Below are 46,059 nucleotides of genomic sequence, written 5' to 3'. Positions count from 1 at the left end.
GCCGGGCGCCCTCAGGGGCGCGGGGAACTGCGCGCCCGGCCGTCGCTTACGCGCGCTCTGCGACGCGCGGTCGGGGGCAGCCCGGTTGCAGCCCCATTGGGCCCCGGGTCGGCTGCGCCGGGCACGCTTGTTCCAGGGGCGCGGGGAACTGCGCGCCCGGCCGTCGCGTACGCGCGCTCTGCGACGCGCGGCCGGGGGCAGCCCGGTTGCAGCCCCGTTGGACCACGAGTCGGCTGCGCCGGGCGCCCTCAGGGGCGCGGGGAACTGCGCGCCCGGCCGTCGCTTACGCGCGCTCTGCGACGCGCGGTCGGGGGCAGCCCGGTTGCAGCCCCGTTGGACCACGGGTCGGCTGCGCCGGGCGCCCTCAGGGGCGCGGGGAACTGCGCGCCCAGCCGTCGCGCACGCGCGGCCCGCGACGCGCCATCAGGGGCAGCCCGGACCCGGCGCCGGGCAGGGGCTGCCCCGACAGGTGCGTCGCGGACAGCCGGTGCGCCGTGGCCGGTCGCGCAGTTCCCCGCGCCCCTGAGGGTGCGGGTCTTGCGTGAGCGTGTCGGGCCCCGCGCCCCTGAGGGTGCGCTCTTGCGTGAGCGTGCCGGGCCCCGCCCCTGAGGGTGCGGGTCTTGCGCGAGCGTGCCGTTACGGGAGTAGGTCGAGGAACTCCCAGTGGGTACCGTTCTGGTCACCGCTGAGCCATTTGCCGCAGTTCTGCAGAACCACGGGGTTCGAGGTGATGTGCTGGGTCCCGGTGGCGAGGTCGCGGAGGTAGCGGTCGATGGGGCCGCGTCGGATCGCCGCCGAGCCCGCCCAGCGGTGCACGACCTGGCCCACTTCCTGCACGGTCCACGTCGTATGGTTCAGGGCCAGCCTGATCAGCGTGTCCTGCTCCGTGCTGAGCGAGCCGCCCGCGTCGAGGGTGGCTTCGACGCTCGCCCACACCTCCCGTACCCACGCCCGCGCCGCGCGGAGCCGGGCCTCGGCGGCCGCGTACTCCGCGTGGAAGTGGGAGGTGTCGACGGGCGCGTTGCGTGAGCCGGTTCTCTTCGCGGCTACCGACCGCATCTCGTCCAGGAGGCGCCGTCCGACGCCGAGGGCCCAGCCGGTGTGCCCGATCGCGGCCATGTTGACCAGCCCCATGCGGTACATCGCGCCGCCGTTGGGCGGGGTCGTCGTGGTGCCGACGTAGGTGTGCGTCTCCGGGACGAAGACATCGGTGCAGCGGTAGTCGATGCTGTAGGTGGCCCGCAGGCCGAGTACGTCCCAGTTCTCGATCAGCTCGACCCGAGACTTCGGCATCGCCAGAATCCGGAGTTCCCCGCTCCCCTCGACCTGGATCGCGCTGTGGATGTGGGTGGCGTGCGCCATTCCGGAGGCGAACTGCCACTCGCCGCTCACCAGAAAGCCGCCCTCCACCGGGACGGCCCGGCCGGGGCGCGTGCCGTGTCCGGCCAGCAGTGCGTGGTCCCCGTTCGCGACGTCGGGGAAGAGGTCGGCGGCGGCGACGGGGCCGAGGTAGGCGGCGGTGCTGCAGGTCATGAGCTGGAGCGCCATCACCGTCCAGCCCGCCGTGGCGTCGTACCGGCTGAGCCGCTCGACCGTCTCGATCAGCTGGCGCGGGGAGAATTCGTCACCGCCGAGGCTTTTGGGAAGTTCCGCCCTGATGAGGCCCGCGTCCCAGAGTGCGCCGGCCGTCTCCTCGGGGAGTCTGCCGAGTTCCTCGGCGGCGTCAGCGCGCGCGTCGAGCGTCGGGCCGAGCGCGTCGATGCGCTCAAGTGTCGCGGGAAATTCCGGGCTCACATGTATCCCGGCATGTATCCCGGTCGAAATCGCCATGGGGGGTCGCTCCTCATCTCGTCAATCAGCCCGTCAGCCTAGCGAGTTCCGTGAAACGTTCCGGGTTCAATCAATTAGTCCTCACGGGGCGTTACTTCATTAAGGTGCGGTAACGCTTCTCTTGCGCCTCTCCAACCTCGTACAACCCACTGGCAGGATCTTGCACACGCGTTCGGGACGGATTCATTTGTCCCGAGACCCCCCACACATTGCAAAAGGAGTACCAAGTGCGAGGCAACTCCCACATATCCGGGAAGAGCACGGCGCGTAAGAACGTGATCCGTGGCGGTGCCCTCGTGGCGCTCGCCGCCATGGTCGTCGCGGCCGTGGAGACCGGTTCCGCGATGGCGGGCGAGGACAAGGGCGGCGAGACCCAGGTGTCGGCCGCGCAGGCCGCCGGGCTCGGCGCCAAGGAGAAGCTCGTCAAGCGCGACGTCGTCAAGGACGCCGACGGCACCACGCACACCCGGTACGACCGCACCTTCGCCGGAATGCCCGTCGTGGGCGGCGACCTGATCGTCCACCGCGCCCCGTCCGGCAAGGTCACCACCACCAAGGCGTCGGACCACCGCATCGCCGTCAAGACCACCGTCGCTGCCGACGACGCGACCAAGGGCGCCGACGCCACCGCCCTCGCCGCCGCCAAGTCGGAGAAGGTGACCGGGGCGAAGGCGGGCAAGTCCACCCGTATCGTCTGGGCCTCCGAGGGCAAGCCGCGCCTGGCGCTGCGCACCGTCGTGCACGGCACCCAGAAGGACGGCACGCCCAGCACGCTGCACGTCATCACCGACGCCCAGTCCGGCAAGAAGCTGGCGGCGCTGGAGGAGAACCGCGGCTTCCTCAACGAGGCCCAGTCCCGCAAGGCCGCCACCACCGCCGCGCAGACGAAGGCCGCGGCCGAGGAGGGCACCGGCGCCAGCCAGTACAGCGGCGACGTCAAGCTCACCACGACCAAGGAGGGCAACGGCTACACCCTCACGGACAGCGAGCGCGGCAAGGGCCAGACCACCGACCTCGGGAACAAGGAGGACGACACCGGCAAGGGTGAGCCCTTCACCGACGAGGACAACAAGTGGGGCGGCAAGCGCCAGACCGCCGCCGTCGACGCCCACTACGGTGCCGAGACCACCTGGGACTACTACAAGAGCGTCCACAAGCGGAACGGCATCAAGGACGACGGCAAGGGCGCCCTCTCCCGCGTCCACTACGGCAAGGGCTACGTCAACGCCTTCTGGGACGACGCCTCCTTCGCCATGACCTACGGCGACGGCGAGGGCGACAAGAAGCCGCTCACCTCCCTGGACGTCGCGGCCCACGAGATGTCGCACGGCGTCACCTCGGCCACCGCGAACCTCAACTACGAGGGCGAGTCCGGCGGCCTGAACGAGGCCACCAGCGACATCTTCGCCACCGACGTCGAGTTCACCGCGAAGAACAAGAAGGACGCGGGCGACTACCTCATCGGCGAGCAGATCGACATCAACGGCGACGGCACCCCGCTGCGCTACATGGACAAGCCCAGCAAGGACAAGCAGTCCCTCGACTACTGGTCCGAGGACGCGGGCAACGTCGACGTCCACTACTCGTCGGGCATCGCCAACCACTTCTTCTACCTGCTCTCCGAGGGCAGCGGCAAGAAGAAGATCGGCGACGTGGAGTACGACTCCCCGACCAAGGACGGCAGCAAGGTCAAGGGCATCGGCCGGGACAAGGCCGCCAAGATCTGGTACAAGGCGCTGACCGCCTACATGACGTCCACCACCGACTACAAGGACGCGCGCAAGGCGACCCTCAAGGCCGCCGACGACCTGTACGGCAAGGACAGCACCGAGTCCAAGGCGGTCGCCGCCGCCTGGACCGGCGTCAACGTCAAGTAGCGGAGGCCGGCATGAAGAAGCGCACCCGAATATCCCTGGCCTCGGCCGCGGCCCTCGGGCTGGCCGCGGGCGGACTGGGCATCGCGCAGGCCACCGCGAACACGGCCGCGCCCTCCAAGCCGCGCGCCGAGGCGCCGGACATCCCGGTCGAGAAGGTGCAGGGGCACCTCGGCGAGCTGCAGAAGATCGCCGAGGCGAACGGCGGCAACCGGGCCCACGGCTCCAAGGGCTACAAGGCGTCCATCGACTACATCAAGAAGGAGCTGGACGCCGCCGGCTTCACCACCAAGGTCCAGGAGTTCGACGCCCAGGGAGCGAAGGGCTACAACCTCATCGCCGACTGGAAGGGCGGCGACGAGGGCAAGACCGTGATGGCGGGCGCCCACCTCGACAGCGTCGAGGAGGGCCCCGGCATCAACGACAACGGCAGCGGCTCCGCGACCCTCCTGCAGACCGCGCTCGCGGTCTCCGAGGGCAAGTACGAGCCGGGCAAGCACCTCCGCTTCGGCTGGTGGGGCGGCGAGGAGCTGGGCCTGCTGGGCAGCTCCGCCTACGTCAAGAGCCTGTCGGACGACGAGAAGTCGAAGATCTCCAGCTACCTGAACTTCGACATGACCGGTTCCCCGAACCCGGGCTACTTCGTCTACGACAGCTCGAAGGAGCCCGAGGGCTCCAAGGCCGTCCAGGACTCGCTGACCGCCTCCCTCAAGGAGGCCAAGATCGAGGCCGAGCCGCAGGACATCAACGGCCGCTCCGACCACGCCGCGTTCTCCGAGGCGGGCATCGCCAACGGGGGCATCTTCTCCGGCGCCGAGGAGACGAAGTCCCAGGAGCAGGCGGACAAGTGGGGCGGCAAGGCCGGTGAGGCCTTCGACAAGTGCTACCACTCCAAGTGCGACACGACGGAGAACATCGACGAGAAGGCGCTGAACATCAACGCCGACGCGATCGCCAAGTCCGTCTGGGAGCTGTCGAAGTAACAGCGGTTCCCTGAGATCCAGGTCAGGACGGGCTCACGCCGCCACCGCGCGGCGTGGGCCCGTTCGCCTCAGCCCTCCCGCGGCGCGTGCGCGAGCAGCAGCGAGACGCTGACGTGCTCGGTGAACTCCTCCCGGCCTGGCAGCGCCGCCCGCAGCCGCTCCGCGAGCGCCTCCCGCCCGGCACGCGTCGGCAGCTCGGAGGCCGGGACCGCGGACCACACCCCGCCGAGGACCTCCTCGAACGTCAGGGAGGCGCGGTACTCCGTCACCGTCTCCCGCACGTCCCCGTACCCCGCGTCCTCCAGCGCGGCGGCGTACCGCGCGCGGTCCTCGGGGCCCGTGCCGCAGGACGCCTTCAGCTCCGTACGGAAGTGCTCCTCCAGGACGCCCTTCAACGCCCGTGACCAGTCGCTGTCCTGCAGCCAGAGCGGCGCCCCGTTGGCGACGACCGCGAGGCCGCCGCCCGGCCGCAGCAGCGGGGGCAGCGCCCGGAACAGCTCCTCGTGCCGCATCCAGTGCAGCGCCTGCCCGACCGTCACCGCCGCCAGCCGCCGCCCGCCGAGCAGCGCGCCCAGCGCGGGCACGTCGGCGTCCGAGCCCAGCGCCCACACCGCGTTCCCCGCCCCGCGCGCCGCTGCCGTCTCCCTGGCCAGCCGCAGCATGTCCGGCTCGGGGTCCATGCCGACCACCGTCCCCACGAGCCCCGCGAGCGGCACCGCCAGCTGCCCCGTGCCGCAGCCCAGGTCGAGCGCCGCGTCGCGCTCCGTCAGCCCGAACGCCTCGCGCAGCGCGTCGAAGACCTCCGGCGGATAGCCCCGCCTGAACCGCGCGTAGAAATCCGCCACTTCACCCTCGAATCCCACTGTCATACGGGCACGATCCGCGCTCGCGCCCGTACGGGGAAGATCGCGGGGCCCGGGATCGCTCAGGGCGGAATCCGGGTGCGTGTCCGGCGCCGCACGGCGAGGATGGGGCCATGACCACCCACGTCTTCCGCTGCGTCCGCTGCCAGGCCGAGGTGACCGGGCCCGTGCGCGAGACGCGGCTGCCGGACGTGGACGACGCGCCGCTTCCGTTCTCCTGGCCCGGCGGGGCGGACGGAGAGGACGGAGAGGACGGCTCGGAGGAGTGCCCGCCCCGGGTCGGACCCGGCGTCTTCGCCGTCGACCCGCCGCGCGAGCCGCGCACGGAGGGCACCGTGCGGCTCCCCGCCGGGCTCGTGGGCGTCGTCCTCGCCCGCGCCGACCTGCGAGGGGTCGGCCCGCACCCCAGCAGGCGGCGGCGGAACGGCTGCTGCGGGCTGGACGGCTGCGACGGGCCCAACCTCGTCTGCGCCACCTGCGGCACGGACCTGGCGACCGAGGAGTCCGACTGCTGGACGCCTCAGCAGGTCACGCTCCTCCCGGGCGCGGTCGCGCTCATACCCCTGGCACCGTGACCGGCTCGCTCCCGCCCTGGTCGAGCCGGAAGGGCGGGTAGACGTCCGTCATCAGCGCCGTGTACGCGGCCACCCGCATCACCCAGCGCTGCAGGCCGAGGACCAGCGGGAAGATCCCCGGGGGATAGCCGCCGGTGAAGAGCAGGGACACGCCCGCGAAGAAGACCAGCAGCCCCACGACCCCGCCCCCGTGCAGCGTGCCCGTGGCGAACAGGGTGACCAGCGCGGCGTGCGGCAGCACCAGCAGCCACGACTTGACCAGCACCAGCCCCCGGGAGAGCCGCTCCGGGTACGCCACGTCGAAGCGCGCCGGATACTTGGGGTCGTCGGAGAGTGTGAACGGCGGATAGCGGTCGGTGCCGAGCGCGCCGTACGAGTAGAACGACACCCGCCAGCTCCAGCGCAGCACCCCCACGCCGAAGTCGAAGAGCGCGCGCGGATAGCGCGCGGTGATCAGGATCGCGAAGAACGCCACCAGCGACGTCACGGCGAAGGCCACCCACAGCAGCGCCAGCACGAGCACGTGCGGGAGCACCAGCAGCCATTTCACCAGCCACAGCCAGCGCGAGAGCGAGGGCTCCAGCGCGCCTTCCAGCCGGACGGGCGAGACGGCGGCGGGTGACGCGGCGTGCGGTGCGGCGGGTGGCGGGCCGGGCGGTGCGGACATGAGCGATCCCCTCCCTCGTCCTGGACGCACCACCGAGCGTTGCCCCTGGGGGCGGGCGGAGGGGAGGGGCCGAACGGCCCGCCGCCGGGGAGCCGCGACGGCCGTTCGGGAGCGACGCCCCCGGTGAGTGGGTGAGAGCCCGGAGACCCGTCGCCGACCGCCGCGGCGGTCCGGAGGACGAGTACCACGCGGACGGCTTCTACACCTCCCGCTCCTCGTGGTTCTCCAGCCGCTCCAGGATGCGGTTCATCCCGCTCGTCCAGTTGGCCTTGAGCGCGGCGACCGCGTCCTCCAGGCGGCCGTCCAGGAGGTGCTGGGCGATCAGCTCGTGCTCCTCGGCGGCCCGCTGGAGGATCTCCTCGTCGGCGATGAGCACCCGCTCGTACCGGTGCACCGTCAGCTTCAGCGAGTTGATCATGTCCATCAGCCGGGTGTTGCGGCAGCCGGACAGCAGCAGGTCGTGCCAGGCGTCGTCGTACCGCTCGATCGTGCCGTGCGGGGCCTGCGGCGCGGAGAAGGCGCGGGCCTCCTCCAGCAGCTTGGGCGCGATCCCCGCCAGGTGCTCCGGCGGCGACAGCTCCAGCGCCAGCGACTCCAGCGAGATCAGGATCGCCGTCACGTCCCGCAGCTCGCGCGCCCCGATGGGGGCGAAGCGGAAGCCCTTGCCGCGCTCGCTGGTGATGATCCCCTCCCGTTCGAGGGAGATCAGCGCCTCGCGCAGCGGCGTACGGCTCACCCCGACCTCCTCGGCGAGCTGGATCTCGTTGATCGGCTCGCCGGTGTCGAGGCGGCCCTGCCCGAGCAATTCCAGGATCTCGTCCTTCACCTGCTCGCGCAGCGGCCGCCGCTCGATACCCATCTGACGCTTCCCCTTCTCGGTTGGTCGGTCCCGCGCGGGGCGGGTCTCCGCCACGACGCCTCGATTATCGGCCCTCTCAGGCGGTCCCCGCGCCGTCCACGGCGATGACGGCGCCGCTCACGAACGCCGAGGCGTCGCTCGCGAGGAACGCCACGGTCTGGGCGATGTCGCGGGGCTGTCCGATACGTCCCAGCGGGCGGTCCGCCGCGTCGTCGTAGAACGCGTCCGCGCTCTCGCCGAGCTGCGCGGCCTCGTCCGCCAGCATGCCGGTCGCGGTGTCGCCGGGGCAGACGCAGTTCACCCTGATCTTCTCCGGGCCGTGGTCGATGGCCATGGCCCGGGTCATGTTGACGACCGCGCCCTTCGACGCGCAGTACGAGACGGCCTGCCCGCCGCCCTTGATGCCCCAGCCGGAACCGGCGTTGACGATGCTGCCGCCGCCGTTCGCCGTCATGTGCGGTATGACGAGCCGGCTGAGCAGCAGCACCGACCTGATGTTGACCGCCATCACCAGGTCCCAGTCCTCGTCGGTGATCTCCAGGACGGTCGAGCGGCGGATGATCCCCGCGTTGTTGAACAGCACGTCCACGCCGCCGTACTGCTCCACGGCGGTGCGCACCACGTCCTCGCACTCCTCGCGCCGCGACACGTCGCAGCGTACGAACGTGCCGCCGGTCTCCTTCGCGGCCTCCTCCCCCCGCTCCACGTCGAGGTCGGCGAGCACGACGGACGCGCCCAGCTCCGAGAGGACACCGGCGGTCGCCCGCCCGATGCCGGAGGCCGCGCCCGTGACGATCGCGCGCTTGCCGGTGAGGTCGATCATGCAGAACTCCTAGGTCGTGATGCGGTACATGGTGCAGGTGCCGCGTCCCGTGAGCACGGGCCGGTACCCGGAGAGCGCGGCGTCGAGCGCCGCGTCCCCACTGTCGAGGAGCAGAGGCCGGCCGCCGAGCGCGGCGAGCTTGGCCTCACTGGCGACGAGAGCGAGCCGCTCGGCCCCCACGGCCCGGATCAGCTCGGGCCCGATCTGCTGATTCCCCCGCCCGAGAAGGAAGCCCTGGCCCCCGATGGGGGAGAGGGCGATGAGGACCGCCCGTTCCCGGGCGAGCTCCAGCAGCTCGTCGCCCGTCGCGTCGGGGGCGACGACGGACGCCGAACGCCCCTCCACGGCGAGGACGCTGACGCCGGTGGGCGACACGTCCGCGCCGAGCGCGGCAGCGATGCCCTGCGTGGTGGTGCCGGGCCCGAGAACGAGAGCTGAAGGGGCGCGGGGAACTGCGCGCCCAGCCACGACGCGCCCGCGGACCGCGTCGTCGGGGGAGGGGCAGTCTCTGCCCGGGGGCGCCCCGGAAAGAGCCGGGGACAGCTCAGCCACCCGCTCCGCGAGCTCAGCGGCGAGCCCGCCGACCGCCTCCGGATCGACAACGGCGCTGCCCGTCTTGCGCTGCTGCACCCGCGTCGGCACGTGCGGGACGTTCAGCCAGCCGTGCAGGCGGGCCGTGACCCGGCCCTCCCGGAGCGCGGCCTCGTCCCGGTCCATGACCTCGGCCCGGCGCAGCCGTACGCCGCCCGCGTCACGGACGTACGCCGCCGCGACCTCCCCGGCGGCGCGGGGGTTCACGGCGAAGACTGCCGAGTGCATCTTGACGCCCGTGGGGATGCCGAGCACCGGCACCTCCGCGCCGTCCGGCGCGAGCGCGTCGTGCACGTCCCGTGCCGTCCCGTCGCCCCCGGCGAAGAGGAGCAGACCGGCACCCGCCGCGCGCAGCGCGCGCACCGCGGCCACCGTGTCGGCCGCGGACGTGACGTCCCCGGTGGGGGAGTGGACGGCACGTCCGCCGTCCACTCCCATCGGCCCCCCGGCCGTCAGCAGCTCGAACTCGACGCCGCGCGCGCGGAGTTCCGTCAGTGCGGCAGAGGCGCGGGCTCCCGCGCGCGGCACCGCGCCCAGGGCCCGGGCCCGCTCCTGCACGCCGACGCCGTCGCTGCCCTTGAGGCCGACCCGGCCGCCGAGGCCGGCGACCGGGTTGACCACGAGGCCGATGCGGAACGGGGTCACGCGTCGCCCAGGATCTTGCGGCGGTACGCGCGCCAGGTGACCGCCCAGGTCGCGGCGGACTCCAGCGTCTCCTCCTTCGTGCGGTGGATGGTCGAGCGGTGCGGGGCCGTGCGGACGACGTCCGTCTCCTCGTACGCCTCGCGCGCGACCTCGGTGAGGATCGCCGCGTACTCGTCGAGGTCGGCCCGCGAGTACGACTCGGTCGGCTCCAGCGTCATCGGCTCGGGCACGACGTAGGGGTGGTGGCTGGTCCAGTAGTGGGTGCCGAAGTCGGCGGCGCGCAGGCCGATCTCCTCGCTGTGGACGCCGGTGTCCTCGTGCAGCTTCTCCCAGGAGTAGCGGACCTGCTCGACGCGCGGGCGGCCCTCCGCGTAGGGGACGGAGACGCCCTTGATCCCGCGGAGCTTCGCCAGCAGGTAGTTGTTGTTGAGGACGGCGACCTCGGCCGCCTCGCGCAGGCCCTCGGCGCCGAGGGACATGATCCAGGCGTAGGCGCGCACGAGGTTCGGGACGACGCCGTAGAACGGGCGTACCGAGCCGACCGACTCCGGGCGGTCCTGGTCCAGCCGGTACCGCTCGCCGTCGAACTCGACGGTGGGGCGGGGGAGATACGGGACGAGGGCGTCCGTCACGCCGCAGGCGCCCGCCGCCGGGCCGCCGCAGGCGTGCGGGGTCGAGAACGTCTTGTGCAGATTGAAGTGGCACAGGTCGAACCCGGCCTCGCGGGCCCGGGTGATGCCGAGGATGCCGTTCGCGTTGGCCTGGTCGTACGCGCAGAGGCCGCCCGCCTCGTGGACGAGCCGTACGAACTCCTCGATGCGCGGGTTGTAGATCCCCGTGTCCTCGGGGTTGGTGATCAGGAGGGCCGCGGTGCGGGGGCCGACCGCGGCGCGCAGGGCCTCGATGTCCGGGTAGCCGTCGGCGTCCGGCGGGAGGGTGATGACCTTGTACCCGGCGGTCTTGGCGCAGGCCGCGTTGGAGGGGTGCGAGAAGGACGAGGTGATGATCTCGTCCCGCTGCCCGCCCTCGCCGCGCGCGTCGAAGTAGGCGCGGATCATCGCGACGTTGGACCAGATCGCGGAGGAGCCCGCGGCGGGCTGGAGGGAGACCCGGTCCATGCCGGAGATCTCCTTGAGCAGCCCCTCCAGCCGGTGCATGATCTCCAGCAGCCCCTGGACCGTGGACTCGTCCTGGAGCGGGTGCGCCTCGGCGACGCGCGGGTCACGGGTGAAGGTGTCGTTGACCTTCGGGCTGTACTTCATGGTGCAGGTGCCCTGGCCGACGTCGATGTTGAGGTCGGCGCCCAGGTTCTCCTGCGAGAGCCGCAGATAGTGCCGCAGCACCTGCTGCTGGCCCAGCTCGGGCAGCGCGGGCGGGGTCGTACGGCGCAGCGCGTCCGGCAGCGCGGCGGCCGGGTCGCCGACGGCGGCGGTGACCTCGGGCTCGGGCGCGGGGACGGAGACGCCGCGCTCGCCGGGCGTACCCAGCTCGAAGATCAGCTTCTCGTCCCAGCGCGCCTGGTGGAACCGGCGCAGCGCGGGCTTCGGCGCGATCCGCGCGTCGTCGACGGTGGGCTCAGGACCGGTCGTACGGGCGCTCACTGGGCAATCTCCTTCAGCGTGTCGGCCAGCAGGTCGATGTCGGCGGCGGTGTGCACCTCGGTCACGCAGAACAGGGCCTCGCGCGGGCCCAGTTCGCCGCGCACGGCGCCGCCGAAGATGCCGCGCTCCAGCAGCGCCGCGTTGATCTCCTCTGCCGTGCGGGAGCCGGTGAAGCGGACGGGGAAGTCCGCGAAGTGCGTGGCGTCGGCGTGCGGGATCTCGACGCCTGGTACGTCCGCGAGCCGCTGCTTGGCGTAGGCGGTGAGGGCGAGGACCGTCTCGCCCAGTTCGCGCATCCCGTGCGGGCCCATCAGCGCGAGGTAGACCCCGGCGCCGATGCCGTGCAGCGCGGCGGCGGTGCCGACCCACTCGCGGCCCTCCTCCCGCACCGCGAACGAGGTCCGCTCGAAGGCGACGTCACCGAAGCCGTACTCGCCCTCGACGGCCGTGGGCACCAGCCCGAAGAGCCGGGTGGGGAACTCGGCGACGAGCTTCTCGTCGTCCTGCGTGGCGATGAACCCGGCGTTGCCGCCGCCGTAGCTCATGTGCACGCCGAGGGTCTGGATGTCGCCGCAGGCGATGTCCGCGCCGTACGCGGAGGGCGGCGCGAGGACGCCGAGCGAGACGGGGTTGCAGGCGACGACGTAGAGGGCGCCCGCGTCGTGGGCGAGCGCGGCCAGCTCGGGCAGGCCCTCGTCGACCAGGCCGGAGTAGGCGGGGGCCTCGGCCCACACCGCCGCCACGTCGCCCACCGCGAGCGCGGCCCGTACGGCGTCGAGGTCCGCGCGGCCGTCGGCGCGCGGCGGCACGAGGGTGACCTCGTGCTCGGGCCGGACGTAGTCCACGACCTTGGAGAGCTTGTCCGGCGAGGTCTCGGAGACGGCGAGGAAGCGGCGGCGCCCGGTGCGGCGCCCGGCCATCCGCAGCGCGGTGCCCGCGGCCTGGAAGCCGTCGTACACCGGCACGTTGACGACCTCGGCCTCCAGCAGCTCGGCCATCAGCGACTGGTACTCCCACATGGCCTGGAAGCGGCCGTGGTCCTCGTACGGCTCGCCCGCGTAGGCCGTCAGGAACTCGCTGCGGTTCACGACCTCGTCGACGACGGCGGGGACGTGGTGCGCGTAGCACCCCGCGCCGAGGAAGGAGAGCGTGTCGCGGGTGGAGCGGCCGCCCGCCAGCAGCCCGTCCATGTGCCGGACGAGCCCGGCCTCGGAGCGCAGCGGCGCGGGGAGGTCGAGGGGCCGGTCGAGGCGGAGGGAGGCGGGGATGTCGGCGTAGAAGTCCTCGACGCTCCGGGCGCCGATGGCGTCGAGCATCGCCCGTTTCACGGCGGGCGCGGAGTTCGGGACGTACGGGTGGGCGTGTGAGGTCCGCTGGTCGTGCGGGGGAGTCGCGGTCATGGGCCGCCTTCCGGGGAGCGCGTGATGATCAAGAACTCGTCGGGCCGTCACGGAAGTTGCTCGGTGCACGCCCCTTGACGCATGGGGCGGGTATTCCGTGTTCTGTATACAGAATTAAGCGCTGTGGCCGCAGGAGGCAAGAGTGCGCAGAGAATTGACCCGCAGAGCACTGCTCGCGGGAACGGGCGCGGCGGCCCTCTCCGCCGCCACGGGATGCGCCACGGGCGGCGTCACCAACCGCGAGGCCGTACGGCTCGCGCCGGGCGCGACGACGCCGGTCAAGGGCGGGATCACCGTGTGGTCCTGGGACTCGGCGGCCGTCGCGCTGACCAGGCTGGCCAAGAAGTTCATGGCCCGGAACCCGGGCACGGCCATCAAGGTCGTCGACATCGGCTACGAGAACGCCGCGGACAAGATGACCGTCGGCCTCCGCGCGGACACCGGGCTCGCGGACGTCGTCACCGTCGACGGCCCCAAGATGTCCGGCTACATCGGCAACTTCCCCCAGGGGATGCACGATCTGACGCCGCTGGTGAAGGGGGTCGCCGACGACTTCGACCAGGCCGCGTGGCAGACCGTGACCTCCGAGGAGGGCCGGGCCTTCGCGCTGCCCTGGGACATCGGCCCGCTCGCCCTCTTCTACCGGCGGGACCTCTTCGACCGCGCCGGAGTCGACGCCGCGTCCCTCAAGACCTGGGACGACTACGTCAAGGCCGGGGCCGCCATCAAGGAGAAGACCGGCGTCAAGCTGCTGATCATGGACCCGGCGGAGGACTCCTTCTTCGCCTGCCTGATGCAGCAGCAGGGCCAGCGCCAGTTCAAGGACGGCAAGGTCGCCCTCGCCACCCCCGAGGCCGTCCGCGCCCTCGAACTCATCAAGGCCATCGGCGACCGGGGCCTCATCCGCTGGGAACGCGGCTGGGACGGCCAGGTCACCGCGACCAAGGAGGGCAAGTCCTCCACCCTGCCGCAGGCGGCCTGGTGGAGCGGCACGCTCACCGCCGAGATGCCCGAGCTGAAGGGCAAGTTCGGCGTCGTCCCGCTGCCCGCCTTCAAGCCCGGCGGCGCCCGCACCTCCAACCAGGGCGGCTCCATGCTCTGCATCCCGGCCCAGAGCAAGAACCCCCGCCTGGCCTGGGCCTTCACCAAATTCCTTCTCACCGACAAGGACAACCAGGTGTCCATGCTCAAGCACGAGGGGCTCTTCCCCGCCTACCTCCCGGCCCTGAAGGACCCGTATCTGAGCGAGCCCCAGGCCTATTACGGCGGCCAGCGGGCCTGGAAGGTCTTCGCCGACCTGGCGCCGCACATCCCGGCCGTCGAGTACAACAAGGACGGCGCGAAGGCCGGAGACATCACGCAGAAGGCCCTCACCGGCGCCGTACTGCGCGGCAACGACCCGAAGCGGCAGCTTCAGGACTCCGCCGAGCAACTGGCGGGCGCCACCGGCCGCGAGACCGTCGCGAGATAGGGCGCCCCGCCATGGCCGTACAGACTCCGACAGCCCCCGTCGTCACCGTCGCCGAGGCGACGGTGACGCGGCGCCGCAGGCCCCGGCTCACGCACCTGCTCTTCACCGGGCCCGCGACCGTCCTCTTCGTCGTCTTCTTCGCCTATCCGCTGGGCGCCAGCTTCTACCAGAGCTTCACCAGCACCGAGAACGGCAAGACCACCTGGGTCGGGCTCGACCAGTACGCGCGGATGTTCCAGGACCCGTCCTTCCTCGACTCCATGGTCAACACGGGGCTCATCCTGATCGTCCAGGTCCCGCTGATGATCGTGCTCGCGCTCATCCTCGCCGTGCTGCTCAACCAGTCCTGGCTGCGCTTCCGCGGCACCTGGCGCGCGGTCTACTTCCTGCCCGCCGTCACCACGCTCGTCGCCTACGCCGTCGTCTTCCAGGTCCTCCTCAAGACCGACGGGGGCCTCGTCAACCAGATCGGCGACGCGCTCGGCTTCGCCCCCGTCGACTGGCTGAACGACCCCACCTGGGCCCGGATCTCCCTCATCGGCTCCATGACCTGGCGCTGGGTCGGCTACAACGCCGTCATCCTGCTCGCCGGGCTCCAGTCCATCGGCCGCGAACAGCACGAGGCCGCGGCCATCGACGGCGCGGGCACGTTCACCACGTACACCAAGGTGATCTTCCCGCAGCTCCGGCCCGTGATCCTCTTCTGCGTGATCACCTCGACGATCGGCACGCTCCAGCTCTTCGACGAGAACTACACCCTCACCCGCGGCGGCCCCGACGACGCCACCCTCACCCCGGTCCTCTACCTCTACAAGGTCGGCTTCCAGCAGATGGACTTCGGCTACGCCGCCGCCATCGCCTGGGTCGTGGTCGCCGTCATCGCGGTGATCTCCTTCCTCCAGTTCCGCTTCTTCGGAAGGGAGAGCAAGCGATGAGCGCGCCCAGCACCCCCAAGGCCACCGCCACCCTCGTGAACCCCGTGCGGGCGGGCCGCTGGCTGCTCCGCCTCGTGCTGCTCGTGGGCGGCGTCGTCAGCCTGATCCCGTTCCTCTGGATGGCCGTCGCCGCCACCCACAAGACCGGCGACCTCTTCCACTCCCCGCCGCCCTTCCTCCCCGGCGGTGAACTCCTGCAGAACCTCCAGCGGCTCCAGGACTCCGTCGGCTTCGGGCGCGTGATGCTCAACAGCCTCGGCATCGCGGTCATCCACACCGTGCTCAGCGCGCTGATCTCCGCGATGTGCGGCTACGGCCTCGCCAAGTTCCGCTTCCGGGGGCGGGGGCTGCTGCTCGGCGCGATCCTCGGCACGATGATGATCCCGCTCCAGGTGCTGCTGGTCCCGCTCTTCCAGATGATGGCCAGCCTCGGCTGGGTGAACACCTACCAGGCGATCATCATCCCGTTCCTGGCCAACTCCTTCGGGATCCTGCTGATGCGCCAGGGCTTCCTGGACTTCCCCGACGAGCTGCTGGAGTCCGCCCGGATCGACGGCTCCGGCGAGCTGCGCACGTTCTACACCGTGGTCCTGCCCTGCGTACGGCCGCAGCTCGGCGCGCTCGTCATCTTCACGTTCATGACGCAGTGGAACAGCTTCATCTGGCCCCTGCTGATGCTCAACACCGAGGACAAGTACACCGTCCCCGTCGCCCTCAACACCCTCACCGGCCTCTCCCGCGTCGACTACTCCGGGCTGATGCTCGGCTCGCTGCTCGCCACGCTCCCGCTGATGATCGTCTTCCTGCTCTTCCAGCGGCAGTTCGTGGCCGGACTGCTCGGCGGAGCCCTGAAAGGTTGAACATGACCACTTCCCCTCACCTCACCCGCGTCCCCGGCCTGCTCTACGGCGGCGACTGGAACCCCGAGCAGTGGCCCGAGACCGTCTGGGCCGAGGACGCCAAGCTCATGCGCGAGGCCGGGGTCACCATGATCACGCTCGGCGTCTTCTCCTGGGCCCGCCTCCGGCCGGGCCCGGAGGAGTGGGACTTCGGCTGGCTCGACCGGCTCCTCGACCTCCTCCACGAGCACGGCGTCGCCGTGGACCTCGCCACCGCGACCGCCTCGCCGCCCGCCTGGCTGGTGCGCGCCCACCCCGGGATCCTGCCGGTCACGGCGGAGGGCGTACGCCTGGAGTTCGGGTCCCGGCAGCACTACTGCCCCTCGTCGCCCGCCTATCGGTCGGCGGCGGCCGAGCTGACCCGGCGGATCGCCGAACGGTACGCGGACCATCCCGCCGTCGCCCTCTGGCACATCCACAACGAGTACGGCGACCACGTCACCGAGTGCTTCTGCGAGGAGTCCGCCGCCGACTTCCGCCGCTGGCTGCGCGCACGGTACGGAACGGTCGAGGCCCTCAACCACGCCTGGGGCACCGCCTTCTGGGCCCAGCGGTACGGCACGTTCGACGAGATCGAGCCCCCGCGCGCCGCGCCGGGCCCGGTCAACCCGACCCAGAACCTCGACTGGCGGCGCTTCTCCTCCGACGCGCTGCTGGAGTGCTACCGGACCGAGAAGGCGGTCCTCGACGAGGTCGCGCCGGGCACGCCGGTCACGACCAACTTCATGTCGATGTTCAAGGCCCTCGACTACTGGAAGTGGGCCGCCGAGGAAGACCTCGTCTCCGACGACGCCTACCCAGACCCCGCCGACCCCCGCGCCCATGTGAACGCCGCCCTCAACTACGACCTGATGCGCTCCCTCAAGGGCGGGAAGCCCTGGCTGCTGATGGAGCAGGCGCCGTCGGCCGTGAGCTGGCGCGAGGTCAACGTCCCCAAACGCCCGGGTCTGCAGCGCCTCTGGTCCCTCCAGGCGCTCGCCCGGGGCGCCGACGGGATCATGTACTTCCAGTGGCGGGCCTCCGTCGCCGGCGCCGAGAAGTACCACAGCGCGCTGCTGCCCCACCGGGGCACGGCCTCGCGCGGCTGGCACGAGACGGTGCGCTTCGGCGAGGAGCTGTCCCGGCTCGGGGAACTGGCGGGCTCGCGCACGTCCGCCCAGGTCGGCATCCTCCTCGACTGGGACTCCTGGTGGGCCCTCGAACTCGACGACCACCCCTCCGCGCGGATGCGCTGGCGCGAGCTGCTCGCCGACTGGTACGCGGCGCTGTGGGAGCGGAACGTCACCGTCGACTTCGTCCACCCCGGCGCGGCGCTGGACGGCTACCGAGTGCTGCTCGCCCCCAACCTCCACCTGGTACGGGCCGAGCACGCCGCCGAGCTGGAACGGTTCGTCGCGGACGGCGGGCACCTGGTCTGCGGCGGCTTCAGCGGCGTCGTGGACGAGCACGACCACATCCACGCGGGCGGGGCGCCGGGCCCCCTGCGGGAGCTGTTGGGTGTGGCGGTGGACGAGTGGTGGCCGATCCCGGACGGCGAGTCCGTGCCGGTCCGCCTGCCCGCCGGCGAGGTGGAGGCGACGGTGTGGAGCGAGTGGCTGGAGACCGTGGAAGACGTGGAGACGGTCGGTACGTACGCGGCCGGCGAGCTCAGCGGCCTTCCGGCGGTCACGCGTCGGGGGCGAGCCTGGTATGTGAGCTGCCACCTGGGTCCTGCTGTCGCCGCCGTTCTGGATACGGTGCTGGACGAGGCCGCGGTAGGGGCTGCCGCCCCATCCGGCGTGGAGGCCACGGTCCGGCGCGGACCGGATGCCGCGTACCTCTTCCTGCTCAACCACGGTTCCGATGCCGTCTCCGTTCCGGTCCCGCCCGGCACGGACCTCGTGTCGGGCAACCCCACGGGCCCCGAACTCCGCCTCCCCCCACTGGCCGCGGCGGTGATCCGCCATCGCCGATAGCAACACCGCCGGGTGCGAGTGCTTAGTGGCTGGCCGCGCAGCTCCCCGCGCCCCTGACTCTCCCTCCGCTCCTGCGGAGCTTGGGAAGTCTGCGCAAGGCGCAGGGTTGGCAAGCGCAGCCCCCCCATGCCGGGTGCCCGCGTACAGGGCCGGGTTCGGGTTGCCCCGGGCTGTGCTTCGCGGGCTGCGGGTGCGTCGTGGCTTGGCGCGCAGTTCCCCGCGCCCCTTAACGGGCAAGCCCAAAAGTCTTGAACCGGTCGCGCCCACGCGGCGGAGCCGCAAATCAAACACAGCCCCGCGCCCCTGAGGGCAAAGGGGCAAGCCCTGATGTCAGCTCGTTGCAAGGAAAGGTGAACCACTCGACATGAGACGTCCTCTCATCGCTTGTGCGGTTGTCGCCGCGCTGCTCGTCCCCGCGACGGGAAGCGCGCAGGCTCGCCCCCCGTCGTCGTACGCCGACGTCCTCGACATGCGCGGCGTCCCCGAGACCGCCCACCCCGGAGGGGAGAAAGAGGAAGACGGCAACCCCGTCAACGTGTTCGCGGACAAGGGCGCCTGGCACGCGTACGCCCTGCCCGACGAGAAGGAGAAGAAGAGCTGGGGAGGATTTGCCGGGCCCCTGTACATCGCGCAGGAGTACCCCTGGTGGCTGAGCGACTCGTTCAGCAAGCTCCGGTTGACCGAGGAGGGAAAGCCGCTGGACCTCGGAGCAGGCGGCAAGCCCGAGTTCACGGCCCTGCCGGGCGTGCTGCGGCAGAGCTACCAGCTGGACGAGAACCTCCGGCTCACCATAGACCTGCGGTACGCGACCGACCGTACGGCGCTCGTACGGGCCCGCGTCAGCAACACCGGAGACGGCACCCGCACCCTCGGCGCCCGCTGGACCGGCAAGATGCTGCGTCCGGCGAAGAAGCCGATGCGGGACGCGCCCTCCCTCAAGGCGACAGAAGGCGGCGTCGGCGTCGACTTCGCGCGCGTACGCGAGACCTGGGACTACCTCACCGACGGCACCGAGCGTTTCGAGGTCCGGCACGCCGAGCCCGTACGGACGAAGGCCGAGAAGGACACGTACCGCACGGACCTCGAACGGCCCCTGCGCGTATACCCGGGCAAGGACGTGTCCCTCGACTGGACCGAGTCGTACACCTTCACCCGTGCCGAGCGGCAGAGGGAGGAGGCGCGGGCCGCGCGGGCGCTCAAGCAGCCCGGCGCGGTCACGGCACGCGGCGAGGAGCGCTGGGACGGCTACGTGCGGAAGGCGACGCGCGGCGTCCCCGCCGACCGGCGGCGCCTCGCGGTGAAGTCCGTGGAGACGCTGATCACCAACTGGCGGAGCGCGGCGGGGATGCTGCGGCACGACGGGGTGACGCCGTCGGTCTCCGACAAGTGGTTCGCGGGCGGCTTCTGGGCCTGGGACTCGTGGAAGCAGGCCGTGGGCACGGCGCGCTTCGCGCCGGGGCTGGCGAAGGACCAGATCCGGTCGATGTTCGACCACCAGGTACGCCCCGGAGACAAGGACCGCCCGCAGGACGCGGGCATGGTGCCCGACGCCGTCTTCTACAACGACCAGGAGCACGACGGCGGCAACTGGAACGAGCGGAACTCCAAGCCGCCGCTCGCCGCGTGGGCGGTGTGGGAGATCTACCGGCAGACGGGCGACCGCGCGTTCCTGCGCGAGATGTACCCGAAGCTGACCGCGTACCAGGAGTGGTGGTACCGCAACCGGGACCACGACCGCGACGGCCTCGCCGAGTACGGCGCGACGATCGACCCCGCCAACAAGACGCCCGAGGACGCCCGGCTGGCGGCGGCCTGGGAGAGCGGCATGGACAACGCGCCCCGCTTCGACGCGAAGCTCGGCACGAAGGCGCTGCCCAACACCGGCCCCGGCGGGAAGAAGCTGGGCTTCTCCATCAACCAGGAGTCCGTCGACCTGAACGCCTATCTCGCCGCCGACCAGGGCTATATCGCCCGGATCGCGGGCGCTTCCGGGCACGGCGGCGAGGCCGCTTCCTGGCGTACCCGCGCCGCGAAGACGCACCGCGCGGTACGGGAGTCGATGTACGACCCGGAGACGGGCTGGTTCCACGACACCTCGCTCGGCGGCGAGCGGCTCGTCGCGCGCGGGCGCGGCATCGAGGGCGCGATCCCGCTCTGGACGGGCACCGCGAGCCGGGACCAGGCCCGGCAGGCGCGGAAGCTCCTCGTCTCGCCGGACGAGTTCGCGACGAAGGTCCCGTTCCCGACGGTCGCCAAGAGTTCGCCGTACTTCGCGCCCACGAAGTACTGGCGGGGCCCGGTCTGGCTCGACCAGGCGTACTACGCGGCGGAGGGCCTGCGCCGGTACGGCTACGGGCGTGACGCGCGGGAGCTGATGTCCCGGCTGATCGGCGCGACGGGCGTGGGATCCACGACGGACCCGATCCGCGAGAACTACGACCCGACGACGGGCAAGGGGCTCAACGCCGCCAACTTCTCCTGGTCGGCGGCGCTGCTCCTGCCCCTGCTGTAGCCGTCCGGGCCGTCAGTCCAGGACCGCCGTGGCCTCGACCTCGACCAGGTGCTCGGGCACGTCGAGCGCCGCGGCGCCCAGGAGGGTGCCCGGCGGGACCGGGGTGACGCCCAGTTTCGCGGCGGCGCGGGCGACGCCGTCCGCGAAGAGGGGCATCTTGTCGGGGGTCCAGTCGACGACGTGGACGGTCAGCTTCACGACGTCGTCGAAGGTGCCCCCGACCCCGGCCAGGGCCGTCGCGACGTTGAGATAGCACTGCTCGACCTGCGCGGCGAGGTCGCCCTCGCCGACGGTGACGCCGTCGGCGTCCCAGGAGACCTGCCCGGCGACGAAGACCAGCCGGGTGCCCGTCGCGACGGCCACCTGACGGTAGGCGTCGACCTTCGGCAGCCCGTCGGGGTTCACCAGGGTGATGGACATGCGCTTCCCTCGTTCATCGGCTCGTAGTCACTTGTGGTTACTCGGGAACCGTAGGAGAGTGGCCGCTGACATGGAAGAACGCACTTTTCAGTGACTGGGGAACCTCATGGTGACCAAGCAGGTCAGAGGCGGGAAGCCCGACGCGGCCGACGCGGATCTGACGCGGGCGGACTCGCTGGCCCGCGAGATCTTCTCGGACGTCGCCAACAAGTGGGCGTTCCTGATCATCGAGGCGCTGGGCGAGCGCACCCTGCGCTTCGGCGAGGTGCGCGACGAGATCGAGGGCATCAGCCACAAGATGCTCACCCAGAACCTGCGGATGCTGGAGCACAACGGCCTCGTCGAGCGGACCGTGCACCCCACCGTCCCGCCCCGGGTCGAGTACACCCTGACCGAACCGGGGCGGGGCCTGCGGGCGACGGTGGACGGCATGTGCGCCTGGACCCACCGCTACCTCGCCGACATCGAGGCCGCGCGCGGCCGTTACAGCACGAACCCTTCCGGGAACGGGTCGTCCGGGTCCAGCAGGTAGTTGGCCGTCCCGGTGATCCACGCGCGGCCCGAGAACTCGGGGACGACCGCCGGGAGGCCGCCCACCTCGCTCGTGCCCACCAGGTTTCCGGTGAAGCGGGTGCCGATGAACGACTCGTTCACGAACTCGTCGCCCAGGGCCAGTTCGCCGCGCGCGTGCAGCTGCGCCATGCGCGCGGACGTGCCCGTACCGCAGGGCGAACGGTCGAACCAGCCCGGGTGGATCGCCATCGCGTTCCGCGAGTGCTTCGCCGTGGAACCCGGGGCCAGGAACTGGACGTGCTTGCAGCCGCCGATCGCCGGGTCGGCGGGGTGCACCGGCCGGTTGTGCTCGTTGACGGCGTCCATGAGCGCGAGGCCGGCGCGCAGGATCTCGTCCTTGCGGGAACGGTCGAAGGGCAGGCCCAGATCGGCGAGTTCGGCGATCGCGTAGAAATTGCCGCCGTACGCCATGTCGTAACGGACGTCGCCGAAGCCCGGCACGGGGACGACCGCGTCCAGCTCCAGCGCGAACGCGTCGACGTTCCGCAGCGTGACGCGCTCCGCGACCCCGTCCCGCACCGCCACCCTGGCCTCCACCAGCCCGGCGGGGGTGTCCAGCCGGACGACGGTCTCGGGCTCGCGGACCTCGACCATGCCCGTCTCCACGAGCACCGTCGCCACGCCGATCGTGCCGTGCCCGCACATCGGGAGGAAGCCGCTGACCTCGACGTAGACCACGCCCCAGTCCGCGTCCTCGCGCAGCGGCGGCTGGAGGAGGGCGCCGCTCATCGCGGGGTGGCCGCGCGGCTCGTCCACCAGGAAGCGGCGCAGGCCGTCGAGGTGCTCGACCGCGTAGAGCCTGCGCTCGGCCGCCGTCGCGCCCGGGATCGGGGCGACGCCGCCGGTGACCACGCGCGTCGGCATGCCCTCGGTGTGCGAGTCGACGGCGCTGAGCGTACGGACGGACCTCATCGGCCGCCGCCCTCCCGCAGGCTGGCGATGGCCTGCTTCATCGCGGCCTCGACCTGCGCCCGGTGGTCGGGGACGAGCGGGCCGCGCGGCGGGCGGCACGGGCCGCCGTACCGGCCGACCAGCTCCATGCCCAGCTTGATGGCCTGCACGAACTCCGTGCGCGAGTCCCAGCGGAAGGCCGCCACCAGCGGCTCGTACAGCGCGCGGGCCTCCGCGAGGCGCCCCGTCGTGGCCAGCTCGTAGAGCCGGGCCGACTCCGCGGGGAAGACGTTCGGGAACCCGGCGAACCAGCCCGTCGCGCCCATCAGCAGGCTCTCCAGCACCACGTCGTCGGCGCCGCTGATCACGGCCAGGTCCGGGGCCTTCTCGCGGATCTCCAGGACGCGGCGGACGTCGCCGGAGAACTCCTTGACCGCGACGACGTTGTCGATCTGCGCCAGCTCGGCGAGCAGGTCGGGGGTCAGGTCGACCTTGGTGTCGAGCGGGTTGTTGTACGCCATCACGGGCAGGCCGACCGCGGCGACGCGCTCGTAGTGCTCCACGATCTCGCCCCTGTTGGCCCGGTAGAGCGTCGGCGGCAGGCACAGCACGCCGTCCGCGCCGTCCTCGGCGGCGGCCTCCGCCCAGCGCACGGCCTGGTGCCAGCCCACGCCGTGCACGCCGAGCACGACCGTGCCGGAGCCGTCGCCCGTACCGCGCACCGCCTCGATCGCGGTACGGCCCACGGCGCGGCGCTCCTCGTCGGTGAGCGACGAGTACTCGCCCAGCGAGCCGTTGGGCCCGACGCCCGCACAGCCGCTCTCCACCAGCCAGCGGCAGTGCTCCGCGAACCGGTCGTGGTCGACCGCGAGTCCGGCGGGCGCCGCCGGGTCCGGACGGTAGGGAAGCGGGGTGGCCACGACCACGCCGCCCAGCGCATTGCTCTGCATCAGACACTCTCCTCAGATGAAGGCCCGTGCCATGGGCGGGCCTCGGGCTCGGGTACGGCCTCGGACTCGGGTACGGGCTCGGACACAGGCTCGGGTTCGCGGGCCAGCTCCCCCAGCCGAATGGGCTGCGCGACAGGCCGCCGGTACGGAACGAAGTCCTCCTGGGCGTCGGGTTTCCGCCCGGGCCCCGTGCCGGGCCCCGCACCAGGACCGCGCAGCCGGGCCGTCAGTTCCGCCACCGTCCGGCCGCAGACGCGGCCCTGGCAGGGGCCGAGGCCCGCTCGGGTGACGAGCTTGGCGACGCGGGGGTCGCCGGTGGCGGGGGCGGTGACGGCGGCGCGGAGTGCGCCGTACGTCGTCTCCTCGCAGCGGCACACCACGGTCGCCGCGCGCAGCCAGCCCTCGTCGCCGGACCAGCCCGGGCCGATGGGGTGGGCGCGGGCGAGGCGGTGGGCGAAGGCGCGGCCCTGGGCGCGGGCGCGGCGCAGGGGGCCCAGTTTCCGGGCCCGTGGGTCGCCGCCGCCCGCGAGCCAGCCCGCGAGGGCGCCCTCGGCACGGGCGGCCGGGGCACCGGCGATGCCGGTGATCTCCCCTGCCGCGTACACGCCGGGTGCCCCGGCGCGCTGGTCGCCGTCGACCGCGACGAAACCGTTCCGCAGGGCGCAGCCCGCCGCGAGCGGCAGTTCGAGCTGCGGGGTGAAGCCGTGGCCGACGCAGACCGCGTCGACGGGGACGGTGCGTTCGGTGCCGGGCACCACGGACCAGTCGGGGCGGAGCGCCGCCGTCACCGCCTCCTCGACGCGCCCGTCGCCGCGCACCTCGACGACCGTACGGCCCACGCGGAGCGGCACCCGGTGGCGGGCCAGCAGCGCGGCGTAGCACGCGAGTTCGGCGCTCTTGCCGCCCGCGGCGCCCAGCTCCCAGGGGCGTGCGGACCAGCCGCGGGCGAGGGTGGAGGTCGCGTTGGCCTCGCACACCTCCCGTACGCGCGCACCCGCCGCCAGCAGTGAGGCGGCCACCGGCAGCAGGAACGGGCCCGTGCCCGCGACCAGCACCCGTGCGCCGACCGCGACGCCCTCGCCCTTCGCCAGCGCCTGCGCCGCGCCCGCCGTGACCACGCCGGGCAGCTCCCAGCCGGGGAAGGGCAGCACACGGTCGTACGCGCCCGGCGCGAGGACCAGCGCGTCCGCGTCCAGCACGGAACGGGGGCGGTCCGCGCCGTCGGCGGGGCCGCGCAGCACATGGACCAGGGGCGGACGCTCCTCTTCGTCCCGCCGCTCCAGCGCCCACACCGCCGTCTCCGCGAGCCACGCGCAGCGCGGGTGCGCCAGCACCCGGGCCCGGCGCCGCGCGAACGCGGGCGGGCCCGGCTCGCCGGGCGGCCTGCGGTGGTACTGGCCGCCGGGCCGCTCCTCCCCGTCGACGAGCGTCACCCGCGCCCCGGCGGCGAGCGCCCCGTCCGCCGCCGCAAGCCCGCCTGGCCCGGCCCCGACGACCACCACGTGCGGCTGCCCGTTCACGAGGCCCTCGACTGGGTGGTGATCTCGTCGCCCTCCTGGGCCGTGCGGCGGCAGGCGCGGACGTCGCGTTGGCCGTTGACGGTGACGAGGCAGTCGAAGCAGACGCCGATGCCGCAGAACACGCCGCGCGGCGCGCCCGAGGGGCCGTGCCGCCAGGCGTTCCGGCCGGAGGCCAGCAGCACTCCGGCGATGCTCTGGCCGGGATTCCCGGCCACCGGCTCGCCGTCCACGGACAGGGTGATCCTGGATGTCACGCGTGCTCCTCCTCTTTTCCGTCGGCGTCCGTGACCGCCGGGCGGTCCACGCGGAACGGCGCCGGGTCCAGCGACGGCTGACGCCCCGTCACCAGCTCGGCCAGCAGCAGCCCGGTGCCCGCCGACAGGCCGATGCCCGCGCCCTCGTGGCCTGTCGCGTGCCAGAGGCCCGGCAGCCGGGGGTCGGCGCCGATGACGGGCAGATGGTCGGGCACGTACGGCCGGAAGCCGCCGTACGCGCGCATCACCGGCACTCCGGCCAGCGAGGGGAAGAGCCGCAGCGCCTTGCGGGCGACGGCGGAGAGCGCCTCCGGGCGCAGCCGCGCGTCGAAGCCGACGCGGCGCCGCGAGGAGCCGATCAGCACGGAGCCCGCGAGGGTGGACTCGACCACGGCGGAGGTCTGCAGGTCCTCCGCGCTGCTGCCGACGGCGCCGACGTAGTCCGCGTCGTAGACCTTGTGGAAGACGGTGGGCGGCAGGGGCGAGGTCACCAGGACGTCGCCGCGCCGGGGCTCGACGTGGACGGGCGCGCCGAGCAGCGCGCCGAGGCGGCCCGCCCAGGGACCGGCCGCGTTGACGAACAGGTCGCCGCCGAGGGTGCCTTCGCCTGTGGCGTCCCTGTGGCGTACGCCCGTGAGGCAGCCGTCGCGCACGACGGCGCCGGTGATCTCGCAGCCGGTGCGCAGCTCCGCGCCCCGGTCCAGCGCGTCGGCGAGCAGCGCCGCCGCCGCTCCGGCGGGCTGCACCTGCGCGTCGTCGGGGTAGTGGACGGCGGCGGTGTGCGCCGGGGTGAGGTGGGGCTCGGCGGCCAGCAGGGCCGCGGAGCCGAGCCGTTCGGCCCGTACGCCCGCGGCGCGCTGCTCGTCGGCGAAGCCGGAGAGCGCCCGCGCGCCCTCGTCGGTGGTGGCCACGACGATGCCGCCCTTGGGGATCCACTCGGCTGCCGCGGCCCGCTCCGGGTGCCGCTGCCCGATCTCGGCCAGCGCATCGGGCCACAACCGGCGGGAGAGCACGGCGAGTTCGAGCTCGGGGCCCGGGCCCTTGTCGGAGACCAGGATGTTGCCCTCGCCGTGCGAGCTGGTCGCGCCCGCGGGGCCGCCCCGGTCCACGACGACGACCTCGAAGCCCGCGCGGGCCAGCTCGCGGGCGCAGGCGGCGCCGACGATCCCGGCGCCCAGCACCACCGCCCGCGATCGGTACACCGAACCCCTCCGCCCTCGGTACGTGTTTTGTAAAGCGAACGCCGTGAGGCTACGAGCGGGCACCGAGAGGTGTCAACAGTGCGGCGCGGCAGGCCGACCGCGGCGCGTCGCCTCGTAGTTCAGGAAGAGCACGGAGCGGACCGGTCCGTCCAGCGCGACGTAGCTGTGGGGGAGCGCGGCATCGAAGGCCACGTAGTCCCCGGCGCCCAGCTCGGTCTCGTGTCCGTCGACCGTGACGCCGAGGCGGCCCTCCTGGACGACGGTGTGTTCGCGGCCCGCGTGCCCGAGCGAGTCCTGCCGCGAGTCGGCGCGCACCCGCTGGTCGTAGATCTCGAAGATCATGCCGCCCGCCTCCACGGTCTGCAGCGGGCGCAGGTCCACGCCCGCGCCGCTGAGCACCTCGGACTCGGCGCCGCGCACCACCGTCAGCCCCTCGGGCTGCCGTCGCTCCAGCAGCTCGGAGATGGGCAGCTCCAGTGCGCGCGAGAGGCTGAACACCGTCTCGATCGTGGGGTTTCCGCCGCCCGCCTCGACCTGCGAGAGCGTCGCCTTGCTGATCCCGGAGAGCCGGGCCAGCTCGGACAGCGACACCCCCTTGCGGCCCCGGGCCCACTTCACGTTCGCGGCCAGCGTCTCCCTGACAGGGCCGTCCTGGGGGTCCACACGTGCTCCTTCGCCGTCACTGAGATCGTTCGGTTTACCGTACACCGCGGGCGGGGTTGCCGTGTTCGGTATCACGAACGCGCACGCGCACAGGCCGTGGCCCCCGGCGCGGAAGCCGGGGGCCACGGTGCGATGGTGCGGGACTCGCCGGACTCAGCAGGAGCCGCTGGCGCAGGCGTCGAGCCAGGCGTTCCAGTCCTGGTCGTAGCTGGTGCCGATGGTCTCCTTGAGGTGCTTGCGGGCGGCGTCCCAGTCACCGGCGCGGTAGGAACCGAGCACGGTGACCACGTCGTCCGGGTGCTTCTCCATCATGTAGCGCACGGCCAGGTAGCCCCAGCGGTACGTACGGTTGGTGTCGGTGTTCTCGTACGTGGTGTCGAAGAGCGTGCTCAGCGGGTACGTCTTGTTCTTGGCCTCCTCGATGGCCTCCGTGTAGGGGAGCTTGCGGTACGAGTACGAGACGTACTCCGCGAAGCCCTCGATCCACCAGATGGTCGGGGTCGAGACCCCGGCCTCGAAGTCGCCGTACATGTTGAAGCGGCCGTCGAGGTAGTGCGTGTACTCGTGGTTCAGGTTCCAGATCGCGAACTTGTCGCCGTCCGGCCGCTCGTAGGCGATGAACCGGGGCAGGTTGCCCTCCTTGGAGGGGTCGCCCTCCAGGTACATGCCGCCGTTGTTGGTGTCGATGCCGAAGATGACCCCGGCGTAGGTCTGGTAGTCCGTGCTGGAGTCGAAGACCACGACCTCGATCTTGGTGTTCTTGTCGTCCTTGACCGGGCCGTTGTCCTTGGCGACCTCGTGGAAGTACGCGTCCTGGCCGTTGAGGCTCTTGCAGGCGTAGTCGAAGTTGCCCGCGTCCATGCCCTGGGCGTTGATCGAGATGCTGTCGCTGCAGGAGTTCTTGTCCTTGAGGACCGCTTCCTTCAGCCGCTTCTGCAGGTCGCAGACGCCGTAGAACTCGCAGTTGGCCTTGTCGTACGCGTCGGCCATCTCCGCCACGCCGACCCACAGCGCAGCGGTCTTCCCGGTCATCTCGCTGACGCCGAGCAGGTCCTTCATCAGCGGGCTCACCTTGTCCTTGAGCGCCGCGTGCTGGACGAAACGGCCCATCTCCCGGCCCGCGTTGGACGCGAGGTAGGACTGCTCACCGCCGAGCAGGTCGAGGTGGTCCTTGGCGAACTTGTTCAGGGTGTCGAGGACGCTCGGGTCGCTCTCGACGGCCTTGACGAAGTCCGGCATCTGATGCCCGCGCCACAGCACCGTGTAGACGTTGTTGACGGCGTTGAGCATCCACCACTTGTCGTTGTACGAGCTGTCGTAACCCTCCAGCATCCGCTTGACGATCTTGAGGTAACGGCCGTTCTCCTCGGCGCTGTCGATCAGGGTGATCGCCTCGGCCAGGGTCTCGCCGTTGGCGTCCGTCACGTCCTTGGAGTGCTCCGAGGCGAAGAACGCGTCCAGGCCGCCCTGGATCGCGGACTTCAGCTCGGGGCCGTACTCGCCCACGTCCGGCTCGTTGTACCAGTGCACGTAGTAACCGGCCCGCAGGAACAGCACGATCTGCGGCATGCCGGTGCTGCCGTCGCCCGGGTAGGCGGCGGAGCCGTCCCGCAGGGCGTTGGCGACCGTGATCATCTGCTCCTGGCGGAACGCGCCCTTCGCGTCGCCGCCGGTGAGACTGAAGAGCGTGTTGATGCACTCGGTCGTGGACGAGGTGATCTGCTTGACCAGCGCGTCGCCGGTCTGCGCGAAGTCGCCCGGCGAACAGGCCGCCCTGGCCTTCGCCTTCCCCTTCTTCTCGGCCTTCTTCTCGGCGGCGAGCATCGAGGGCCGCTTGTGGCTGGGCGCGGCCGTCGGGGTGTCGTAATCCTGCTTGAGCGCGTCCTTCGAGGCGGGCAGCGGCGGGCGCTCCTTCGCCTTGAGCCGCTCACCGCGTACGTGCTCCGCCTCCGCGGGGGCGTCCGAGTTGCGGGGTGCGATGCCCTCGGCGCCCTGTGCCGAGCTCTTCGCCCGGTCGCCGGGGGCCGCCTGTGCGGTGTCGCCGCCGTCGAACTGGACGGCTCCGACACCCAGCGCGACCGCGAGGGTGCCGGCGCACAGACTGCGTATGAGACGTGCGCGCAACGAGCTTCTTCGATCGTTCCGGCTCATCCTGCTTCTCCTGTGGGGGATTTCGATTCCTGTCGCGGACGCACGGGTGTTCTTGTTGTGTGCACGTCCACGTTGGCGGCAGTACAATTTCACACATCACATGTCATGCGGAAGACTCGTGAAGGACCGGGATTCCGGGGGAGTGATCGACGGGGTCCCGGCTAGACTCGGCGTGGATCACACCCGAGGAGCAGCGCGCCCATGACCGCAGAACGCCCGCTGAAGCTGCCCGCCGTGCCGGACCGGCTCAGCATTCGCGACCACGTCGCGCACGCCCTGCGTGCCGCGCTCATCGCGGGGGAGCTGCGCCCCGGGTCCGTGTACTCGGCGCCGCACCTGGCGGCCCAGTTCGGCGTCTCGGCGACGCCCGTGCGCGAGGCGATGCTCGACCTCACCCGCGAGGGCATGGTCGAGCCGGTGCGCAACAAGGGCTTCCGCGTCACGGAGCTCTCCGAGCGGGACCTCGCCGAGTACGTCGCGATCCGCGAGCTGATCGAGGTGCCGACGGTCGGGCAGGTCGCCCGCTCCGGCGACCCGGAGAAGCTGGAGGAACTGCGCCCCGTCACCCGCGAGATCGTCGCGGCGGCGCGGGCGGGCGACCTCGTGGGCTTCCTGGAGGCCGACCGCCGCTTCCACATGGCCCTGCTCGAACTCGCGGGCAACCGCCGCCTGGTGGAGGTCGTCGGCGAACTGCGCGGCCACTCCCGGCTCTACGGGCTCGCGGGGCTCGCCGAGAGCGGCCAGCTCATGGAGTCGGCCGAGGAGCACGAGGTGCTGCTCGATCTTGCGTTGGCGCGCGATGCCGAGGGGGCTGAGCGCCGCATGCGCCTCCACCTGGGTCGCCTGCGCTCCCAATGGGAGCCGGACGCCTGACCCCGCCCCTCTACGCGGGTGCCCGGCGTGCCGGGGCCGACTTCGGGTTGCCCCGCGCTGCGCTTCGCGGCCTGCGAGCGCGTAGTGCCTTCCCGCACAGTTCCCCGCGCCCCTAACGGGACAGGTCTGCTTCTCCCTCCGCCCCTGCGAAGCTTGGGAAGTCTGCGCAAGGCGCAGGGTTGGCAAGCGCAGCCCTCTGCGCCGGGTGCCCCGCGTACAGAGCCGGGTTCGGGGTGCCCCGGGCTGTGCTTCGCGGACTGCGAGTGCGTCGTGGCTTGGCGCGCAGTTCCCCGCGCCCCTGATCGGGCAAGCCCAAAAGTCTTGGACCGGTCGCGCCCACGCGGCGGAGCCGCAAAACAAACACAGCCCCGCGCCCCTGAGGGGGCAAGCCCAAAAGTCTTGGACCCGTCGCGCCCCTGCGGCGGAGCCGCGCATCAGACACAGCCCCGCGCCCCTGAGGGAGAAGGCGCAAGCCCCGAGGTGTCGTGACCGGTCGCGCCCCCGCGGCGGAGCCGCGCATCAAGCACAGCCCCGCGCCCTGAGGGAGAAGGCGCAAGCCCCGAAGTGTGGTGACCGGTCGCGCCCACGCGGCGGAGCCGCACAGCAAGCACAGCCCCGTGCCCCTAAAGGGGCAAGCCTCCACGTCGCGGAGCCGTAAAACGAACATGGGCTCGCGCCCCTGAAAGGGCAGGCTCCTCAGGGGCGTGAGGTCTGGTCCGGCGGGGTTGGGCGGAGGGCTTCGCGGATGCTCGTGAAGCTGTCGGCCGCATGGCCCGCCTCCGCGGCCCGCCGGAACAGGGCAAGCACCGCCTCCGGAAGCGCCGGGTCCACGCCCGCCGCGCGCGCCGTGTCCGTCACGTGCTCCACGCTGGCCACGCCCATGGCGAGCCGCTCCACGTCCCCTTCGATGTTCCCGGCGGCGAGGCGCGGCGTGTAGAAGCGGAAGAAGAAGGGCAGTGAGGCCGCCGTGTCCACCGCGTCCTCCAGCAGTTCCTCCGCCGTGACGCCGTACGCCTCGGCCACCGCCACCGAGTGCAGCCAGGCCGTCATGCTCGTCCAGAACAGATCCATCTGGACCTGGTAGTGGAGCGCCGCGCGGCCCTGGTCCTCGCCCCGGTACTCGATCCTGCTGAGCACCTCCAGCGCGCTCCGGTGCTCCTCGACCAGCTCCTTCGGGCCGCTGTAGTACGCGTAGCCCTCCGGCGTCCCGACCTGCGTGGGCGAGACCGCGACTCCGGCGGTCAGATAGCGGGCGCCGTGCCCGGTCGCCCACTGGGCGGCCTCGCGCGCCCGCTGCGGGGTGTCCGAGCTGAGGTTGGCGACGGTCCTGCCGCGCAGCGCCTCGGCCGCCGGGCCGAGCAGGTCGTACATCGCGGCGCAGTCGGTGAGGCTGAGGACCACCAACTCGTTGGCGCTCAGGGCCTCTTCGGCCGAGGAGGCGAGCACCGCGCCCTCGGCGACCAGCGGTTCGGCCTTGCTGAGGGTCCGGTTCCAGACGGTGACCGCGTACCCCTTGCCCAGGTACGCCCGCACCATCGCCTGTCCCATCGGGCCCAGCCCGATGACCGTCACCGACTTGTTCTTCGCGTTCATCCTGTGTCTCCCCGAGAAACGGTCCCACTAAAACGAGCGCTCTATTTAGCGCCGCGGATCAACGTAGCACGGCTCTAGAACGAACGCTCTATCCGATAGGCTCACCCCCGTGACCAGTCAGACGAAGGCAGCGGATGCCCCCGGCACCCGGGACCGCGTCGTCCGCGCGGCCTCGCTGCTGATGCAGCGGCAGGGGTACGCGGGCACCGGGATCAAGCAGATCGCCCAGGAGGCGCGGGCCACGCTCGGCTCCGTCTACCACTTCTTCCCGGGCGGGAAGCAGGAGCTGGCGGTCGCCGCGATCCAGCACGGCGACCGGGAGTTCGCCGAGGCGCTGAGTGAAGCGCTCGGCGCGCACGACGATCCGGCCGAGGCCCTCACCGCGCTGTGCCGCACCCTGGCCGACGGGCTGTCCGCGTCCGACTGGGCCGACGGCTGCCCCGTCACCACCACCGCGCTCGGCACGGCGGGCCGTGCGCCCGACATCCAGGCGGCGGCCGCCGAGGCGTTCGCGCGCTGGCGGGAGCTGGTCGAGCAGAAGCTGCGCGCCTCCGGCATCGGCGCACACGACGCGCGGGACCTCGCGCACACGGTCATCAGCACGCTGGAAGGGGCCGAGCTGGCGGCCCAGGTCTCCCGCAGCGAGCGGCCGTTGACCGCGGCAGCACACCATCTCGGCCGGTTGCTCTCCCTGTACCGGTGAGGGCCCGCCGCCCGGCGGTTCCTGGCCCCCTCACGGGGCTCAAGGAACCTGGGGAGTCGTCTCGTTCGGGTCCGCGAATGCGGTGGCGGTCATGGCTGGGGCTTCGGGCCGGGCGGTGCGCAGGGCGCGGGACGGGTGGGCGATGGCGCGGGTGGAGGGGCCTTCCTCGGCCTCGGAGAGGCGGTGCATCTCCTGGGCGCTCTGCATCAGTTGGCGTGCCAGGTCGTGGTCCCCCTCGGCCCAGGCGATCTTTGCCGCCAGGCGATGGGCGTAGGCGAGCGTGGGGGGATCGCCGAGCGGGGCGAAGCGGTCGAGTGCCAGGTGCGCGTGACGGGCGGCCTTTTCCGGCTCACCGGCCTTGCGCAGTGCCTCCGCTGCGGACGCGTGCGCGTGTGCGGCGCCCTCCCGGTCGCCTCGTTCGTCGAGGAGCCGGGCGGCCGTGCGGGCGAGGTCCGACGCCTCGGGGTACCGGCCGACGTAGATGTGCAGTGCGGCCTGGCCGACCAGGCACTCCGCCAGCGACTCCGTGTCGTCCGACTCTTCGAGGCAGGCGCGGGCGTCGGCCTGGAACTCCATGGCCTCCTCGACCAGACCGGCGGCCATGGCGCGCTGGGCGAGTCCCGTCAGCAGTTGCCCGCGGTCGGCCACGTCGCCGGACGAGGCGTGAGCCGCACGGGCGGCGCTGTGGAGTTCCTCGGCCGAATCGTTTCGGGCCGCGGGGAAACGGGCTTCCGGGGGCCGTTGCCAGGTGCCGGTCCCCCCGCCCAGCAGGGCCAGGCAGCTGCGGGCCCGGGCCATGGCCGGGCCGTCGTGCCGGGAAGTGGCGTGCAGATGGGCGGCATCCGCCTCCTCCCGCGCCTCCTGGAACCGCCGCTCCTCGGCGAGGGATTCGGCGATCTCGCAGCTCAGCTCGGTCGCGAGGTGCCAGCCGTCCTCGCGTGCCGCCCGTGCCGCCGCGCGCAGCTCGGCCGACGCGGCGCGCCGCCAGGTGTCCTGGACGCCGCTGCGTCCACGTGCGTCGCGCAGCGCACCGCGCAGGTGCAGGTAGAGCCGCGTACGTCGCGGCGCCCCCGCCTCCGCCACCCGCGCTTCCGTCTCGGCCTCCGCCAGGTGGGCGTAGTCGCGGTAGAGGCCGTGGAAGGTGTAGCGGCCGTCCGTGCGCTGCAGCAGGCCCGCGTCCACCAGCTCCTCCAGTTTCAGCCCGCAGATGCCCGGCGGCATCCGGCTGACGGCGGCGGCCGAGTGGCGGTCGAAGTCGGGACCGGGGTGGCCCGCGCAGTCGTGCAGCAGGGTCTTCTGGGGCGCGGTGAGCGCTTCGTAGGAGGCCGTGAACGCGGTACGTACCCGTTCGTCGTCGGCGGGAAAGTGCTGCAACGGTCTTTCCGACTCCCGCATCACATCCAGCAGCACGTCGGTCGGAGTGCGCCGCAGCCGGTCGGCGACCAGTCGCAGGGCCAGCGGGACGCAGCTCAGCAGCCGGGCGATCTCGGCAAGCTCCCTGCCGTGCTTGGCGATGCCGCTGAGGTCCCGCAGCATCGCCACCGCGTGGTCGATACGCAGCGGTGCCAGCGGGTACCGCCGGGCGGAGACCCCGGGGAGCGACGAACGGCTGGTCACCAGGACCAGCGAATCCGGTGCGGCCGTCACCGCCCGGGTGACTTCCTCGGCCTCGTCCACGTCGTCGAGCAGCACGACGGGTGTCCCGGCGGAGCCGACAGCACCCTCCGGTGTCAGCGCCCGGTACATCTCGGCCACCAACGCCGACTTGCCCACCCCCGGTGGCCCGTGCACCACCAGCGCGCCGGGTCCACCGGCCGCCGCGCCGGTCAGATCCCGCAGCTCCCGGTCACGGCCGAAGAGCCGCTCGGGCGGGGCGGGAACGCCGAGGCCCTGCCCGCCACCCGGCAGCGGCGCGTGCGACGGGAACGCGGGGTTGCGGAAGATGGCGATGCGCTCACCCGAGTTGTGCGCCCCGAGCTGCGGATGCTGCGGCTGGTCGCGGGTGCCCAGCTCCTGCTGCAACCGGCCGTGCAGAGTGCCGAAGTCGAGCACAGGGCCCGCATCGGGCAGTCCCTCCCGCAGGATGCCGAGCAGCGCGCCGGTGAAGGCGGACAGCTCCTGATCGGGCAGGCAGAAGGCGATCTCGGTCGCCGCGCTGGAGGTGAGCACGCAGACGCCGTCGATGTCGGACACCTGCTGGAGCAGCTTCTCGGGCGGCCGGCCCATGCTCCCCTCCACGGCGGCGCCGCTGAAGCAGCAGTCCAGGACGACCGCGCACTTCAGGCCGCGTCGCCGGTGCGCCGCCCGCACCTCGTCGCGGATATGGGCGTACGGCAACGAGCGCCACATCTGGTGATCGTTGGAGTCGTGCAGGGCGAGGTGCAGCTCGGTCGGCCGGTCGGGGTGGAGCAGTCCGTGTCCCGCGTAGTAGATCAGCAGGGTGTCGGTGGCCTGGTGCGCGGCGCTGTCGATGGCCTGCATGACCGAACCGAGCCCGGCCTCCGGACCGAGCACCGTGCAGTCCTGCTCGGCCAGCCCCCATACGGCGTCGTCGCACAGCGTTTCACGCAGCGACGCGATGTTCCGCCGGACCGCGGGCAGTTGGGCGAGACCGGCGCCCTCCGCGTAATGGTGGACGCCGATGAGAACCGCCCGGGAGGCCGCCCGGTCGGAGAGTCCGGTGCTCATACGCCGCCCTGCTCGGGCGTCCGCTCCTGCTCGGAGGTCCGTCCCTGCTCGGGCGTCCGCACCTGCGCGGGCGGTTGCCCCTGGTGGGCGGCCGGGGCCGGTGGCCCACCCCGCTCTCCGCGTGCCCGGAGCACTCTCAGCACCTCGTCCGCGGTGCCCTCCACGACGGCCCCGTCGCTCTCCACGACCCGCACCGTGGGAGGACGCGCACCCACCGGGCGCCGCCAGGCGGCGACGGAGACCAGCAGGCTCGTCAGCGCGACGGCGCTGTCGGCGAGCGCGGTGACCGTGTCGAGGCCGCCCATGGCCCCCGACGGTTCGCCGGACCGGGACCCGGGCGCGAGCCCGATCTCCGCACCGGATCCGGCGACTCCGGGATCGCGCCGGAGCCAGCCTGCCAGCGCACCGGCGCCCGCGGCGCCTCCGACGCCGATCCGTACCTCAACCATCGACGACTCCGTATTCTGTGGCGCGCGCTCCCGGCGCCGATCCCTGCGCTCAGGCCCCATCTGCCCCACAGCGTAATCGAATTGAGATCTGGACACGTCGACTCCGGGCCACCACCGGTCGTCAGTGAAAGGAGCGCCACGCGGCGTCGAGGCGGTGGACGAGGTCCGTGAGGGTGGCTTCCGGGAGTGCGCAGGGGATCCTGATGTGGTCGTCGTGCGCGCCGTCGGGGTCCGTCGCGGCGCCGGGGACGAGTTCGACGCCGTACCGCAGCGCGAGCTGGGCGTAGACCCGCGCGTCGGTGCCGTACGGGAGCCGCACCCAGAGTGCCGAACCCCCGTCCGGCGTCCGCCACTTCCACTCCGGGAGCCGCTCGCCGAGCAGCCCTTCGAGGTGGGCGAGGCCGTGCCGCAAGCCCTCGGCGCGCTCCGCCCTGATCGCGTCCAGCCTCGGCAGCAGCCGCGCGGCGAGCGCCTGGTCGAGCACCGGGCAGCCCAGGTCGGCGAGGGCCTTGAGCCGCGCGAGGCGTTCGACCGCCTCCTGCGGGCCGCGCACCCAGCCGATCCGCAGCCCGGCCCAGACGGACTTGGCGAGCGAGCCCACCGTCAGCACCCCGGCGCCCGCCCGTTCCGGGCCCGCGAACGCCGCGAGCGGCGGCGGCTCTTCGCGGTCCGCGGCCGTACGGGAGTCGTAGGCGAGGTCCTCCAGCACGGGCACGCCCCGTTCCGCGCAGAGCGCGGCGACGCGGCGGCGCCGGTGCGCGGACATCAGGGTGCCGGTCGGGTTGTGGTACGTCGGCGTGACCGTGACCAGCGCGGGGCCGCGCCGGGCCAGCGCCTCGGCCAGGCCGTCCACGCGCATCCCGTCCTCGTCCAGCGGCACCTGGTGCGGTACGGCGCCGACCGCCCGGAACAGGTCCAGGCAGCCCGGCCAGCTCGGGCTCTCCACCACGACCACGTCGCCCTTGCGCACGTACAACTGCGCCACGAGCCCCAGCGCCTGGGTCGCGCCCGTGGTCACCAGTACCTGCGCGGCGGAGGTGGACAGGCCGAGCGCGGTGAGGCGGCGCGCGACGGCCTCGCGCAGTGCGGGCAGGCCGCGCGGGTGGTAGCCCGTGTCGCCCAGGAGCGCCGCGAGGTCCTCGCGCTGCACGTCCCGCAGCGCCTCGCGCACCTCGTCCGCCGCCGGTTCCGCCGTCGTGGCCAGGGAGATGGTGCCGTCCCGACCGTTCCGACCATCCCGCCCGTCCTGCCCGTCCTGCCCGTCCTGCCCGTCCCGCCCGTCGAGCATCCGCTGCAGCAGCGTGGTCGCCCGGCCGCCGGGGACCCGGCCGTCGGTCCCGTCCCCGTCCGCCACGGAGCCGAGTCCCGGGGGCCGCGCGGCGATACGGGTGCCGCTGCCCCTGCGGCTCTCGACGACGCCGAGCCCGCGCAGCTCGTCGTAGGCGGCGACCACCGTGGCGCGGCTGACGGAGAGGGCGCGGGCGAGGGCGCGTTCGGAGGGCAGCCGCTCGCCTCTGCCGAGGTCGCCGGCGCGGACGGCGCGGTGCAGGGCGCGGGCGAGCTTGCCGTAGAGCGGGCCCTGCCCCGACATCCAGCCGCCGAGGAGCCGCAGCAGCTCCTCGGGGTCTCCCGTCCGGTCCACATCGCCCCCCATTGGCCCGGTCGCCCCCCTCCCCGCGCGGCCAGGCTAGTCGACGGCCACCGGTCGACGGCCACACCGACGAGGGGAGACCCGATGGACCACCGCCTGCGCGCCATATGCGCGCTGTCCGTGCCCCGTGCCCGCGAGACGGCCGGGCACCACGCCGCGTACGACGGCACCGTGCAGGACCTGTCGCCCGAGGGCGTACGCGCGGGCCTCGCCGTGCTGACACCCGCACTGCCGTACGCCGATCCGTACGACGAGGCCGTGACGGCCGCCGCCGAAGACGCCCTGCGCGTACGGTTCGGCGAGCTCGAACTGCACCGCCGCAACCCCCGGTTCCACCTGGAGAACCTCGACGTCGCCTGCTACGACCGCGACTACGCGCCCGAGGCCGAGCGCGCAGCGGCGCGCGCCGCGCACCTCGGCCTGTGGCCCGACGCCGTCGACGCGGCCCTGAAGGCGCTCGACGCCGTCCCGGCGCCCGTCGCGCGCGCCACCCTGCCCGCGGCCCGCGCGCTGGGCGCCTACGCGGAGGACCACCCGGCGGCCCGTGCCGCGCACGGCAGGCTCGTGGCGCATCTGGAGGACGCCGCCCTGCACGGCGACCCCTCCGCCGCGCTGGGCGGCGCGTCGCTGGGCCTTCTGCTCTCCTCCTCCGAGGCGTGCGAGGCCGATCTCGCGGAGCTGGCCCGACGCGCGGAGGCCGAGCGCGAGACGCTGCACGGCCTGCTCCGGGACGCCTGCGGAACGGCCGTGTCCACGGCGGAGTCCGTACGCGCGCTCCAGGCCGACCATCCCGCGGCCGAGGACCTGCTCGACGAGGCACGCACCCTCGCCGAGGAGGCACGCGCGTGGACGGCGGCGAGTGGACTGGTGCCGCCGCACTGCGCCGAGGGCGCGTGCGAGGTGCGTCCGGCCCCCGCGTCCCGGCGCTCCGTGCTGGCGGGACTGCGCGCCGCAGCGCCGTACGAACGGGACGCGCCCAGCGTCTTCCACCTCACGCCGCCGGGGCCCGGACTCCCCGAGGCCGAACGGGAGCAGTGGCTCTCGGTGTTCCACCGCGCCTTCCTCCCCGCCTTCGTCCTCCACGAGGTCGCCCCCGGGCACTTCACGCACGGCCGCGCGCTGCGCCGGGTGACCGGCGACGTACGCCGCACCCTGCACTCCGAGGCGTTCACCGAGGGCTGGGCGGTGTACGCGGAGCAACTCGCGCTGGAGGAGGGGTTCCTGGCGCACGACCGGCGGTTCGCCGCAGGCGTCGCGCTCTCCGGGCTGCAGCGCGCGACCCGGCTCAGCTGCGCCATCGGCCTGCACACGGGCGCGCTGACCGTGGCGGACGCGGTGCACGCGTTCGAGCGCGAGGCGTTCCTGACCCCGCCCGCCGCGCGCGCCGAGGCGGACCGGGCGCTGTGGGACCCCGAGTACGGGCACTACACCTGGGGCAAGCTCGCCCTCCTCGGCGTGCGCGAACGGGCCCGGCTCGCCTGGGGGCCGGGCTTCTCCCTCCTCCGCTTCCACTCCGCGCTGCTCGCGCTCGGCGCCCCGCCGCTCGGGCTCATGGACGCCGTGCTGGAGCAGGGCTGAGGGAGGCGGCACGATGCCCGACGCCGGACGGCTCCTGCTCTTCGCCGCCGCCTCCCTCGCGCTGATCCTGGTGCCGGGGCCCAACCTCGTCCTCGTACTGACCCGGAGCGTGACCCAGGGCCGCAGGGCCGGGCTCTGCTCGGCGCTCGGGGTGGAGACGGGCACGCTGCTGCACCTCGCCCTGGCGACCTGCGGCCTGGCGGCCCTGATCGCGCGCTCCGGCACGGCCTTCGCCGTACTGAAGTACGCGGGCGCCGCCTACCTTCTCCACCTCGCCCTCCGCGCGCTGCGCCACCCCTTCGCGCCGGAGGGCGTGGACGGCGGCCCGGGCGAGCGCCCCGTGCCGCTCGCCCGGGCGTACCTGGAAGGGGCCCTGGTCAACGCGCTCAACCCCAAGGTGGCGCTCTTCTTCCTGGCCTTCCTCCCGCAGTTCGTGGACCGTGACGCCGGGACCGCCGAGGCGCGCGGGGCGATGCTGGTGCTGGGCGCGGTGTTCTTCGCCCTCGCGCTGACCCTCGACTGCGCGTACGCCCTGGCCGGAGGCCACGTACGCGGCTGGCTCACCCGAAGCCCCCGCGCCCTGCGCCACCAGCACCGAGCGGTCGCCGCGATCTACAGCTGCCTGGCCGCCTTCGCGGCGCTCTCCTGAGGTGCCCCGCAAGGGGCGCGGGGAACTGCGCGACCAGCCACAACGCACCCGCGCCCCGCGACGCACGGCACGAGGTACCCCCTTCCCGGCGCGGATGCCGGACACGCCCTACACACGGGCCGGGTCCTTGCTGGGCGCCGCCTCCTCCGTACGCCCCGCAGGGGCTGCGGATTCCGCGATGCCGAAACGGTCGTGGAGCCTGCGCATAGGGCCCGGCGCCCACCAACAGGCGGGGCCGAGCAGGCGCATGACGGCGGGGAGGAGGATGCCGCGGATCAGCGTGGCGTCCATGATGATCGCCAGCGGCACGCCCAGGCCGAGCGCCTTCATGTAGCTGATGCCGGAGGTCAGCATCACGATGAAGGTGAGCGAGAGGACGACCGCCGCGTAGGTGATGACCTTGCCGACGCGTTCGAGCCCGAGGGCGACGGAGTCCCGTACGGCGCCGGTGCGTTCGTACTCCTCCTTGATGCGGGAGAGGATGAAGACCGCGTAGTCCATGGAGAGCCCGAAGGCCAGCACGGCGATCATCACGGGCACGGTCCAGTTGAGCGTGCCGGTGGTGACGAAGTCGCCGACGAGCCACTTGAGATGGCCGTCCTGGAAGACGAAGACCAGCGAGCCGAACGTCGCCGCCAGGCTGATCACGCTCAGCAGCATCGCCGCGAGCGGCAGCAGCGCGCTGCCGGTCAGCAGGAAGAGCAGGACGTACGTGCCGACGGCGAGGATCCCCAGCGTCAGCGGCAGCCGCTCGCCGACGGTGTCGAACGTGTCGACGGCCACGGCGGGCTGCCCGCCCACCTCGACGGGGAACGGGCTGTCGGCGGCGCGCACCCGCTCGACGACCGCCGCACCGGCGTCCGAACTCCCCTCCACGGCCGGGATCACCGAGAGATACGTGCCGTCGCCCTTGCTGAAGCGGTCAGCGCCGGGCCCGGGCGGCGCCACGCGCCGCCCGTCGGCGTAGCTGCCGGTGACCGCGTCGACGCGGGAGACGTCCTGGAGCGCGGAGAGGCGCTGGGCGTACCCGGCGACGTCGGCGCCGTTCGCGCCCTCGTCCGCGACGACGAGGAGCGCCTCGGTCTCGCGGCTGTCGAAGTCCGCCTTGAGGGTCCGGGCGACCTGCGCCGACTGCGCGGAGGTGGGCAGCACCTGTTCGTCGGGAAGCCGGGTGTTCAGGTCGAGCGCGGGCACCGCGAGCAGCGCGGCGAAGGCGAGCACGGCCGTCATCATGCTGACGGGCCTGCGCATCACGAGCGTCGCGAGCCGGTGCCAGTAGCCGCTGGTGGCGGGGGCGCCGACGGGTGCCGGGGCGTCGTTGGCTGCCGGGGACTTGCGCGACTTGCGCCGTACGAGCCGCAGCTTGTCGATCCTGGGCCCGGCCCAGGCGAGCATCGCGGGGACGATGACGAGCGTGGCGGCGCCCGCCGTGAGCGTCGTCGCCGCGCCGCCGATGCCGATCGACTGGAACATGCCGAACGGCAGCACCACCAGCGACAGGCAGGCGATCGCGAGGGTGACCGCGGAGAACGTGACGGTGCGGCCCACGGTCCGCATCGTCACGCGGATCGCCTCGGACTGCTCGACGCCGCGGGCGAGTTCCTCCCGGTAGCGGGTGAGGAAGAGCAGGCTGTAGTCGATGGCCAGCCCGAGCCCGAGGAACGTACAGGTGTTGACCAGCAGGTTGTTGGCGTCGAAGACGAAGGTCAGACCCCACATCAGGCCGAAGACGGTGAGCATCGTGCCCAGCGCGACGGCGAGCGGCAGCAGCGCGGCGACCAGCGAACCGAAGATGAGGACGAGGACGACGAGGACCAGCGGGAAGACCAGGGACTCGGCCTTGGCGGCGTCCTCGGAGGCGCGTTCGGTCTGCTCGTGGTTCATCAGCGCCGTGCCGCCCAGCGTGACGTCCAGGCCGTGCACGGTGCCGGTGTAGTCGTCGCGCAGCTCGCCGACGCGGTCGTTGACCTCGTCGAAGTCGCCGGGTATCCGGCCGGTGACCAGCGCGCCGCGGCCGTTCTCGGCACGCAGCGGCTTCGCCTTGCCCGCCGTCCAGTACGAGGCCACGTCCTTGACGCCGTCGTCCGCGAGGTCCTTCGCGAGCTTCGCGCCCGCCTCGGCGACCTCGGGGGAGTCGACGCCGCGCTCGTCCCGGACGATCAGCGTCAGATTCGCCCGGCCCTGCCCGAACCGCTCCTCCAGGGTGTCCTCGGCGTGCGCGGCCTGGGTGTCCGGGTTCTCGTAACCGCCCATGGTCAGGCGGCTCGTGAGGTCCATCGACACGCCCCCGACGACGAGGACCACCGCCAGGACGGCCAGCAGCACTTTCCTGGGCCGGGGCAGGATGAATCTTGCCAATGAGTCGAGCATCGTTCTGGCTCTCCCGTCGGACCGAAAGGGTGTTCCGATGCTCCGGACGGCTGGCGGGTCCCGGGACGTGACATCGGCGGTACGGAAGAGGCACGTGGTGCTTGTCACCTTCGGAGGGCTCGTACGCGTCTTGTATCCGGACGACCAACTTCAGATCGCGAGCAGGGAGAGCACGTATGGCATCCGAGGCACCTCAGGCGGCACCGGCCACCCAGGGCCCCACGTACCACCAGCCCGGCCGGGAGCTGACCGACTGGCGCTTCTCCGTCCCGCTCGACCACGACGACCCGGCGGGTGAGCGGATCGAGTTGTACGCGCGGGCCGTGACGGCCGCCGGGCGCGACACGAGCGCGCTGCCGTGGCTGCTCTACCTCCAGGGCGGTCCGGGCGGGAAGGCACCGCGCCCGGTCGGCAAGGGCGACTGGCTGGACCGGGCCCTGCAGAGCTACCGCGTGCTGCTGCTGGACCTGCGCGGCACCGGGCTCTCCACGCCGGTCACCCGCCAGACGCTGCCGTCGCGCGGCGACGGTGCCGCGCAGGCCGCGTATCTCACGCACTTCCGCTCCGACTCCATCGTCGGCGACTGCGAGGCGATACGCCGCACCTTCCTCGGCGAGGAGGGAGAGGCGGGGAAGTGGAGCCTGCTGGGCCAGAGTTACGGCGGTTTCGTCGCGCTCAGCTATCTCTCGTTCCACCCCGAGGGCCTGCGCGAGGTCATGATGAGCGGCGGCCTCCCGGGGCTGGGCGTCGGCATGGACGAGGCGTGGCGCGCGGCGTACCGGCGCAACATCCGCGGCAACGAGGAGTATTACGCGCGCTATCCGCAGGACGTCGCCACGGCCCGCCGGATCGGCGCCCTGCTCCGCAAGGAGAGCGTCCCGCTGCCCGACGGGAGCGAACTGACGCTGGAGGCTTTCCAGTCGCTGGGCAGGCTCTTCGGCGGCAGCACGGGTCCTGAGACGCTGCACTATCTGCTGGAGGAGGCGCTCGTCGATACGGGCGACGGCGAGCCGGTGCTCTCGGACGCGTTCCTCTCCGTGGCGGGGGAGATCATCTCCTTCAAGCACATGCCGCTCTTCCCGCTGCTGGTCGAGCCGTCCCTGGACCAGAGCGAGCGGACCGCGTGGTCCGCGCAGCGGGTCCGCGCCGAGTTCCCCGAGTTCGACGCCGGGGCGGCGCTCGACGACCCGGAGGCGCCGCTGCCGTTCACCGGCGAGATGGCCTACCCCTGGATGTTCGAGACCGACGCCGCGCTGCGCCCGCTGCGCGAGGCGGCCGAGGCGATCCACGCGCACGAGCCCTGGCCCGCGCTCTACGACCGCGAGCGGCTCGCCCGTAACACGGTGCCGACGGTGGCCGCCGTCTACTTCAACGACTTCTTCGTCGACACCGAGCAGGGGCTCAGCACCGTGCCCCACGTCCCCCACCTGCGGACCTGGGTGACCAGCGAGTACGTCCACGACGGCATGCGCGCCAGCGGCGGCGCGGTGCTGGACCGCCTGATCCGGATGCTGCGGGAGGGCATCGAGTAGCAGCCCTCAGCCCTCAGCCCCGGTCGCGGTCCCGGGGGCCCGTTCCCGTACGGCGCCAGACGACCGTCATGCCGATCGCGAGCACGAGCAGTGCCGCGAGCACGATGCCCGCCTTGAGGAGGCGGTCGAGGAGGAGGTGGGTGACGAGGCCGGACGCGAGGGCCGTCGCCGTCGCGCCGCCCGTCACCACCGGCCGCCGTCCCGGCCGCGCCCGCGCCCGGCCCCGCCCGCGCCGCCCTGCACGCGCCGCGCGAGGGCCCGCCCGGCGGCGCGCACCGCCGGTTCTGCGAGCCTGCGCGCGTCCTCCAGCCTGCCCCGCCGCTTGAGGCCGAGCGCGACGGCGAAGAGCACGAGCGCCAGCACCACGAGCCCGGCGGCGACGATGCCGAACCGGAGGAGCATCAGATCGAGATACGTCTCCACGGAGTTCCCTCCCGTCGTTTTTCTATCACGCCTGTGATACGAAACAAGCTATCACAGGCGTGATAGAAAGGGTGCATGCCGAAGGTCGTGGACCCCGAAGCCCGGCGCCGTGCCGTCATCGACGCCCTCTTCCGCGTCGTCGTGCGCGACGGCCTCCAGCGCGCCTCCCTCCGTGCCGTCGCGGACGAGGCGGGGCTCAACATCGGCTCCCTGCGCCACTACTTCGCGAGCCAGGGCGAGCTGATGGACTTCGCGATGCGCTCGATGCTCGACCGCGTCACCGCCCGCCTGGAGCGCCGCGTCGCGCGGGCGGGGGACCTCGCCGGGCTGCCCCGCGAGGAGCGGGTGCGGCTGGTCACCGAGCTGCTGGAGGAGCTGCTGCCCCTCGACGAGCAACGCCGCGCCGAGGTCACCGTCTTCCTCGACTTCAACGGCGCCGCCCGCACGAACCCCGCGTTCCGGCCCCTCGCGCACCAGGCCGCCACCGGCACGCGCAAGCTCGTGCACCTCGCCGTCAGCCGCCTGGAGCGGGCGGGTGCCCTGCGCCCCGGGCTCGACCCCGAGGCCGAGACCGAGCGGCTGACGTCCCTCCTGGACGGCCTCTGCCTCAACGCCGTGCTGCACCCCGAGGTCCTCGCGCCCGAGGGCTGCGCGGCGGTGCTCCGCGCCCATGTGCGCGAGCTGTCCGGCGTCGCGTACGGCGAGGGCTGAGCCCGCGCGGCCCCGCCGGTCACCTCTCCCGCCCGGCATACGTCGGAGAGAGTGACGGCGTACGACGAGGAAAGGTGACGCATGCCCGAGCGGAACGACGGGTCCGGCGGTGACGGGGACGAGCTGGCCGAACGGTTCGAGGCGCAGCGGGGCTCCTTGCGCGCCGCCGCCTACCGGATGCTGGGCTCCCTGAGCGAGGCCGACGACGCCGTGCAGGAGACCTGGCTGCGCCTCGGCCGTACGGACGTCTCCGGCGTGCTGAACCTGGCCGCCTGGCTGCGCACCGTCGTCTCCCGCGTCTGCCTCGACATGCTGCGCGCCCGCGCGGCCCGGCGCGAGGAGTTCACCGGGCACGCCCCCGAGGAGGTGTGGGACCCGGCGGGCGGCGACGAGCCCGAGGACGAGGCGGTGCTCGCCGACGCGGTCGGCCGCGCGCTGCTCGTCGTCCTGGACGCGCTGGGCCCGGAGGAGCGGGTGGCGTTCGTGCTGCACGACACGTTCGCGGTGCCCTTCGACCAGATCGCGCCGCTCGTCGGCCGTTCGCCGGTCGCCGCCAAGAAGCTCGCGAGCCGCGCGCGCCACCGGGTGCGGGGCACCTCCGAGGCGTCGGCCGCCGTGCCGGGGGGCGGGCAGCGGCACGTCGTGGACGCCTTCCTCGCCGCCGCGCGCACCGGCGACCTCGACGCGCTGCTCGGGGTCCTCGCCCCGGACGTGGTCCGCCGCACCGACCCCGCGCTGCTGCCCTCGGGGCGTACGGCCGTGCTGCGCGGCGCCCGTGCCGTCGCGGAGGAGGCCAGGCTGCTGGCGCGCGGCGCCCGCTTCGCCGGGCCCGCGCTGGTGGACGGCGCCCCCGCGCTGGTCGTCGCGCCGCACGGACGGCTGCGGCTCGCGCTCCCGCTGACGATCGAGGACGGCCGCGTCGCCGCGTACGAGGTCGTCGCCGACCCGGCGCGGCTGGCCCGGCTGGTGGTGACGGTGCTGGAGCCGTGACGGCCGGGTCCGCCGGGCCGGCCCGCCTCAACTGGTGGAGGGCCCGGTGAAGCCGATGCTCCGTCGCCAGCTCAGCTCGTGGACCCCCTCGAAGTCCTCCTTGCGGAACACCACCCGGTAACCCGACCAGGAGAAGCGGGTCCGCTTCCAGCCGTCGATGTTGTGGTCGGCGTGCGTCTCCCAGTCGGCCAGGTCGCCGTCGCTCACCGCGGCGATCACCGTCTCGGAGGCCGGATCGTTGCAGCCGGAGTCGTAGTGGGCGACGACGGCGACGACGTCGTCGTAGGCGCTGAGTTCGACCAGGCACTCGGCGTCGCCCGGCTTGTCGAAGAGCACCCGGGGCTGCGACCAGGGGCGGCCGATCGCGCTCTGGTGGCGCTCGACCAAGCCCCGCTCCGTGAAGTGCACCTGTACCCGGCTGCCGTCGTCGAGTTCGAGCGGACCTTCGTCGCTGGACGACTCCGCCGTGGGGGTCTCGACCGGCCACTCGGCGCACCCGATCCACGCCCCCGCCGCCACGAGGACCGCGACGCCGCACACCAGGACACGTCTCCCGCGCATTCCGGCCCCCGTCCGACGGTGATCTCCCGACGGCGACTACGACACCCGACCGCGAGGTAACCTGTCAAGCCGATGGATGGGGTTAGGCGTGGAGGCGGCGGAGATGATCGACGAGAAGGCGCTGCTCGAAGCGTTGAACAGCACCCCCGTGCTGGACGGCGCGCGACGGGACCTGTGGGCC

At 72.7% G+C, this 46,059-nt stretch carries 41 protein-coding genes (1 of these 41 running past the window's edge); 17 read left to right on the top strand and 24 right to left on the bottom strand.

What is annotated here, in order from left to right; all coding sequences use genetic code 11:
* Positions 1-636: 636 nt before the first annotated feature.
* Entirely contained in the window at positions 637-1,830 is a 1,194-nt protein-coding gene (locus tag ACGF3A_RS25060) for an acyl-CoA dehydrogenase family protein (protein ID WP_393732515.1), read from the bottom strand.
* Positions 1,831-2,141: 311 nt separating this feature from the next.
* On the opposite strand from ACGF3A_RS25060, the gene ACGF3A_RS25055 reads away from it, so the two are divergent.
* Both ACGF3A_RS25055 and ACGF3A_RS25050 read left to right on the top strand, forming a co-directional pair.
* Positions 2,142-3,707, top strand: coding sequence for a M4 family metallopeptidase (locus ACGF3A_RS25055; RefSeq protein ID WP_393732656.1), 1,566 nt, complete (start codon positions 2,142-2,144; stop codon positions 3,705-3,707).
* A gap of 11 nt (positions 3,708-3,718) precedes the next feature.
* Positions 3,719-4,687, top strand: a complete 969-nt coding sequence (locus ACGF3A_RS25050; protein ID WP_393732514.1) for a M28 family metallopeptidase — start codon at positions 3,719-3,721, stop codon at positions 4,685-4,687.
* Between the two features lie 68 nt (positions 4,688-4,755).
* On the opposite strand, the gene ACGF3A_RS25045 is transcribed toward ACGF3A_RS25050, so the two are convergent.
* Positions 4,756-5,556, bottom strand: a complete 801-nt coding sequence (locus ACGF3A_RS25045) for a class I SAM-dependent methyltransferase (RefSeq protein WP_393732513.1) — start codon at positions 5,554-5,556, stop codon at positions 4,756-4,758.
* Positions 5,557-5,663: 107 nt separating this feature from the next.
* Between ACGF3A_RS25045 and ACGF3A_RS25040 the strand changes: the two genes are divergently transcribed.
* Positions 5,664-6,125, top strand: a complete 462-nt coding sequence (locus tag ACGF3A_RS25040) for a hypothetical protein (RefSeq protein ID WP_393732512.1) — start codon at positions 5,664-5,666, stop codon at positions 6,123-6,125.
* Here ACGF3A_RS25040 and ACGF3A_RS25035 read toward each other — a convergent pair.
* From ACGF3A_RS25035 to gcvPA, 6 genes are all read right to left on the bottom strand, one after another.
* Positions 6,106-6,792 carry a DUF4389 domain-containing protein gene (locus ACGF3A_RS25035; protein WP_393732511.1) on the bottom strand — a complete coding sequence of 229 codons (687 nt, stop codon included), beginning with the start codon at positions 6,790-6,792 and terminating at the stop codon, positions 6,106-6,108. The two genes, ACGF3A_RS25040 and ACGF3A_RS25035, sit on opposite strands and share 20 nt — an antisense overlap.
* Positions 6,793-6,991: 199 nt before the next feature.
* Entirely contained in the window at positions 6,992-7,651 is a 660-nt protein-coding gene (locus tag ACGF3A_RS25030) for a GntR family transcriptional regulator (RefSeq protein ID WP_393732510.1), read from the bottom strand.
* A 76-nt stretch (positions 7,652-7,727) separates the two neighbouring features.
* Positions 7,728-8,474: an SDR family NAD(P)-dependent oxidoreductase gene (locus tag ACGF3A_RS25025; RefSeq protein ID WP_393732509.1), complete on the bottom strand. Its 747-nt coding sequence runs from the start codon at positions 8,472-8,474 to the stop codon at positions 7,728-7,730.
* Between the two features lie 9 nt (positions 8,475-8,483).
* Positions 8,484-9,710: an ATP-NAD kinase family protein gene (locus ACGF3A_RS25020; protein ID WP_393732508.1), complete on the bottom strand. Its 1,227-nt coding sequence runs from the start codon at positions 9,708-9,710 to the stop codon at positions 8,484-8,486.
* Positions 9,707-11,311: an aminomethyl-transferring glycine dehydrogenase subunit GcvPB gene (gene gcvPB / locus ACGF3A_RS25015; protein ID WP_393732507.1), complete on the bottom strand. Its 1,605-nt coding sequence runs from the start codon at positions 11,309-11,311 to the stop codon at positions 9,707-9,709. The genes ACGF3A_RS25020 and gcvPB overlap by 4 nt, the downstream gene beginning before the upstream one ends.
* The gene (gcvPA, locus tag ACGF3A_RS25010) at positions 11,308-12,711 is read right to left on the bottom strand and encodes an aminomethyl-transferring glycine dehydrogenase subunit GcvPA (RefSeq protein ID WP_393732506.1); all 1,404 of its coding nucleotides are present in this window, start codon (positions 12,709-12,711) and stop codon (positions 11,308-11,310) included. The genes gcvPB and gcvPA overlap by 4 nt, the downstream gene beginning before the upstream one ends.
* A 142-nt stretch (positions 12,712-12,853) precedes the next feature.
* Between gcvPA and ACGF3A_RS25005 the strand changes: the two genes are divergently transcribed.
* The 5 genes from ACGF3A_RS25005 to ACGF3A_RS24985 all read left to right on the top strand — a co-directional run bounded on the left by ACGF3A_RS25005 (position 12,854) and on the right by ACGF3A_RS24985 (position 20,483).
* Positions 12,854-14,182 (top strand): ABC transporter substrate-binding protein, encoded by a 1,329-nt coding sequence (locus tag ACGF3A_RS25005; RefSeq protein WP_393732505.1) that lies wholly within the window; start codon positions 12,854-12,856, stop codon positions 14,180-14,182.
* Positions 14,183-14,193: 11 nt separating this feature from the next.
* Positions 14,194-15,117 (top strand): carbohydrate ABC transporter permease, encoded by a 924-nt coding sequence (locus tag ACGF3A_RS25000; protein WP_393732504.1) that lies wholly within the window; start codon positions 14,194-14,196, stop codon positions 15,115-15,117.
* Positions 15,114-15,977 carry a carbohydrate ABC transporter permease gene (locus ACGF3A_RS24995; protein WP_393732503.1) on the top strand — a complete coding sequence of 288 codons (864 nt, stop codon included), beginning with the start codon at positions 15,114-15,116 and terminating at the stop codon, positions 15,975-15,977. Before ACGF3A_RS25000 ends, ACGF3A_RS24995 begins: the two co-directional genes overlap by 4 nt.
* A 2-nt stretch (positions 15,978-15,979) precedes the next feature.
* Positions 15,980-17,971, top strand: coding sequence for a beta-galactosidase (locus tag ACGF3A_RS24990; RefSeq protein ID WP_393732502.1), 1,992 nt, complete (start codon positions 15,980-15,982; stop codon positions 17,969-17,971).
* Between the two features lie 364 nt (positions 17,972-18,335).
* The gene (locus ACGF3A_RS24985; protein WP_393732501.1) at positions 18,336-20,483 is read left to right on the top strand and encodes a trehalase family glycosidase; all 2,148 of its coding nucleotides are present in this window, start codon (positions 18,336-18,338) and stop codon (positions 20,481-20,483) included.
* A gap of 12 nt (positions 20,484-20,495) precedes the next feature.
* On the opposite strand, the gene ACGF3A_RS24980 is transcribed toward ACGF3A_RS24985, so the two are convergent.
* On the bottom strand, positions 20,496-20,903 hold the full coding sequence (locus ACGF3A_RS24980; RefSeq protein ID WP_393732500.1) for a RidA family protein: 408 nt from the start codon (positions 20,901-20,903) through the stop codon (positions 20,496-20,498).
* A 106-nt stretch (positions 20,904-21,009) separates the two neighbouring features.
* Between ACGF3A_RS24980 and ACGF3A_RS24975 the strand changes: the two genes are divergently transcribed.
* A complete protein-coding gene (locus ACGF3A_RS24975; RefSeq protein WP_393732499.1) occupies positions 21,010-21,435 on the top strand; it encodes a winged helix-turn-helix transcriptional regulator in 426 nt (141 codons plus the stop codon).
* Here the strand turns inward: ACGF3A_RS24975 and ACGF3A_RS24970 are convergent.
* From ACGF3A_RS24970 to ACGF3A_RS24940, 7 genes are all read right to left on the bottom strand, one after another.
* Complete coding sequence (locus ACGF3A_RS24970; protein WP_393732498.1) at positions 21,387-22,388, bottom strand: proline racemase family protein; 1,002 nt, start codon at positions 22,386-22,388, stop codon at positions 21,387-21,389. The two genes, ACGF3A_RS24975 and ACGF3A_RS24970, sit on opposite strands and share 49 nt — an antisense overlap.
* Positions 22,385-23,317, bottom strand: a complete 933-nt coding sequence (locus ACGF3A_RS24965; protein WP_393732497.1) for a dihydrodipicolinate synthase family protein — start codon at positions 23,315-23,317, stop codon at positions 22,385-22,387. Before ACGF3A_RS24965 ends, ACGF3A_RS24970 begins: the two co-directional genes overlap by 4 nt.
* Positions 23,317-24,837 carry an FAD-dependent oxidoreductase gene (locus ACGF3A_RS24960; protein WP_393732496.1) on the bottom strand — a complete coding sequence of 507 codons (1,521 nt, stop codon included), beginning with the start codon at positions 24,835-24,837 and terminating at the stop codon, positions 23,317-23,319. Before ACGF3A_RS24960 ends, ACGF3A_RS24965 begins: the two co-directional genes overlap by 1 nt.
* Positions 24,834-25,091, bottom strand: coding sequence for a (2Fe-2S)-binding protein (locus tag ACGF3A_RS24955; RefSeq protein WP_393732495.1), 258 nt, complete (start codon positions 25,089-25,091; stop codon positions 24,834-24,836). The genes ACGF3A_RS24960 and ACGF3A_RS24955 overlap by 4 nt, the downstream gene beginning before the upstream one ends.
* Positions 25,088-26,293, bottom strand: coding sequence for an NAD(P)/FAD-dependent oxidoreductase (locus ACGF3A_RS24950; protein WP_393732494.1), 1,206 nt, complete (start codon positions 26,291-26,293; stop codon positions 25,088-25,090). The genes ACGF3A_RS24955 and ACGF3A_RS24950 overlap by 4 nt, the downstream gene beginning before the upstream one ends.
* 72 nt (positions 26,294-26,365) lie before the next feature.
* A complete protein-coding gene (locus ACGF3A_RS24945; protein WP_393732493.1) occupies positions 26,366-26,956 on the bottom strand; it encodes a helix-turn-helix domain-containing protein in 591 nt (196 codons plus the stop codon).
* Between the two features lie 153 nt (positions 26,957-27,109).
* Positions 27,110-29,107 (bottom strand): collagenase, encoded by a 1,998-nt coding sequence (locus tag ACGF3A_RS24940; protein WP_393732492.1) that lies wholly within the window; start codon positions 29,105-29,107, stop codon positions 27,110-27,112.
* Positions 29,108-29,308: 201 nt separating this feature from the next.
* On the opposite strand from ACGF3A_RS24940, the gene ACGF3A_RS24935 reads away from it, so the two are divergent.
* On the top strand, positions 29,309-29,980 hold the full coding sequence (locus tag ACGF3A_RS24935) for a GntR family transcriptional regulator (RefSeq protein ID WP_393732491.1): 672 nt from the start codon (positions 29,309-29,311) through the stop codon (positions 29,978-29,980).
* Positions 29,981-30,676: 696 nt separating this feature from the next.
* Here ACGF3A_RS24935 and ACGF3A_RS24930 read toward each other — a convergent pair.
* On the bottom strand, positions 30,677-31,573 hold the full coding sequence (locus tag ACGF3A_RS24930) for an NAD(P)-dependent oxidoreductase (RefSeq protein ID WP_393732490.1): 897 nt from the start codon (positions 31,571-31,573) through the stop codon (positions 30,677-30,679).
* A gap of 109 nt (positions 31,574-31,682) precedes the next feature.
* On the opposite strand from ACGF3A_RS24930, the gene ACGF3A_RS24925 reads away from it, so the two are divergent.
* Positions 31,683-32,276: a TetR/AcrR family transcriptional regulator gene (locus ACGF3A_RS24925; RefSeq protein ID WP_393732489.1), complete on the top strand. Its 594-nt coding sequence runs from the start codon at positions 31,683-31,685 to the stop codon at positions 32,274-32,276.
* A 39-nt stretch (positions 32,277-32,315) separates the two neighbouring features.
* Here the strand turns inward: ACGF3A_RS24925 and ACGF3A_RS24920 are convergent, their stop codons facing one another.
* The 3 genes from ACGF3A_RS24920 to ACGF3A_RS24910 form a co-directional block, all read right to left on the bottom strand.
* On the bottom strand, positions 32,316-34,964 hold the full coding sequence (locus ACGF3A_RS24920) for an AAA family ATPase (protein ID WP_393732488.1): 2,649 nt from the start codon (positions 34,962-34,964) through the stop codon (positions 32,316-32,318).
* A complete protein-coding gene (locus tag ACGF3A_RS24915) occupies positions 34,961-35,413 on the bottom strand; it encodes a hypothetical protein (RefSeq protein ID WP_393732487.1) in 453 nt (150 codons plus the stop codon). The genes ACGF3A_RS24920 and ACGF3A_RS24915 overlap by 4 nt, the downstream gene beginning before the upstream one ends.
* A gap of 121 nt (positions 35,414-35,534) precedes the next feature.
* Entirely contained in the window at positions 35,535-37,055 is a 1,521-nt protein-coding gene (locus ACGF3A_RS24910) for a PLP-dependent aminotransferase family protein (protein ID WP_393732486.1), read from the bottom strand.
* A gap of 93 nt (positions 37,056-37,148) precedes the next feature.
* Between ACGF3A_RS24910 and ACGF3A_RS24905 the strand changes: the two genes are divergently transcribed.
* A complete protein-coding gene (locus ACGF3A_RS24905; RefSeq protein WP_393732485.1) occupies positions 37,149-38,642 on the top strand; it encodes a DUF885 family protein in 1,494 nt (497 codons plus the stop codon).
* Between the two features lie 13 nt (positions 38,643-38,655).
* Entirely contained in the window at positions 38,656-39,291 is a 636-nt protein-coding gene (locus ACGF3A_RS24900; protein WP_393732484.1) for a LysE family translocator, read from the top strand.
* A gap of 108 nt (positions 39,292-39,399) precedes the next feature.
* On the opposite strand, the gene ACGF3A_RS24895 is transcribed toward ACGF3A_RS24900, so the two are convergent.
* The gene (locus ACGF3A_RS24895; protein WP_393732483.1) at positions 39,400-41,649 is read right to left on the bottom strand and encodes an MMPL family transporter; all 2,250 of its coding nucleotides are present in this window, start codon (positions 41,647-41,649) and stop codon (positions 39,400-39,402) included.
* Between the two features lie 188 nt (positions 41,650-41,837).
* Here ACGF3A_RS24895 and ACGF3A_RS24890 point away from each other — a divergent pair, with 188 nt between their 5' ends.
* Positions 41,838-43,193: an alpha/beta fold hydrolase gene (locus tag ACGF3A_RS24890; RefSeq protein WP_393732482.1), complete on the top strand. Its 1,356-nt coding sequence runs from the start codon at positions 41,838-41,840 to the stop codon at positions 43,191-43,193.
* Between the two features lie 13 nt (positions 43,194-43,206).
* On the opposite strand, the gene ACGF3A_RS24885 is transcribed toward ACGF3A_RS24890, so the two are convergent.
* On the bottom strand, positions 43,207-43,383 hold the full coding sequence (locus ACGF3A_RS24885; protein ID WP_393732481.1) for a hypothetical protein: 177 nt from the start codon (positions 43,381-43,383) through the stop codon (positions 43,207-43,209).
* Positions 43,377-43,616, bottom strand: a complete 240-nt coding sequence (locus ACGF3A_RS24880) for a hypothetical protein (RefSeq protein WP_393732480.1) — start codon at positions 43,614-43,616, stop codon at positions 43,377-43,379. Before ACGF3A_RS24880 ends, ACGF3A_RS24885 begins: the two co-directional genes overlap by 7 nt.
* A 75-nt stretch (positions 43,617-43,691) precedes the next feature.
* Between ACGF3A_RS24880 and ACGF3A_RS24875 the strand changes: the two genes are divergently transcribed.
* Entirely contained in the window at positions 43,692-44,327 is a 636-nt protein-coding gene (locus ACGF3A_RS24875) for a TetR/AcrR family transcriptional regulator (protein WP_393732479.1), read from the top strand.
* 81 nt (positions 44,328-44,408) lie between these two features.
* Positions 44,409-45,317: a sigma-70 family RNA polymerase sigma factor gene (locus ACGF3A_RS24870; RefSeq protein WP_393732478.1), complete on the top strand. Its 909-nt coding sequence runs from the start codon at positions 44,409-44,411 to the stop codon at positions 45,315-45,317.
* A gap of 27 nt (positions 45,318-45,344) precedes the next feature.
* Here ACGF3A_RS24870 and ACGF3A_RS24865 read toward each other — a convergent pair whose 3' ends face one another.
* Positions 45,345-45,878, bottom strand: a complete 534-nt coding sequence (locus ACGF3A_RS24865) for a hypothetical protein (protein WP_393732477.1) — start codon at positions 45,876-45,878, stop codon at positions 45,345-45,347.
* A 76-nt stretch (positions 45,879-45,954) separates the two neighbouring features.
* Here ACGF3A_RS24865 and ACGF3A_RS24860 point away from each other — a divergent pair, with 76 nt between their 5' ends.
* Positions 45,955-46,059, top strand: partial view of a CGNR zinc finger domain-containing protein gene (locus ACGF3A_RS24860; RefSeq protein ID WP_393732476.1) — the 5' portion only. The gene runs 426 nt beyond the window's last position; 105 of the gene's 531 nt are visible here — the first part of the coding sequence; its start codon is at positions 45,955-45,957; the stop codon falls past the right edge of the window.

The sequence above is a fragment of the Streptomyces sp. NPDC048172 genome, assembly GCF_043202595.1.
Classification (GTDB): Bacteria; Actinomycetota; Actinomycetes; order Streptomycetales; family Streptomycetaceae; genus Streptomyces.
Note: the sequence above shows the minus strand (reverse complement) of the source record. Positions and strands in the feature narration are given on the sequence as shown.

Bases quoted from the DNA above. Each gene is read 5' to 3' on its own strand.
- ACGF3A_RS25060 (WP_393732515.1), bottom strand. From the start codon at position 1,830: ATGGCGATTTCGACCGGGATACATGCCGGGATACATGTGAGCCCGGAA.
- ACGF3A_RS25055 (WP_393732656.1), top strand. From the start codon at position 2,142: ATGGTCGTCGCGGCCGTGGAGACCGGTTCCGCGATGGCGGGCGAGGAC.
- ACGF3A_RS25050 (WP_393732514.1), top strand. From the start codon at position 3,719: ATGAAGAAGCGCACCCGAATATCCCTGGCCTCGGCCGCGGCCCTCGGG.
- ACGF3A_RS25045 (WP_393732513.1), bottom strand. From the start codon at position 5,556: ATGACAGTGGGATTCGAGGGTGAAGTGGCGGATTTCTACGCGCGGTTC.
- ACGF3A_RS25040 (WP_393732512.1), top strand. From the start codon at position 5,664: ATGACCACCCACGTCTTCCGCTGCGTCCGCTGCCAGGCCGAGGTGACC.
- ACGF3A_RS25035 (WP_393732511.1), bottom strand. From the start codon at position 6,792: ATGTCCGCACCGCCCGGCCCGCCACCCGCCGCACCGCACGCCGCGTCA.
- ACGF3A_RS25030 (WP_393732510.1), bottom strand. From the start codon at position 7,651: ATGGGTATCGAGCGGCGGCCGCTGCGCGAGCAGGTGAAGGACGAGATC.
- ACGF3A_RS25025 (WP_393732509.1), bottom strand. From the start codon at position 8,474: ATGATCGACCTCACCGGCAAGCGCGCGATCGTCACGGGCGCGGCCTCC.
- gcvPA (WP_393732506.1), bottom strand. From the start codon at position 12,711: ATGACCGCGACTCCCCCGCACGACCAGCGGACCTCACACGCCCACCCG.
- ACGF3A_RS25000 (WP_393732504.1), top strand. From the start codon at position 14,194: ATGGCCGTACAGACTCCGACAGCCCCCGTCGTCACCGTCGCCGAGGCG.
- ACGF3A_RS24995 (WP_393732503.1), top strand. From the start codon at position 15,114: ATGAGCGCGCCCAGCACCCCCAAGGCCACCGCCACCCTCGTGAACCCC.
- ACGF3A_RS24990 (WP_393732502.1), top strand. From the start codon at position 15,980: ATGACCACTTCCCCTCACCTCACCCGCGTCCCCGGCCTGCTCTACGGC.
- ACGF3A_RS24985 (WP_393732501.1), top strand. From the start codon at position 18,336: ATGAGACGTCCTCTCATCGCTTGTGCGGTTGTCGCCGCGCTGCTCGTC.
- ACGF3A_RS24980 (WP_393732500.1), bottom strand. From the start codon at position 20,903: ATGTCCATCACCCTGGTGAACCCCGACGGGCTGCCGAAGGTCGACGCC.
- ACGF3A_RS24975 (WP_393732499.1), top strand. From the start codon at position 21,010: ATGGTGACCAAGCAGGTCAGAGGCGGGAAGCCCGACGCGGCCGACGCG.
- ACGF3A_RS24970 (WP_393732498.1), bottom strand. From the start codon at position 22,388: ATGAGGTCCGTCCGTACGCTCAGCGCCGTCGACTCGCACACCGAGGGC.
- ACGF3A_RS24965 (WP_393732497.1), bottom strand. From the start codon at position 23,317: ATGCAGAGCAATGCGCTGGGCGGCGTGGTCGTGGCCACCCCGCTTCCC.
- ACGF3A_RS24940 (WP_393732492.1), bottom strand. From the start codon at position 29,107: ATGAGCCGGAACGATCGAAGAAGCTCGTTGCGCGCACGTCTCATACGC.
- ACGF3A_RS24935 (WP_393732491.1), top strand. From the start codon at position 29,309: ATGACCGCAGAACGCCCGCTGAAGCTGCCCGCCGTGCCGGACCGGCTC.
- ACGF3A_RS24930 (WP_393732490.1), bottom strand. From the start codon at position 31,573: ATGAACGCGAAGAACAAGTCGGTGACGGTCATCGGGCTGGGCCCGATG.
- ACGF3A_RS24920 (WP_393732488.1), bottom strand. From the start codon at position 34,964: ATGAGCACCGGACTCTCCGACCGGGCGGCCTCCCGGGCGGTTCTCATC.
- ACGF3A_RS24915 (WP_393732487.1), bottom strand. From the start codon at position 35,413: ATGGTTGAGGTACGGATCGGCGTCGGAGGCGCCGCGGGCGCCGGTGCG.
- ACGF3A_RS24905 (WP_393732485.1), top strand. From the start codon at position 37,149: ATGGACCACCGCCTGCGCGCCATATGCGCGCTGTCCGTGCCCCGTGCC.
- ACGF3A_RS24900 (WP_393732484.1), top strand. From the start codon at position 38,656: ATGCCCGACGCCGGACGGCTCCTGCTCTTCGCCGCCGCCTCCCTCGCG.
- ACGF3A_RS24890 (WP_393732482.1), top strand. From the start codon at position 41,838: ATGGCATCCGAGGCACCTCAGGCGGCACCGGCCACCCAGGGCCCCACG.
- ACGF3A_RS24875 (WP_393732479.1), top strand. From the start codon at position 43,692: ATGCCGAAGGTCGTGGACCCCGAAGCCCGGCGCCGTGCCGTCATCGAC.
- ACGF3A_RS24870 (WP_393732478.1), top strand. From the start codon at position 44,409: ATGCCCGAGCGGAACGACGGGTCCGGCGGTGACGGGGACGAGCTGGCC.
- ACGF3A_RS24865 (WP_393732477.1), bottom strand. From the start codon at position 45,878: ATGCGCGGGAGACGTGTCCTGGTGTGCGGCGTCGCGGTCCTCGTGGCG.